Source organism: Erwinia sp. 009765445 (assembly GCF_058137865.1).
The window spans coordinates 229,946-280,128 of record NZ_JBYUWC010000005.1 but is presented as its reverse complement, the minus strand read 5'-3'; the positions used below and the strand labels follow the sequence as shown (position 1 = coordinate 280,128).

60 protein-coding genes and 4 tRNA genes (1 of these 64 cut by a window edge) are annotated in these 50,183 nt (G+C 52.6%); 25 read left to right on the top strand and 39 right to left on the bottom strand.

Annotated elements, in window-relative coordinates; all coding sequences use genetic code 11:
• Nucleotides 1-245 precede the first annotated feature (245 nt).
• Nucleotides 246-491, bottom strand: coding sequence for a hypothetical protein (locus tag AC3Y5R_RS07380; RefSeq protein ID WP_489920781.1), 246 nt, complete (start codon nt 489-491; stop codon nt 246-248).
• 113 nt (nt 492-604) lie between these two features.
• Nucleotides 605-898, bottom strand: a complete 294-nt coding sequence (locus tag AC3Y5R_RS07375) for a hypothetical protein (RefSeq protein WP_489920780.1) — start codon at nt 896-898, stop codon at nt 605-607.
• A gap of 778 nt (nt 899-1,676) precedes the next feature.
• On the opposite strand from AC3Y5R_RS07375, the gene AC3Y5R_RS07370 reads away from it, so the two are divergent.
• Both AC3Y5R_RS07370 and AC3Y5R_RS07365 read left to right on the top strand, forming a co-directional pair.
• Entirely contained in the window at nt 1,677-2,513 is an 837-nt protein-coding gene (locus AC3Y5R_RS07370) for an RNase A-like domain-containing protein (protein ID WP_489920779.1), read from the top strand.
• A 5-nt stretch (nt 2,514-2,518) separates the two neighbouring features.
• Nucleotides 2,519-2,806 (top strand): hypothetical protein, encoded by a 288-nt coding sequence (locus tag AC3Y5R_RS07365; RefSeq protein ID WP_489920778.1) that lies wholly within the window; start codon nt 2,519-2,521, stop codon nt 2,804-2,806.
• A gap of 33 nt (nt 2,807-2,839) precedes the next feature.
• On the opposite strand, the gene AC3Y5R_RS07360 is transcribed toward AC3Y5R_RS07365, so the two are convergent.
• The 12 genes from AC3Y5R_RS07360 to AC3Y5R_RS07305 all read right to left on the bottom strand — a co-directional run bounded on the left by AC3Y5R_RS07360 (nt 2,840) and on the right by AC3Y5R_RS07305 (nt 10,928).
• Nucleotides 2,840-3,619, bottom strand: a complete 780-nt coding sequence (locus AC3Y5R_RS07360) for an antitermination protein Q (RefSeq protein ID WP_489920777.1) — start codon at nt 3,617-3,619, stop codon at nt 2,840-2,842.
• Between the two features lie 86 nt (nt 3,620-3,705).
• Complete coding sequence (locus tag AC3Y5R_RS07355; RefSeq protein ID WP_489920776.1) at nt 3,706-4,629, bottom strand: hypothetical protein; 924 nt, start codon at nt 4,627-4,629, stop codon at nt 3,706-3,708.
• Between the two features lie 51 nt (nt 4,630-4,680).
• A complete protein-coding gene (locus AC3Y5R_RS07350) occupies nt 4,681-5,082 on the bottom strand; it encodes a single-stranded DNA-binding protein (protein WP_489920775.1) in 402 nt (133 codons plus the stop codon).
• A gap of 164 nt (nt 5,083-5,246) precedes the next feature.
• A complete protein-coding gene (locus AC3Y5R_RS07345; protein ID WP_489920774.1) occupies nt 5,247-7,898 on the bottom strand; it encodes a DUF927 domain-containing protein in 2,652 nt (883 codons plus the stop codon).
• A 10-nt stretch (nt 7,899-7,908) separates the two neighbouring features.
• Nucleotides 7,909-8,520 (bottom strand): hypothetical protein, encoded by a 612-nt coding sequence (locus tag AC3Y5R_RS07340; RefSeq protein WP_489920773.1) that lies wholly within the window; start codon nt 8,518-8,520, stop codon nt 7,909-7,911.
• Entirely contained in the window at nt 8,520-8,897 is a 378-nt protein-coding gene (locus AC3Y5R_RS07335) for a hypothetical protein (protein WP_489920772.1), read from the bottom strand. The genes AC3Y5R_RS07340 and AC3Y5R_RS07335 overlap by 1 nt, the downstream gene beginning before the upstream one ends.
• 103 nt (nt 8,898-9,000) lie before the next feature.
• The gene (locus tag AC3Y5R_RS07330; protein WP_489920771.1) at nt 9,001-9,306 is read right to left on the bottom strand and encodes a hypothetical protein; all 306 of its coding nucleotides are present in this window, start codon (nt 9,304-9,306) and stop codon (nt 9,001-9,003) included.
• Nucleotides 9,299-9,490, bottom strand: a complete 192-nt coding sequence (locus tag AC3Y5R_RS07325; RefSeq protein ID WP_489920770.1) for a hypothetical protein — start codon at nt 9,488-9,490, stop codon at nt 9,299-9,301. Before AC3Y5R_RS07325 ends, AC3Y5R_RS07330 begins: the two co-directional genes overlap by 8 nt.
• Entirely contained in the window at nt 9,483-10,217 is a 735-nt protein-coding gene (locus tag AC3Y5R_RS07320) for an ORF6N domain-containing protein (RefSeq protein WP_489920769.1), read from the bottom strand. The genes AC3Y5R_RS07325 and AC3Y5R_RS07320 overlap by 8 nt, the downstream gene beginning before the upstream one ends.
• Nucleotides 10,210-10,443, bottom strand: a complete 234-nt coding sequence (locus AC3Y5R_RS07315; protein WP_489920768.1) for a hypothetical protein — start codon at nt 10,441-10,443, stop codon at nt 10,210-10,212. Before AC3Y5R_RS07315 ends, AC3Y5R_RS07320 begins: the two co-directional genes overlap by 8 nt.
• On the bottom strand, nt 10,436-10,639 hold the full coding sequence (locus AC3Y5R_RS07310) for a hypothetical protein (protein ID WP_489920767.1): 204 nt from the start codon (nt 10,637-10,639) through the stop codon (nt 10,436-10,438). The genes AC3Y5R_RS07315 and AC3Y5R_RS07310 overlap by 8 nt, the downstream gene beginning before the upstream one ends.
• Nucleotides 10,632-10,928 (bottom strand): host cell division inhibitor Icd-like protein, encoded by a 297-nt coding sequence (locus AC3Y5R_RS07305; RefSeq protein WP_489920766.1) that lies wholly within the window; start codon nt 10,926-10,928, stop codon nt 10,632-10,634. Before AC3Y5R_RS07305 ends, AC3Y5R_RS07310 begins: the two co-directional genes overlap by 8 nt.
• A 190-nt stretch (nt 10,929-11,118) precedes the next feature.
• Here AC3Y5R_RS07305 and AC3Y5R_RS07300 point away from each other — a divergent pair, with 190 nt between their 5' ends.
• Nucleotides 11,119-11,310: a YlcI/YnfO family protein gene (locus tag AC3Y5R_RS07300; RefSeq protein WP_489920765.1), complete on the top strand. Its 192-nt coding sequence runs from the start codon at nt 11,119-11,121 to the stop codon at nt 11,308-11,310.
• A gap of 487 nt (nt 11,311-11,797) precedes the next feature.
• On the opposite strand, the gene AC3Y5R_RS07295 is transcribed toward AC3Y5R_RS07300, so the two are convergent.
• From AC3Y5R_RS07295 to uvrY, 11 genes are all read right to left on the bottom strand, one after another.
• Nucleotides 11,798-12,688, bottom strand: coding sequence for a hypothetical protein (locus tag AC3Y5R_RS07295; RefSeq protein ID WP_489920764.1), 891 nt, complete (start codon nt 12,686-12,688; stop codon nt 11,798-11,800).
• Nucleotides 12,681-13,382 (bottom strand): Rha family transcriptional regulator, encoded by a 702-nt coding sequence (locus AC3Y5R_RS07290; RefSeq protein ID WP_489920763.1) that lies wholly within the window; start codon nt 13,380-13,382, stop codon nt 12,681-12,683. The genes AC3Y5R_RS07295 and AC3Y5R_RS07290 overlap by 8 nt, the downstream gene beginning before the upstream one ends.
• A 99-nt stretch (nt 13,383-13,481) precedes the next feature.
• Nucleotides 13,482-13,679, bottom strand: coding sequence for a helix-turn-helix transcriptional regulator (locus AC3Y5R_RS07285; RefSeq protein WP_489920762.1), 198 nt, complete (start codon nt 13,677-13,679; stop codon nt 13,482-13,484).
• Nucleotides 13,680-13,804: 125 nt separating this feature from the next.
• On the bottom strand, nt 13,805-14,755 hold the full coding sequence (locus AC3Y5R_RS07280) for a hypothetical protein (RefSeq protein WP_489920761.1): 951 nt from the start codon (nt 14,753-14,755) through the stop codon (nt 13,805-13,807).
• Between the two features lie 381 nt (nt 14,756-15,136).
• Nucleotides 15,137-16,402, bottom strand: coding sequence for a tyrosine-type recombinase/integrase (locus tag AC3Y5R_RS07275; protein ID WP_489920760.1), 1,266 nt, complete (start codon nt 16,400-16,402; stop codon nt 15,137-15,139).
• Between the two features lie 164 nt (nt 16,403-16,566).
• Nucleotides 16,567-16,652: transfer RNA gene (locus tag AC3Y5R_RS07270), tRNA-Leu, on the bottom strand.
• A 12-nt stretch (nt 16,653-16,664) separates the two neighbouring features.
• A tRNA-Cys gene (locus tag AC3Y5R_RS07265) sits at nt 16,665-16,738 on the bottom strand.
• Between the two features lie 42 nt (nt 16,739-16,780).
• Nucleotides 16,781-16,856: transfer RNA gene (locus tag AC3Y5R_RS07260), tRNA-Gly, on the bottom strand.
• Between the two features lie 153 nt (nt 16,857-17,009).
• On the bottom strand, nt 17,010-17,558 hold the full coding sequence (gene pgsA, locus AC3Y5R_RS07255) for a CDP-diacylglycerol--glycerol-3-phosphate 3-phosphatidyltransferase (RefSeq protein ID WP_158784228.1): 549 nt from the start codon (nt 17,556-17,558) through the stop codon (nt 17,010-17,012).
• Between the two features lie 71 nt (nt 17,559-17,629).
• The gene (gene uvrC / locus AC3Y5R_RS07250) at nt 17,630-19,462 is read right to left on the bottom strand and encodes an excinuclease ABC subunit UvrC (RefSeq protein ID WP_489920759.1); all 1,833 of its coding nucleotides are present in this window, start codon (nt 19,460-19,462) and stop codon (nt 17,630-17,632) included.
• Nucleotides 19,455-20,114: a UvrY/SirA/GacA family response regulator transcription factor gene (gene uvrY / locus AC3Y5R_RS07245; RefSeq protein WP_158784230.1), complete on the bottom strand. Its 660-nt coding sequence runs from the start codon at nt 20,112-20,114 to the stop codon at nt 19,455-19,457. The genes uvrC and uvrY overlap by 8 nt, the downstream gene beginning before the upstream one ends.
• Nucleotides 20,115-20,357: 243 nt before the next feature.
• On the opposite strand from uvrY, the gene AC3Y5R_RS07240 reads away from it, so the two are divergent.
• Both AC3Y5R_RS07240 and AC3Y5R_RS07235 read left to right on the top strand, forming a co-directional pair.
• Nucleotides 20,358-20,582, top strand: a complete 225-nt coding sequence (locus AC3Y5R_RS07240; protein WP_158784231.1) for a DUF2594 family protein — start codon at nt 20,358-20,360, stop codon at nt 20,580-20,582.
• Nucleotides 20,583-20,653: 71 nt separating this feature from the next.
• A complete protein-coding gene (locus tag AC3Y5R_RS07235; protein ID WP_158784232.1) occupies nt 20,654-20,992 on the top strand; it encodes a GlpM family protein in 339 nt (112 codons plus the stop codon).
• Here the strand turns inward: AC3Y5R_RS07235 and AC3Y5R_RS07230 are convergent.
• Nucleotides 20,989-21,621, bottom strand: coding sequence for an autoinducer synthase (locus tag AC3Y5R_RS07230; protein ID WP_489920793.1), 633 nt, complete (start codon nt 21,619-21,621; stop codon nt 20,989-20,991). The two genes, AC3Y5R_RS07235 and AC3Y5R_RS07230, sit on opposite strands and share 4 nt — an antisense overlap.
• A 127-nt stretch (nt 21,622-21,748) precedes the next feature.
• The gene (locus AC3Y5R_RS07225) at nt 21,749-22,471 is read right to left on the bottom strand and encodes an autoinducer binding domain-containing protein (RefSeq protein WP_489920758.1); all 723 of its coding nucleotides are present in this window, start codon (nt 22,469-22,471) and stop codon (nt 21,749-21,751) included.
• A gap of 684 nt (nt 22,472-23,155) precedes the next feature.
• Here AC3Y5R_RS07225 and AC3Y5R_RS07220 point away from each other — a divergent pair.
• The gene (locus tag AC3Y5R_RS07220; protein WP_489920757.1) at nt 23,156-23,821 is read left to right on the top strand and encodes a DUF4396 domain-containing protein; all 666 of its coding nucleotides are present in this window, start codon (nt 23,156-23,158) and stop codon (nt 23,819-23,821) included.
• Here AC3Y5R_RS07220 and AC3Y5R_RS07215 read toward each other — a convergent pair.
• Nucleotides 23,818-24,516: an extensin-like domain-containing protein gene (locus tag AC3Y5R_RS07215; RefSeq protein WP_489920756.1), complete on the bottom strand. Its 699-nt coding sequence runs from the start codon at nt 24,514-24,516 to the stop codon at nt 23,818-23,820. The genes AC3Y5R_RS07220 and AC3Y5R_RS07215 overlap by 4 nt on opposite strands.
• A 237-nt stretch (nt 24,517-24,753) precedes the next feature.
• On the opposite strand from AC3Y5R_RS07215, the gene cycA reads away from it, so the two are divergent.
• Nucleotides 24,754-26,151: a D-serine/D-alanine/glycine transporter gene (gene cycA, locus AC3Y5R_RS07210; RefSeq protein WP_489920755.1), complete on the top strand. Its 1,398-nt coding sequence runs from the start codon at nt 24,754-24,756 to the stop codon at nt 26,149-26,151.
• Nucleotides 26,152-26,184: 33 nt separating this feature from the next.
• On the opposite strand, the gene rutR is transcribed toward cycA, so the two are convergent.
• Nucleotides 26,185-26,847 (bottom strand): HTH-type transcriptional regulator RutR, encoded by a 663-nt coding sequence (gene rutR, locus AC3Y5R_RS07205; RefSeq protein WP_489920792.1) that lies wholly within the window; start codon nt 26,845-26,847, stop codon nt 26,185-26,187.
• Nucleotides 26,848-27,127: 280 nt separating this feature from the next.
• Here rutR and rutA point away from each other — a divergent pair, with 280 nt between their 5' ends.
• The 5 genes from rutA to rutG all read left to right on the top strand — a co-directional run bounded on the left by rutA (nt 27,128) and on the right by rutG (nt 31,638).
• Nucleotides 27,128-28,219, top strand: coding sequence for a pyrimidine utilization protein A (rutA, locus tag AC3Y5R_RS07200; protein ID WP_489920754.1), 1,092 nt, complete (start codon nt 27,128-27,130; stop codon nt 28,217-28,219).
• The gene (gene rutB, locus AC3Y5R_RS07195) at nt 28,219-28,965 is read left to right on the top strand and encodes a pyrimidine utilization protein B (RefSeq protein WP_489920753.1); all 747 of its coding nucleotides are present in this window, start codon (nt 28,219-28,221) and stop codon (nt 28,963-28,965) included. The genes rutA and rutB overlap by 1 nt, the downstream gene beginning before the upstream one ends.
• A 29-nt stretch (nt 28,966-28,994) precedes the next feature.
• Complete coding sequence (gene rutC, locus AC3Y5R_RS07190) at nt 28,995-29,381, top strand: pyrimidine utilization protein C (protein ID WP_158784240.1); 387 nt, start codon at nt 28,995-28,997, stop codon at nt 29,379-29,381.
• 11 nt (nt 29,382-29,392) lie between these two features.
• Entirely contained in the window at nt 29,393-30,238 is an 846-nt protein-coding gene (rutD, locus tag AC3Y5R_RS07185) for a pyrimidine utilization protein D (RefSeq protein WP_489920752.1), read from the top strand.
• A 74-nt stretch (nt 30,239-30,312) separates the two neighbouring features.
• Complete coding sequence (rutG, locus tag AC3Y5R_RS07180; RefSeq protein ID WP_489920751.1) at nt 30,313-31,638, top strand: pyrimidine utilization transport protein G; 1,326 nt, start codon at nt 30,313-30,315, stop codon at nt 31,636-31,638.
• Here rutG and AC3Y5R_RS07175 read toward each other — a convergent pair.
• Nucleotides 31,583-32,560: a DMT family transporter gene (locus AC3Y5R_RS07175; RefSeq protein ID WP_489920750.1), complete on the bottom strand. Its 978-nt coding sequence runs from the start codon at nt 32,558-32,560 to the stop codon at nt 31,583-31,585. The genes rutG and AC3Y5R_RS07175 overlap by 56 nt on opposite strands.
• 108 nt (nt 32,561-32,668) lie before the next feature.
• Nucleotides 32,669-32,848: a con-10 family general stress protein gene (locus tag AC3Y5R_RS07170; protein ID WP_489920749.1), complete on the bottom strand. Its 180-nt coding sequence runs from the start codon at nt 32,846-32,848 to the stop codon at nt 32,669-32,671.
• 375 nt (nt 32,849-33,223) lie between these two features.
• Here AC3Y5R_RS07170 and wrbA point away from each other — a divergent pair, with 375 nt between their 5' ends.
• The 3 genes from wrbA to AC3Y5R_RS07155 all read left to right on the top strand — a co-directional run bounded on the left by wrbA (nt 33,224) and on the right by AC3Y5R_RS07155 (nt 35,621).
• Nucleotides 33,224-33,823 (top strand): NAD(P)H:quinone oxidoreductase, encoded by a 600-nt coding sequence (gene wrbA, locus AC3Y5R_RS07165; RefSeq protein ID WP_489920748.1) that lies wholly within the window; start codon nt 33,224-33,226, stop codon nt 33,821-33,823.
• A 22-nt stretch (nt 33,824-33,845) separates the two neighbouring features.
• The gene (locus AC3Y5R_RS07160; RefSeq protein ID WP_158784246.1) at nt 33,846-34,076 is read left to right on the top strand and encodes a YccJ family protein; all 231 of its coding nucleotides are present in this window, start codon (nt 33,846-33,848) and stop codon (nt 34,074-34,076) included.
• A 171-nt stretch (nt 34,077-34,247) separates the two neighbouring features.
• A complete protein-coding gene (locus AC3Y5R_RS07155) occupies nt 34,248-35,621 on the top strand; it encodes an NAD-dependent succinate-semialdehyde dehydrogenase (protein WP_489920747.1) in 1,374 nt (457 codons plus the stop codon).
• Nucleotides 35,622-35,878: 257 nt separating this feature from the next.
• Here AC3Y5R_RS07155 and AC3Y5R_RS07150 read toward each other — a convergent pair whose 3' ends face one another.
• The 4 genes from AC3Y5R_RS07150 to AC3Y5R_RS07135 form a co-directional block, all read right to left on the bottom strand.
• The gene (locus AC3Y5R_RS07150; RefSeq protein ID WP_489920746.1) at nt 35,879-36,037 is read right to left on the bottom strand and encodes a hypothetical protein; all 159 of its coding nucleotides are present in this window, start codon (nt 36,035-36,037) and stop codon (nt 35,879-35,881) included.
• 1 nt (nt 36,038) lies between these two features.
• Complete coding sequence (locus tag AC3Y5R_RS07145) at nt 36,039-36,467, bottom strand: ExbD/TolR family protein (protein WP_489920745.1); 429 nt, start codon at nt 36,465-36,467, stop codon at nt 36,039-36,041.
• 21 nt (nt 36,468-36,488) lie between these two features.
• Nucleotides 36,489-38,123: a bifunctional glucose-1-phosphatase/inositol phosphatase gene (agp, locus tag AC3Y5R_RS07140; protein ID WP_489920744.1), complete on the bottom strand. Its 1,635-nt coding sequence runs from the start codon at nt 38,121-38,123 to the stop codon at nt 36,489-36,491.
• A 308-nt stretch (nt 38,124-38,431) separates the two neighbouring features.
• Nucleotides 38,432-38,519: transfer RNA gene (locus tag AC3Y5R_RS07135), tRNA-Ser, on the bottom strand.
• Between the two features lie 218 nt (nt 38,520-38,737).
• Here AC3Y5R_RS07135 and yccA point away from each other — a divergent pair.
• Nucleotides 38,738-39,397, top strand: a complete 660-nt coding sequence (gene yccA, locus AC3Y5R_RS07130; RefSeq protein ID WP_489920743.1) for an FtsH protease modulator YccA — start codon at nt 38,738-38,740, stop codon at nt 39,395-39,397.
• Nucleotides 39,398-39,524: 127 nt separating this feature from the next.
• Nucleotides 39,525-39,851: a sulfurtransferase TusE gene (gene tusE, locus AC3Y5R_RS07125; protein ID WP_489920791.1), complete on the top strand. Its 327-nt coding sequence runs from the start codon at nt 39,525-39,527 to the stop codon at nt 39,849-39,851.
• A gap of 69 nt (nt 39,852-39,920) precedes the next feature.
• Here tusE and yccX read toward each other — a convergent pair whose 3' ends face one another.
• The gene (gene yccX / locus AC3Y5R_RS07120) at nt 39,921-40,199 is read right to left on the bottom strand and encodes an acylphosphatase (protein WP_489920742.1); all 279 of its coding nucleotides are present in this window, start codon (nt 40,197-40,199) and stop codon (nt 39,921-39,923) included.
• An 88-nt stretch (nt 40,200-40,287) separates the two neighbouring features.
• Between yccX and rlmI the strand changes: the two genes are divergently transcribed.
• Nucleotides 40,288-41,478, top strand: a complete 1,191-nt coding sequence (rlmI, locus tag AC3Y5R_RS07115; RefSeq protein ID WP_489920741.1) for a 23S rRNA (cytosine(1962)-C(5))-methyltransferase RlmI — start codon at nt 40,288-40,290, stop codon at nt 41,476-41,478.
• 61 nt (nt 41,479-41,539) lie between these two features.
• The gene (hspQ, locus tag AC3Y5R_RS07110) at nt 41,540-41,857 is read left to right on the top strand and encodes a heat shock protein HspQ (protein WP_158784254.1); all 318 of its coding nucleotides are present in this window, start codon (nt 41,540-41,542) and stop codon (nt 41,855-41,857) included.
• 28 nt (nt 41,858-41,885) lie between these two features.
• Here the strand turns inward: hspQ and AC3Y5R_RS07105 are convergent, their stop codons facing one another.
• Entirely contained in the window at nt 41,886-42,302 is a 417-nt protein-coding gene (locus AC3Y5R_RS07105) for a CoA-binding protein (RefSeq protein WP_489920740.1), read from the bottom strand.
• Between the two features lie 188 nt (nt 42,303-42,490).
• Here AC3Y5R_RS07105 and AC3Y5R_RS07100 point away from each other — a divergent pair, with 188 nt between their 5' ends.
• Complete coding sequence (locus AC3Y5R_RS07100) at nt 42,491-43,147, top strand: YccT family protein (protein WP_489920739.1); 657 nt, start codon at nt 42,491-42,493, stop codon at nt 43,145-43,147.
• Between the two features lie 82 nt (nt 43,148-43,229).
• On the top strand, nt 43,230-43,688 hold the full coding sequence (gene mgsA / locus AC3Y5R_RS07095; protein WP_489920738.1) for a methylglyoxal synthase: 459 nt from the start codon (nt 43,230-43,232) through the stop codon (nt 43,686-43,688).
• Between the two features lie 34 nt (nt 43,689-43,722).
• Here mgsA and helD read toward each other — a convergent pair whose 3' ends face one another.
• Nucleotides 43,723-45,777 carry a DNA helicase IV gene (gene helD / locus AC3Y5R_RS07090; protein ID WP_489920737.1) on the bottom strand — a complete coding sequence of 685 codons (2,055 nt, stop codon included), beginning with the start codon at nt 45,775-45,777 and terminating at the stop codon, nt 43,723-43,725.
• 129 nt (nt 45,778-45,906) lie between these two features.
• On the opposite strand from helD, the gene AC3Y5R_RS07085 reads away from it, so the two are divergent.
• Nucleotides 45,907-46,353, top strand: coding sequence for a YccF domain-containing protein (locus AC3Y5R_RS07085; protein WP_158784259.1), 447 nt, complete (start codon nt 45,907-45,909; stop codon nt 46,351-46,353).
• A 5-nt stretch (nt 46,354-46,358) separates the two neighbouring features.
• Nucleotides 46,359-48,491, top strand: coding sequence for a YccS family putative transporter (yccS, locus tag AC3Y5R_RS07080; protein WP_489920736.1), 2,133 nt, complete (start codon nt 46,359-46,361; stop codon nt 48,489-48,491).
• Here yccS and AC3Y5R_RS07075 read toward each other — a convergent pair.
• The gene (locus AC3Y5R_RS07075; RefSeq protein WP_489920735.1) at nt 48,481-49,116 is read right to left on the bottom strand and encodes a TfoX/Sxy family DNA transformation protein; all 636 of its coding nucleotides are present in this window, start codon (nt 49,114-49,116) and stop codon (nt 48,481-48,483) included. The genes yccS and AC3Y5R_RS07075 overlap by 11 nt on opposite strands.
• A 204-nt stretch (nt 49,117-49,320) precedes the next feature.
• On the opposite strand from AC3Y5R_RS07075, the gene sulA reads away from it, so the two are divergent.
• Together sulA and ompA are read left to right on the top strand one after the other, a co-directional pair.
• On the top strand, nt 49,321-49,830 hold the full coding sequence (gene sulA, locus AC3Y5R_RS07070) for an SOS-induced cell division inhibitor SulA (protein ID WP_158784262.1): 510 nt from the start codon (nt 49,321-49,323) through the stop codon (nt 49,828-49,830).
• A 347-nt stretch (nt 49,831-50,177) separates the two neighbouring features.
• Nucleotides 50,178-50,183, top strand: partial view of a porin OmpA gene (gene ompA, locus AC3Y5R_RS07065; RefSeq protein WP_158784263.1) — the beginning only. It continues 1,065 nt past the right edge of the window; 6 of the gene's 1,071 nt are visible here — the first part of the coding sequence; its start codon is at nt 50,178-50,180; the stop codon falls past the right edge of the window.

Sequence of the window (50,183 nt, the reverse complement as noted above, 5' to 3'; positions counted from 1 at the left end):
CGATTACTCCAGGGGCTTTTTGCGTATGCATTTCGTAATAGTGAAAACATGCCCGCTACTCCGGCATATCCCCATTCTGTTTTGTGGCTGTAGAGCCATAGCAATACGCTGGCCCAAAAGCCTGGGTCTTGTTCTGGAGACATACGTTATTCCCGCCACCGGGATGATGGCGGCTTGCTGTTGAGATAAAAAAAAGGCCCACCGAAGTGGGCCTCAAATTGGTGCCAGATAATGAAGCTACATATTTATTGAGTATATTTCAGGAGAGGACTGGGCACCCAGGGGTAACTCTGTTTTCCTGAACCAACTGTCTGCGAAAGGTCTTTGATAGCGGCATTAACTGAAGAAAGCCGTTCTTCAAGTTCGGCTTTTTCCATCATCAATCTGTTGTAACTTTTTACTGCGCACTGCTGTTGTCTCAGCCAGTCCTCAAGCTCACGGGGCGTCATACCTGGATTATAAAAATAAGCTTCAGTTTTTACAGGTTCCATTTCGTTCACCTTATAAAACGAGAAAAGGCCGCCTCAGCGACCTTCTGAATGATTACCCCGACGCATTATCGCGATAGTTAATTGGCTCGTCGGCCCGGGGCAGAATGAGAAATTTAATATTGTTTTTTAAGTATGGTAATCTGTGTTTTGCCTGCTTTTGGTGCCCATTCATTGAATTCCTGAACCAACGCCATCAATTCATTATCAGCTTTCTCCAGGCGGTCTACGGCTTTGCGCATTGCTCCGATATCAACATAATTTACATTTCGGTCCCACTCATAGTGAGTGGATACACTGTAAATTCTTTTTAGTTCGTTGAAAGCCATTTCCCTTGAGTGCCCTGAATTGCGCAGTTGTTCTTTAAGGTGCTCACAACGCCCTAGAGCTTCAAAATCAATATCTGACATGGAATACCCCTTTAAAATGTATTGAGTATTCATTCTACTACACCTCAGATCTAATATGAAAAAAAGCCCCAGTGGATGATGACTGGGGCTACCTTCCGCCATTCAACGGATTGGACTTCGGTTAACAACAGATAACGGAAGGTGACTATTTTCTACAATATGACTTTTCAGATGTCAACATACAGCACTGCGAACATAATTTGCATTTGAGACCCATCGAACGGGTATGCACTAATGCCCCCAGAGCAGAATAAAACGTTCCAATAAATCTTTTCTCAATGTGTGGGTGTAAGGTGCTGCAACCTTTTGTGTGTATTGAAAAATCACCACCCAACCCTGCAACCACATAGTAATATTTAGCCTGCATATCGCACTCTCTTTCGGAGTTATCTGAAAGAGAATAATGCACTAATCCATGAGAAAAGTAAGGTGTTACGGTGCCTGGTGCCTCCAGGTGAATCGTTGGCTGTCCCACCGTGATCCGCTACAGAACTTCAACGCTTCATTGCGCCTGACAGTTAGCCCCACCGCTCAGGGGGATTCACCGCAACAGCAAAATATTATCATCAGGCCAGAAAGCAAAAAACCCCGCCGAGGCGAGGTTCAGAATTGTGTAAGTGTTACGTGCGCAGATTTCCCACTTTGGAAAGATATTACGCCATTTCTATGCAAAAGCAAATTAAATTCGCAGAATGACAATCGTTAACAGAAAGCACTTTTCCGGGCGAGTCCAATTCCCTACTATTAGAGGTGGATAATTATCATACAAGGAAACGTTATGGAAAACGGTTTTAGTATTGCTATGACGCCGGTACAGCTCGCCGCCGTTATGGAAGATGAAACAGCTACAGGGGATTCAGTCAGCAACAGAATATGGGGCAGCGTAGGCTTCCTCGGCAGTGTTCTGGAACTGGCTGGTGCAACGGCCCTCTGTCTCGTTCCTGAGCCTACGGGATTGACCAAGGCGGGCTGCGTCATTGTTGGCGCACACAGTCTTGATGGCATCAGTTCATCAGCCTATCAGGTCTATACAGGTAAACAGACAGCTTCAATGACCGCTCGTGCCACAGCGGGGATCGCTAAAGAGATGGGCGCTTCAGGTGAAACTGCTGAGCAAATTGGGATCGCTGTCGATATGGTGATCCCGTTTGCTGTCGCCGGAGCTGCGAGAGTTGCTTCAGTAAGAATGGGGCAGGTTAAATTATTGCCTCACGAAGCCGTCAAGGGTGTTAGAGGTGGCGGTCATACCCTGAAGAAACATACCGGAAAGTCTTACGATGACCTGTCTTTAAAAATTGATAATGGATTAAAATCCGGAACTCTTGATGTGAAAGGTTTCGCAAGCTCTTTTCCCTCGATTGAGGTTGCAGAAAAAGCCGTCAGCCAGACCATTAAAGCGAACAGAAGCATGATTCGTCGCTGGGCAAAAAGTACCTCTGCAGGCGGCAAAGATAACTTATTGAGAATAGAGTACACTTCAAAAAGTAAAGTAGGTATTGTTGTCAGTGCTGCAAATAAAGAAATGTCAGACACTAATAAGTTGAGGGTTATTTTGCTGAAAGAAGTATATAACAATAAACCTTATTATGTTCTCACAGCCTATCCAATCAAATGAATATAATGGAAAAATATCAAACTTTAAAAGTATTCCTGACAACCTTTCTTGGTAACGATGCCGATGCTTACGGTGACAGCTACCCTGAGATTGTCGATACCGCAATTGAAATGGTTACAGGCTTAAAAGCCGATCTCCAGTCCGATTCGGCAGAATTTGTAAGTGATTTTTCAGATAACAATTCAGCTACGGATTATCTAAATAAATTAACAGAAGGTGACATAGGCGATGTGTCTTTCCTGCGTCCATCGCCCTTAGAGTTCGTGCGATGGCTTTCTGATTATCTTAAGTAAGCGTTAACGCCCGCCAGCAGGCGGGCATTATTACTACTTTGTTACCTTCCTGAACTCAGCGTCAGCGTGGTTCTCTTCAATTTCACACTTCGCCACCAGCCTTTCAAAGAATGGCTTCCAGTTCCGGGACCAGGATGATTGCGTCAGATCCGGCAGCAGCAGGGTTATTGCCTGAAATGCCCTGCTGGCTGGCATGCGCCTGTAACCCCGACCTGAGCAGCGCTCACACTCCCTTTCTACCGGCGCACCCTGCCGCGCTGATTCTGCCAGGTCACGGACTCGCCCTGTGCCGTTGCAGCGGCAACGTGCTGTTACTTTGCCCTTACCGTTGCAATGTATGCACCACACCTGCACCCACTCTTTTTCAATGCGCGGCGGAATGACCTCTTCACCGTGGCTGTTCACATAGCCTGCGTACTTCACGACATCCCGCTGTACCCGGTTAAAGCCGGTACCGCTGCAATGCTGGCAGTTGCTGGTTGTGGCCGCCGAACGGGAATACTCCTCAAACGCCAGCTTTGACAGTACCACCAGACATTTCCCCAGCTGACTGCCTGCCGCCTTAGCCACCAGCTTCGGCACGGTGCGGTGTGCATAGCTCAGCAGCTGTTCGATAGTTCGGTAGCGGTCATCGTTGCTGACGCCAGTTTTAGCCATGTACGCCGCCATCCCGAACGGTGACTTGGACTGACACATTCCGATCGCCCCCATCAGGTCGGTACCCGTCAGGTTGTCGGTCGCGGTCGCGCGGGAACTGTCCGTAAACGCCTGGCTTTTGAGGCTGAAGTATTTCACTGCTGATTCAAGTTTCATGCGGCTTTACCTTTGCTGTGACCGGACATCGCAATTATCCCATTTTATGCAACACACATCCATGTCATTGTAAAATAAGAAACGCATCAATTCCCCACATGGTCACCAATCAGATTCATAAAAACCTCATCCCTGCGCCCGTTCATACAGTCAAAGTTCTGGAAACTCAGATACCACTTCAGCACGTCCAGCGCCTCGCTCCGGCTGACGGGCCTGATGATTTCCAGTTGCCTCTCAAGCCAGCTTTCGCGCTCATAAAGATGCGTGCTTTCAAATGAGTATTCATCAGGATAAAGCTCCCTGTACGCTGCGTGCCTCATCTGCGACAGCCACTCCCAGTACTGGAACTCACGCACTACGTCGCTGAGCGTGTGGGGAGAAGGCAGCACGTCAGAATAGTTAAGTCCTCCGTCGCCCTCGCGCATGTAGTCGGAATAAATCTCCTGATAAGGCCCATGTACAGCCTCAATAATCTGCTCTGCCTCAACCGGCTCAAAGGCGGCCTGGTGACTGCCGAAAAATCCCTGCGTCCGGCAAGCCTGTTCGCGCTGCTCTTTTGCCTGGTCAATAAAATGCTGCGGGTTATCCAGCCACATTGTTGAGAATGCCGCGGTCCATCCTGCCCCTTGCACCTGTAGATGGCGGGTATATTTTTCCTGCGCCTCTTTCGGCGTGATGGTCAGTTTTTTCAGCGCATCCTCAGCGGCAGCAATATGGGCGGGTTCTCCAGTTTTGATAACCTCAAGCACCCACAGATAGGCGTCGGTCTGCTTGTGCCCCGTGATCGTCTGCTGTGGCGGCAACGGCTTCGGTACTGCCAGCGCAGTACTGTATTTCATATCGGGAATACTGAAGAGCACCCGGTGTTCAGGGTTATCCCGAAACAGCCCTGAACGGCGGCAGAGGCTTTTCACCGTGTTGATATTCACGCCAGTCTGACGGGAGATGGACTTGTAGCCCTTACCCTCCCGCTTCAGCCGGATAATATTGTCTTTCTGGTCTGGTTTCATTTGCACACCCTGTGTTTATTTAAATCAGGGGCGGAATCCCGCCCCGTCCGCTCAGAACGGCAACGCGTCATCCAGGTCATTCACTGGCGGTTGCTGGCTGCCTGGCGAAGGCTGAGTCTTTCTTCCGCCACCGCCACGGACCGTTCTGGCGCTGATGACAGAATCGGCCAGCACCTGGTACGCGCTGTGCGTCTGACCGTCATTCCCCGTCCACATGTTGATGTTGAGTGTGCCGGAAACGCTTATCAGGTCACCCTTGTCGTGGCGGGCAAGGAAATCGGCCTGTTTGCCAAATGCCGTCACTGCCAGCCAGAGCGTGGCCTGTCCGTCGTCATTTCCCCTGCACGGCAGGTTTACCGCCAGCCTCGCCATTGCCATCTGATTGCCATTGCCGGTTGTGCGGGTCTGAACCTCTGCCACCAGTCTGCCGTGTGCTGCAATCTGTGCTGTCATACGTTTTTTCCTTCTTTAATCGGTGCAAGGTCGGTTTTTTGGGGTCAAAGTCGGTTCAGGGTCGGTTCACTTTTTCAATATAACTATCTGTAACCAAAGGAATATAAATATATGAACCGACTGAACCGACCAAACCTACCCTCTTTTCTCACACATGAGAAAAATCATTCATCTTCATCAGCGTCCATAGTCAGGACGACAAACCGCTGCTGCTTACCGTTATGGCGAAGCGTTTTCCTGGTGATCCCTTTGTCTGGCTTGTCGAGCATTCCCGCATCAGCGAGCACCTGTGCAAAAGCAACATAGTTCGCACCTGCGGCAATCTCATCGCGGAACACTGAAGGCCAGGTGTGGAAAGTCACCACGTCATTAAGCTGGCTGGTCACCCGGTAACCGGCCAAATCCTTAATCGGCAGGTCGCGGGGATCTGAATCCGGGTATGGCAGATAACGACTGAGCCCGTAGCGCTGGAGGAATGCTTCAGCCTGCTCCACCCACGCCCGCGTTTCACGGTTACCCATACCGAACTCGTTTACCCAGGCATTAAAGCTGTGCGTCAGCGCATCGCGGCTCTGCTGTACATCCCAGCCAGTCAGGAACCCCGATAGCACCAGCGCCGCTTCCAGTACGGCAAACCGTGCGGCCACACGTCTGACCTGCTCACTGGCCTCATCCGGCAGCAGCCCCGCCCAGCGGCGTTCAGCCTCGCGCACTGCTTCAGTTGCCTCCCTGCGATGTCCACACAGCCATTCCACCCAGGCCAGACCGGCAGCACCATGGTGATTCTGGTAGGCATCTTTCATCGCGTCGGCATGGGCCTTGCCGTCCTTCAGTCCGTGAAAAATGGTCGCCCGTGAGATGGGAACATTCAGCAGGCGCACCAGCTGCCCGGCATTTACCTTTCCACCATCGGCACGGATGTAGCTTTCAAGGTCAATTTCACCGGTACTGAAGGCCATTGCCCGCCAGCGTTTCAGATCCCGGTTACCGCCCTCTTTTGCCCCCTGAATCTTACCGACGCCGTTAAACAGTGCATATGCGGCATCGGCTACAGCCCTGCGGTTGCTGCCCTGTCCGATTTCATCCAGCGGCATAAAACCATCGTTGTGCGCCGCCGCCTCGTTAATAAGCCCCAGTGCAGTGGAGTACCAGGTCAGCTTCAGCGCGTCCGGATCGCCCCATACGCTGCTGGCCGCGTTAGCCGTGGTAGTTTTGCCCGCCGAGGAACCGCCAAAAAGATGCACCCCGAACCCGTCCGCGCCCGCGATACCAATAAGCGGGGCCGCCAGCGAACAGGCGATTGCCAGCATCATTGAGGGATTACCGGCAGCAAGCCGCGCCACGCTGCTGCGCCAGCTGTCCACCGTGCCTTTCGTGGCATACCCCTTCGCCGCTGCCGAACGCCCGTTGAACATCACCGGCTTTTCTGGCTGACCAATCACGCTGCCATCCGGCATGATGTAAGCCCCATACTGCCAGCCGGTAGCGCCAGCAATCGCCCACAGGTCACGTTTCCCGCTACGTTGCAGGTGATCGGCCAGAACCGACTTCAGCCCGCTTTTGGTTGTAACCAGCAGACCGCCCTTTTTCACCCTTTCCCAACCTTCACGCTCACCGATATCACACAGGGGAACCGCCTCGGTGCGCTTCTCCTTCGTCCCCTCAGGCGTCCAGGAAAGGATGAGATATCGCTCGGCGTCATCCTCACCCACGCCAACCACCTCCACGAACGTTGACAGCCAGGTCTCTTTCTCCACCAATTCGCCGGTGTCCTTGTCCATCTTCGGTTCAACCCACCAGAGTCCGCCCCTGCGACCATCAACAAAAGGCCGCAGGTCACCTGCTGCCGGACGTGTAGCCTCCGTTACTGCTGGCGTGAACATCCCCTGTGCAAAAGCATCACGGGCCGCGTCAGTGCCATATTGCTGCCGGTAATCGTCCCAGTCCGCTTTCTGTTCACCGGGCGGCAGTGTGACCGCCCCATTCACCGCCCGGGCAGCTTTTTCAGCGGCGATAAGCCCCGTGTTAACCTTCGGTTTGCCGTGTTCATCCATCTCACCAGGTGCGTGCCAGTCATTGTCAGCAGCAATGACGATCCGCGCCTGAGGGAACCTGTCACGAAACGCTTTTGCAACCGGCAGCAGGTTACCGGCATCCACCGCCGCCACACACAACACGTCAGGCATCAGTAACGCTGCTGTAACGCTGGTCGCGTAACCTTCGGCGATAACCACCGTTTCCACCGTATCTGACAGTTTCCCCTGGATAATAAACGCCCCTTTTTTGCGCGTGCCGGCCAGAAGCTTTTTGGCACCATCCGGGCGGATAATCTGTGCGCCGGTAACAGTGCCGTCCATTGTCCGCAGCACCAGCAGCAAAGATCCGTCCTTCAGCAGGGCTTCGGAGGGGCTTACAAGCCCCTTGCCGCTGAGATAATCAGATTCGCCCGGGAAACTGCCATCGAGTAGTGCTGTTACCTTCGCGGTAACATCCTGTGTTACCGGAGCGGGAACATCAGAGGGTGGATTCACCGGCAACGAAAGGACATCGGCCACCAGCAGCGCAGCTTCTGAAGCCGTTGCGTTTTTCACTTTCATCACCAGTTCCAGACCGTCGCCAGCTTCACACTGATTGCAAAAATGCGTACCCCGGCCGTCAAGGTCATCAAACCGGAAGCGATCTTTACCGCCGCAGGCCGGGCATGGCCCGTGCGCACCCGCAGTGCGGGGCACGTCGATACCCAGTGAACTGAGAATTTCCGGCCAGTGATCTGTGGCTGCGCGGCTGACCTCGCGGATCATATCTATCTGTCTCATGTTCAATTCCTCAGTGCGTAACCGGTTCGTCAGGCATACCGTTCTCATTCATCTCGCAGATGAACGTATCGTGCAGGCGGCTCATCACCTCGCGCCCCATCAGGGTCAGTCCGCCTTTGGGATCCTTCATCCCCACGTAGAACTGAATGGCATTACGGGTGCCCTCTTCACGCCCGAACCGCTCAATCAGCGCTCCCTCGATATTGTTAGCCATCGCCATGCGCTCAGCCGCCGGATAAAGGTTCATTGCACCATGAGGGCCCCTGTAGAGCGTGCACTCAACGAATTCCCCCGGACGCCACTCACAGTTGACCGTACCGTTAGCCGCCCGCTGCTCTTCGTCAAAGGTAAGGGCAACCAGCCAGCGCCAGAACAGAAGCATATTGTCGTAATCCCCGTTTGTGTTTCGGTTCACCCAGTACGTCATGAGCTCAAATTCAAGGAGGATGCACGGATCGCGCATATCGCTGACCCACTGCGGTATCTCATTCACCAGCAGCGTGACGACAAACGTCCTGCCATACGCGGCATGCACGGTAATATCGGGTTGACCATCATCTGAAAGTCCCGGACAGAAAATAAACTCTCCAGCGGTAAAATCTTCAGGGATATTATTTTTCATCAGTACATCTCCAGTCCGAGGGAATTATTTTTGGGATTATTCAGTGCCATTTCGACAGCGTTACTCATTACGCCGTCCATAAACTCGATGCCTTCCGGCGTTAATTTACTGCCGTCGTTATTCAGCATGCCGGAATAGGTAGCCGTCAGTAGTTCCTGACTGTTGGCAGGGCCGTACTTCTGAACACAGGCCGTTTCAAAACAGTCGGTCAGACAGCGGTACACCGCCTTCGCGGTGAGTTCGCCAAGGATTACCTGCTTCCGGCCAACCTTAACCACGCACACGGGGTGTCCACCGCTCCGGCGCTTACAGTAATCAACAAACGCATCCGAAATATGCTTGCGGCTTAATTCAAATGAGGTGACAGACTTTGTCATATTTAACTCCTTCCCCTTATTCAGGCCGAGTGATGCCACCGGCCTGAGGGCCGTTAATTTTTTGTTTTTCAGTGAAACTGATATTTGCGCTTATTGCGCCCCGTTATTTTTTTGGGAAACCTTTTCGCTGCCAGAGCTCGAATTGTGCCCTCTGCGCCGTGTCATTCAGCGCTTCCGCGATACGGGGAAGACACATCAGAGATTCACCCAGGGTGTGCAGGTCCTCAGCGGCAGTTTCATCGTCGTAATCTGCGCTGGTTCTGGCCCAGAACGCCATGCTACCCATCACCCTGATCCCGGCAAGAATAGCGCGATGCGCGTCTTCAAACTGACAATGCAGATCACCCAGCGTGTCGTTATCCATCCCCCTGAAGTCCATCAGCGCAAGATGCCCGTAAATATCACTCATCGCCTTCTCCTGAATACGCGTGCAGCGCACGGTTAACTTCTGCATTAATGTCATAGGCCAGACTGATAAGGTCGATCAACTCCCGGTCTCCCAGCTTGCAGGCTTTTTCCATCATCACTTCAAACAGCGTGTTGGCAAGGCCGCTGCGGTACTCAGCCACATCGAGAGGTATCACTTCACGCATGGTCGCCTCCGTACAGCGCTTTCAGTGACAGACCATGCACCGCCAGCCAGGCTTCAGCAGGCCACGACTTCAGAAAGCCATACTGCGGATCGGCGATCTTCTCCGGCACCATGCCGTTCGCCTGACACCACTTCTTCAGCAGCCGCCACGGATATTCGATATCGGTAAGGTTTTTCACCGCTTTCACTGTGGCATGCTTCTCACACTCACCCAGGCGTTCGGCCAGCTTATTGCTGCGGCGGACCGCTGCTGACGCTGTCGCCATTGCAGTTGCCTGCCGGCGGTCACCAATAAGGGCTTTGGTACGCTCAGCTTCATCAGCTCGGGCCTTCTCCTTCAGCCGCCCTTTCTCAGACTCCATCGCAATCTGAAGTATTTCCAGCGTGGATAATGCCGGAACAGCGACTTTCCGGGCTTTCAGCTTTTCGAGAGCAGAACGGCGCACGGCTTTAGATTCCCGCATCGAGACAAGCATTGCCTGATCGCTGGTCAGCCCGAAAGCTATCGTTGGACGCCCGCCCCGCTCTGTGGAGGGTTTTGGTATTTCTGGATAAAACTCCCCGGTAAGCTCCCTCTCGACCTTTTTAACGAATTTGTTGTGGCTAATTTCCGGCTCACCATATTCCCGGCGGGCGGCATTGATAATGCCAAGCAGTTCAACCGTGTCGATCAGAGACTCATCATTCACTGTCGGCATTGCCTCATGTACTAAAATTTCATCACTCATTGCACACCCCATGTTCATTATTCACCTGAGAAACTTCACCGAGATCCAGCGCGTTGGTCAGCGTCTGCGCGTAGTCAGAAGCAATATCTACCAGCACAGAAACCCAGCGTTTATCGTGTTCAGTACCGCTGATGCAGATGTGGTTAGCACAGTGCAGCAGGTCGGCCAGCCGCTGAGCACGGAGAAGCAAATCATCCTGCGTGTGATAGATGTGGAGCTCAGACATGCTCAACCTCCGTGGCTTTCTTCAGGTAAGTCATTGCCTCATGTACAAGGGTGTGAACTGCTGCAACCTTATTCGCTTCGTATTCGTCGGTAGGGGTAAGCGTATCCATCCAAATATCAAGAACGGCCAGCGCCTGATTACTGTAGGCCAGAGCGTTTTCGGCATGGGTTACGATTTCGAAAGTGGATTTAGACACGACGCACCTCCTGAACGGGGGTTGAGTCCGGTGAAAAATCTGATACGTCGATCGCCATCATTGCCCAGATAATCTTTGCGTCCGGATCAGTCCAGGGGGTAACTCTTTGGTGATCTGTCCGTATTTTAGCGGCGAAGGTCAGATTCCAGCCGGGGAAGGTGTCACGCGCTTCAGTTTCAGTTGTGGCCTGAGTGCGCAATATAGTGGGTAAGCAGGTGTCATTCTCACGGCTGCCGAGAAACAGCCATGTAAATTTAGGGCGAGTTTGGGTACTATGTGATGATGCCATAGTGTAAACCTCCGTTACATTGTGGTTAGAGGCCCGGGAAGTGCTGAGAACACTGCCGGGCTTCGCTATTTTAAAAAAACACAAAAACAAAGTGCACATACACCATACATTTTAGTGCACATACACGTCAACTATTTTATTCTTCCTTTTTTCCTGTATAGTGTTTCTACACCAACACAAGGAAACCAGTATGGCGACAGGCTTTAAAAATAATCGTTCTACAACAAAGGGGATCCGCTTCCCGCACGAACTCATTGAAGAGATCGACGCTAGCGTTGAGAAAGAGAAAGCAGACAATCCGGGCGCTAATTTTTCCTCATGGGTACTGGATGCCTGCGGGCGCAAGCTGAAGGCGGAGCAACGCAAGAAGGCGAAAGACTGACCTACGAAATTTTCGTAGGTTACTGACCCGATATCCTCGGGGCTGTGAGGCTCCCCGATAATTTCAGTGTGGTTTTCCCAATGGGCAGCATTCGCGGTGCTGCCCTTTTCTTTGGCCGAACCGGAGTAAAGGTAATGTTCGTGTTTCCTCTGCCCTGAAGTGCAGGTTTGTGGAAGAATCAAAGACTTAGCCGATTCCGTTGATTCGACGGAATTAAGCAAAATCAGCCGGTTACATACCCGGTTGCTTAAACTCGGCATATCACCGAGTTTGATTTGTGCGCGCGGATTTCGTCGGTTCAAATTTTGCGCGGGCATTAAACGGACGCGCAAATTTTGAGCGTCAGTATTGCTGCCTCGCAACATTGTGAGAATATTCCCCGGCAGCGGGGTAAATTGACCGATATTTGACCGCCCCCAAACGGGGGAGCTCAAAATATCTTTCCTCACTGCCTCCGTTTCAAACACGGGCAGTGCACATGGATTGCTCATGCCATCACCTCCAGCTTCAGCCCGCCAGCGGTGTAACCCTGCACACGGACACCATCGACCCGGTGACGTTTTTTTGCCAAGTGTGGAATGTGATCGACGTAGACATGCAGCCATTTTCCATCAAGAGCAATGCGTTTGAAGTTACTCCGCTCGGTTTCTGCCGCCTGGACAACTAAGCTGGAAGCCTTGTAGGGTGCGGCTTGTTCTGCTCGCAAGGGGGATTTTTCTAAAAACTCACGGCCTGAAGAACGATAGAGCCAGAATGTTTCCCACTGCCCGGTAATTTTCCTGGTCCGCACCTGCACATAGCCCAGACGGACCATCAGGCGGCCAAACTCTGCATTGTCCCGGATGACATCACCAACGTAACCCAGAGGCTCGCGTTTCCAGCCCTGACGCTCATATTCTTTAATCAGACCGGCATGGCGCTTCAGGTGGAGCAATTCGTACTTGTCCCGCTGGTTCGGGCTACGGTAAATGGCCCACTCAGCAGGCGCAGCTTTCCGCTGCTGTGGTTCAATCTGAACAGCAAAGGTTGCCAGCGCCTTACCGTCTTTCCGGCGGCAAAACTCCCGGTAACCAGCACAACTGAAGATGATGTTTTGGCAATAGCTGTCAATATTCTGGCACTGCACAGGTGCCGATTCTCCATTGTTTTTCAATGAGTTAACTGACCACAAGGGGGGATGATAATCGAAAGAGACCTTATCAGCCCCACTGAACCCCGTATCGACATCAGCCTCATGCACCGACACACCAGAACGCAGCCAGACCAGGCCACTGCCGTTATGGCGCAGTCCCAGATCCGTCAGCGTGCAGGTGCGATTGTTGATGGCTGTCCAGTCGCCGGAAATAACGTGCTGGCGGATCTCTTGAATGTTAAGCATGGTGATCCCCCTGAAGCGCTGGCGTGGAGGTAAGCAGACTGGCGAACGCATCCATACGGCGAGCTACCTCACGCACGGCATCCCCCGGACTCAGACTATTACGCACTGCCTCGTCAAAAGCCGCCTGCTCAATTTTCTGGATGGTAATCAGAAGTCCAAGCTGTTCCTCATCGGCCACAGCTCGTTCACCGTCGCTCAGGCCCGTTATACTGTTCTCAGCACGGGCCAGATTGATGTAATGGTGACGCTGAGCACCCAGCGCCTTCAGTCCGTCACGGCTTTCATGATAGCCAGGCAGATATTCACGCCGAACGGGTTCAGTGGCGCGGCGTTTGAAAAATGCTTTGGTCACGTCAAGTTTGAAAAGCCTCATTGCTTCGGCATCGCGTCCACGCACAAAGCGACACATATAATCGAGCTGGGGCTCATTCAGCAGAGCAAATTTATGATCACGCCCTCCCAACTGTTCGGTTTCTAATCGCTCCGTTTGTAACGGAAGGATGCCCAATTCACGCAGCTCTTTTTTATGCTTAATAACCAGGGCATAGAGGTTTTTATGTTTAACCCCTATTCGCATTGCAAACAGGCGGGAATCAATACGCGCCTCCTGTTTATGCTGAATCAGAATATCCACCTGGCTGGCTTTGGGCTGAGTCTGGCCCTCCCCATGACGGGGCTTATTTTTGAGTTTCACTGGTTACTCTCCGTTTAAGCTGAATTTAGCTGTCGCGACGGCATTCGGATGATGAATGAACTCACGCGCAAACTCTCGCAAGAAATGCACACAGGGGGTTTATGCGACCTCCTTGCGAGATTCAACAATGCGCTCATTGATCCATTCGTCAATTTCACTTTCAACGAAGGCAATGGCACGACTGCCGATTTTAACGGAGGAGGGAAAGCGCTTTTGGCTCATAAGGCGATAGATCCATGCCTTGCTATAGCCAGTGCGGCGTTGGACTTCAGTGAGACGGATAAATGCTACTGACATGGCTGACTCCTGTATACTTTGTGATAACAGGAGCTATTTCAATCAATAAAGGTTCCGGAATCCATAACTGTACATTGCATCACATACGTTCTACTGCGTAGAGCATACATCTTACGCATTAGGCATTACCACTTTATGCCCTGCTTTTTGGCATGCATGAGAATCCAGTTCCTTACAGTGATAATGCTGTAGTGAAAGCCCTTAGTTTCTAACCAAGATTTATAGTGTTCAGCCGCAGCCACTGCACTTTTAAAATTATTCCTATTTTCAACCCAGTTCGCACTAACAAGATCTTTTGCTTGTCGATTTTTTTTATGACGGGTATCGGTCGCTTTTTTTATAGTGGCCTTTTTTCTGATTTCTTCACCAGAGATATTACTGGTAAATACTTCCACCTGTTTTGTTAGTTCCTCTATTTTACTATTTAGGATATTTAATTTATGTTCAAAACTATCATTATTTCTTCGCTCATTTCCGTAACTAAATGCCTTCATTGCCTTCATTGATGCTCTAGTAATTGGATGAAGTCCTCCAAGCGTAATTTTCACCGTTCCAATTTTGCTTTGGTCTTTTTCTAGCGAACGAATAAAATGAACCGCATCAGCTATCAGTGACAAACAGAGGGCGTAAAAATACTCAAAAGGTTCCGCATCTACGAATCCGTCTTCCGTTTCATTATCCTTCAGCCAATCTATAATGTCATATAACGCATCTATCTCATCAGTGTTCTCATTATTGGGCGAGTTCAATTCCTTTTCCTCTCCAACGAATTCCAGAAACTCTCCATATTGATTGTGTTGAAAAGCAAAAGGGTAGGTATCGATATCATCACTACCACGGCTAAACATTAAATTAGCCTGGACATCATCCTTAAGTCTCTGAATCTCTTTGTCTCTTTCTTCATTGAAGTAAATTTCAATCAATTCAAATATTAAATTTTGAACGTACAATATTTGTTTATTAGTTCTTTTTTTGTGTTTTAAAGTCCATCTAACAGAACTAGCAATTTCACCTAATGCCTCTACAGGATACAGAGGTATAACACTATTTAGTGGTAAAAAAGTATCTTCAGACATGATTGTCCACCTCTCGCCCTCTTAAACTGAGGGCCATGCCAGCCAGCAGAGGTGTGCTGGTTTTCGGTGATCAGCCTAGACATAGCCTTTTCGTCATCGTCTACTGAAGTCTACTAGCTGGATATTCATACAGCAATACTTTGGTACAGGATCCCGATCAAAAAAACGTCACTTAATCGCGAATGTCGATAACTATGGGTCTGAATGGTGTGCAAGGTCGGTTTTTTGGGGCCAAAGTCGGGTACAGGTCGGGTACAAATAACTCATTAACTAAATGATTTATATATAAATACCTTTCCATACCCGACTTACCCGACCAAACCGACCTGTTTTTCTCGCACGTGAGAAAATATTTGTTTGGCTTGCAGCTATCCACCAGCGTTACTTCCGACGGCGCTTTTTAGCAAAGTCATACGGTGTAACGTGTTTGGTCTGGTTGGCGTCCAAATAGTCGGCCCACCACTGCATCATCAGGCGTCGTTCGTCCAGGTGCTCTGAAGTGTGAATGTAGGCTGCTCTTACGTTGTTACGCTCAACGTGGCTTAACTGGCGCTCTATAGCATCATCGCTCCACAGACCTGACTCACCGAGTGCTGCCCGGGCCATAGTGCGGAAGCCATGACCACAGACTTCTGTTTTTGTGTCATAGCCCATAACGCTGAGAGCATTGTTAACCGTTCTCTCGCTCATCACTTTTTTGGGGTCGTGATCTCCTGGGAAAACTAACTCTCCTGAACCGCTTAAAGTCTTCAGCTGTTCGATGACTTTAAGCGCCTGGTTGCTAAGTGGAACAAGATGCTCTGATTTCATCTTCATTCCGCGACCGGAAAACTTTACCCCTTCCAGAGGTTCACGTTTGCCAGGAATCTTCCATAGTGCGTTAACCAATTCCATTTCATGCCATCTTGCAAACCTGAGTTCACTGGACCGCACAAAAGTAAGCAGGGTAAGTTCGACGGCCAGCCGGGTTATTAATCGCCCTCTGTAAGTGCTTATACGAGAGAGAAGCTCAGGAATGCGTTTATCAGGCAAAGCAGGATGATGTCGGGGTTTGGTCGTCGTGAGAGCGCCGGCCATATCACCGGCTGGATTTGAGGTAATTATATCGTTCTGGACGGCATAGCGAAGGATAGAGGTTACACGCTGCTGCAGGCGCTGGGCGATGTCATGCTTCCCGTCCTCATCAACTACCCGTATTGGGGCCAGCAACTGGCTGGTCCGAAGTGTTCGCACATCGGCATTGCCGATAGCGGGAAAAATATATAGCTCCAGGCTACGCATTATTCTTGCCCGGTGATCTTCGCTCCAGCGCTTGTTGCTGGCATGCCACTTTCGCGCTATAGCCTCAAAAGTAAGTGCCCCCTCAGCCTCAATTTGTGCCCCCTTCTTTTCAGCTTTGGGGTCTGTACCCTGTGCGAGCATACGTTTAGCTTCGTCACGTTTTGCTCTGGCGTCAGCGAGTCCGATGGTGGGATAAACGCCAAAAGCCAGCCGATCTTCTTTCCTGTCTGTTGGTCGGCGGTACTTCATGCGCCAGTACTTGGAGCCTTTGGGGGTAACTTCGAGATACAGACCACCACCATCAGACAATTTATAGGCTTTATCCTTTGGCTTGGCAGCCTCGATTTGACGGACTGTGAGCTTCATTTAGGGGGCACTTTAGAAATAGAAGTGAGGATGCCCCCTATTATGCCCCCTGCGTACTGTTGATTGCAATGGATGTAAGTAGACGTTGAAATAACGAGAAGTGTTGATAAACGGGGCTTTAGAGAGGATTTGTAGACTTAATGAGACGTTAGTAAACCAAGATATGGTGCCCGGGGCGGGACTTGAACCCGCACAGCCATAAGCCGAGGGATTTTAAATCCCTTGTGTCTACCGATTTCACCACCCGGGCATGGGTGTAAAGTGGAGGCGCGTCCCGGAGTCGAACCGAGGTTCACGGATTTGCAATCCGCTGCATGGCCACTCTGCCAACGCGCCTTAATCCTGCTGCGCCACCAGACTGAATCTGATGACAAAATCTGGAGCGGGAAACGAGACTCGAACTCGCGACCCCGACCTTGGCAAGGTCGTGCTCTACCAACTGAGCTATTCCCGCTTTTATCAGGGCAACTTCACAGAAGTTGCTGATTTACCTATCTTCTGACAGCTCAGCTGCCTTTCGATGCGTTGCATTCTACTGACCTGGAGAAATGAGTCAACACAATTATCCTCACTTTTCGTCTGTTTGCTGCTTTTTGAATCGCATCGATCACTGTTCAAACAAATCGCCGCGCGAGGCATTCAGATACTGGAACATTGACCAGAAAGTCAGCACTGCCGCGATATACAACGCCACCACGCCGATAGCCACTACGGTAGTATCCGGACGCCATAACAGAGCAAACAATGACAGCATCTGCGCGGTGGTTTTGACTTTACCAATCCAGCTGACGGCCACGCTGCTGCGTTTGCCAATTTCAGCCATCCATTCACGTAGCGCCGAGATGATAATTTCACGGGCGATCATGGTGGCAGCCGGTAAGGTAATCCACCAGGAGTGGAAATACTCTGCCACCAGCACCAGCGCCATCGCTACCATCACTTTATCGGCTACCGGATCGAGAAACGCCCCAAAACGGGTGGTCTGCTTCCAGCGCCGGGCCAGATAACCGTCGAACCAGTCCGTAATGGCCGCAAAGATAAAAATCAGCGCACAAACAAGGGGAGCCCATTCAAATGGCAGGTAAAAAGCCAGTACAAAGAACGGGATCAGAACGACACGAAACAGGGTAAGTAACGTCGGAATGTTAAAATGCATAGGTACGCTAACTGTCTGGGCAGAGTAGAATTTGTCCCTATGTTCCTACAATGCCGTGAGCGTTGCAATGCTTAGTGTTTCAGCGAATAAAAGATTTTCTCCGCAAGGAGGAGGGAGATCCCAGGGACTTTCGCTATTTCCTCTACAGAAGCACTCATCAGCGGTTGCAGGCCTCCCATGTATTTAAGAAGCATCTGACGCCTTTTTGGCCCTATTCCTTCAATGGTTTCCAGGGCGCTGGTGTTCTTCACTTTTGCCCGCTTATTACGGTGCCCCGTTATCGCATGATTGTGAGAGTCATCACGAATATGCTGGATAACATGCAGCGCCGGGGAGTCTGGAGGCAGCGAGAACCCCTCCCCTTCCGGCTCGAAAAACAGCGTTTCCAGTCCGGCTTTACGGTCGGTGCCTTTGGCCACGCCGAGCAGTATTGGTCGATCTTTGTCCCAACTGACATCCAGATCGGCAAAGACGTTTTTCGCCTGTGCCAACTGACCTTTACCGCCGTCAATCAGGATGACATCAGGAACCTTACTCTCAATCAGATCCTTGCCGTAGCGACGGCGCAGCACCTGATTCATTGCCGCGTAGTCGTCCCCTCCGGTGATGCCGGTGATATTGTAACGACGGTATTCCGCACGCAATGGTCCGTTACTGTCAAATACCACGCAGGAAGCCACAGTTTGCTCACCCATTGTGTGGCTGATATCAAAACATTCCATGCGGTTAATGGCTGGCAGATCCAGCAGTTCTGCCAGGGCCTGCAGGCGCTGATGAATAGTCGATTGTTGCGACAACCGGCTAACCAGTGCAGTGCTGGCATTCGTCCGGGCCAGCTTCAGATAACGCGCACGGTCGCCCCGAGGTTTGCTTTGAAGAGTCACGCGCCGCCCGGCCATTTCGGTCAGTGATTCTGCCAGCAGGTCTTTTTCCGGCAGCGTAAAGTCGAGAAGAATATCGCTGGGCAACGTTCGCGCCTGACTACCCTGCAGGTAAAACTGTCCGACGAAGGTCTGTACCACTTCAGCCAGCTCAGTGCCTCCCGGCACTTTCGGGAAATAGCTGCGGCTGCCCAGTACTTTTCCCTGACGGATAAACAGCACATGCAGGCAGGCCATACCGGATTCAAACGCCACACCTATCACATCCAGATCGTCGCCGTTATTCGAGACAAACTGACGTTCCGTTACCCGTCTGACCGCCTGAATCTGGTCACGCAGCCGGGCCGCCTCTTCAAATTTCAGCGCCTGGCTGGCGACTTCCATCCGGGCGACCAGCTGATTCAGCACCTGGTCATCCTTACCAGAGAGAAACAGGCGCACGTAGTCAATCTGCTGAGCATACTCTTCTTCTGTCACCAACCCGGCGACACAAGGGCCAAGGCAGCGGCCAATCTGATATTGCAGGCAGGGACGCGAGCGGTTGCGATAAACACTGTTTTCGCACTGGCGCACGGGGAAAATTTTCTGCAGCAGCGACAGCGTCTCACGGACGGCATAGCTATTCGGGAAAGGCCCGAAATATTCGCCTTTCGCGTGCTTGGCACCGCGATGACTTGCCAGCCGGGGATGAGCATCGGCACTGAGAAAAATATAGGGATAGGATTTATCATCACGCAGCAGCACGTTGTAACGCGGCTGATACAGCTTGATATAGTTGTGCTCAAGCAGCAGCGCTTCCGTCTCGGTATGCGTGACCGTCACGTCAATCTGGCGGATGCTGTCCACCAACGCTTCAGTTTTACGGCTGCCGGGATTGCCACGGAAGTAGCTGGAGAGGCGCTTTTTCAGATCTTTGGCTTTGCCGACGTAGATGACCGTCCCGCCAGCATCATACATGCGATAGACACCTGGCTGGCTGGTCACCGATTTCAGGAAAGATTTTGCATCAAAAACGTCATTCACTACTGGTTAACGACTCCGCATTGAACAGGCCATGCCGGATGGCCAGGTGCGTTAACTCAACGTCGCCGCTGATATTAAGTTTGCTGAACATACGGTAACGGTAGCTGTTAACCGTTTTCGGGCTCAGGTTAAGCTGTTCGGAAATTTCCGCCACTTTCTGCCCCTTGGTGATCATCAGCATAATCTGTAGTTCACGTTCCGACAAACTGTCAAAAGGCGAGTCTGTTTTCTGCGGCTCGATCTGGCTCAGTGCCATCTGCTGGGCAATATCCGAGGCGATATATCGCTGGCCGGAATGCACCTGTCGGATGGCATTGACCACCTCTTGCGGAGCCGCGCCTTTGCTCAGGTAGCCGGAAGCGCCCGCCTGCATAACCCGCGCAGGCAGGGGATTTTCGGTATGGATCGTCAGCATAATGATGCGGATATGCGGGCTGTAACGGATAATCTTGCGCGTAGCCTCAAGACCGCCGATTCCCGGCATGTTCATATCCATCAGCACCACGTCTGTACTGTTGGTCCGGCACCATTTCACCGCGTCTTCGCCACAGTTAGCTTCACCAACAACCTGAAAACCTTTGATGTCTTCCAGTATGCGGCGAATGCCTGCGCGCACCAGTTCGTGGTCATCAACAAGAAGAACGCTTATCAAACAGGTCTCTCCAAATGGGTAATACCAGGGACGTTCAGAATGGTATTCAGACTGCCGATCTTACCTCTTTTTCACCGGTGTTAGAACAGAAAAAAAACGTCATTGTCTTACAGAAAAGCCTTACCCCACCGCATACCAGAACTGGCATGTGGGTAAAGGTTGTGTGATATACTTGTTATTAAAGAATAGCCTTCAGGGCGCTGCGGCGCTGACTGAAATGATGAGTAAAAATAAGGAGAAAACATGAGCGATACTGACTTTTCAACCAGCAAAGAGACGCAAACCCTGGCCGAAGAGATGGCCTGCATGAAGGCCCTGGTAACATTTATGCTTAAGGGTATGGGACAGGCTGATGCCGGTAAAGTCATCATCAATATGGAAAAATACATTGCCCAACTGACCGATCGTCAGCAGGCGGACGTGTTTAGCAGCACCATTGGTCAGATCAAACAGGCCTATCGTCAGTAATTCCCCCCTGCCCATTGCATTTCCTTCAGGGTTGTAACAAGCTCAGGTTTTGGCTGACACTGAACGGAACAATGGGCTTACTTTTCAAAGCAGTACTGGGTGCGCTGGTTGTGGTACTGATCGGCATCCTGTCAAAAACCCGCAACTATTACATTGCCGGCCTGCTGCCGCTTTTCCCGACCTTTGCGTTAATTGCCCATTATATTGTCGCGAGTGACCGGGGAATTGAAGCATTACGCACCACCATCCTGTTCGGCATGTGGGCAATTATCCCCTACTTTATCTATCTTCTTTCACTCTGGTACTTCGTTGGAATGATGAAGCTACCTCTGGCGCTGGGCAGCGCCGTGGCGTGTTGGTGCATTGCAGCATGGCTGCTCATCACACTGTGGGCAAAATTACACAGTTAGCGTCCCCGGGCGCTCCAGCTGACGGACACTCCAAGCGTTGGCAACACTTCTTCCGGACTGAAACGACGAGCACCACGGAATTTGGCCGCCAGGTTAGGCTGCTTTACCGGAATGCGCACCGCAAAGAGATTATCTTCGGACTGGATAACCCCGGCCGTTAGCGGCTCATAAGCCACCAGGTGCTGCCCGAACATCTGTTCAAGCATCGGCGTGGCCGCGCTATAGAGAAAGTCAATTCCTGACTGCTCCGCCAGCTGTACACTGTGCCAGAGAATGCTCAGCGGCAGTTCCGGATCAACATCGAGCCGGGCAGAAAAACGCGACATTTCCCAGACGGGAAGCGAGTTATCTGACAACTGGCGGCCGACCGCGCTTTCAATGCCTGCATCTGTCTCCGGATTTTCCCATTGCATCAGGCGTGCACAGCCACAAATCCCCTGCTGTGCACTCCAGGCAATCAGCCAGATAACATCAGAGCGGTCAAAGCGATCGTATTCCTGGCCCGGCGTACTTAAACGAGGCGGAATGGACCAGCCTTCACCACGGGCAAAGACGCTGTAGCGATAACTTCCCAATTCTGCCAGCAAAGAGGATGGCATATCCTTAAGCTTGGTCTGGATAATCTTCATCATTGATCCCCTGTCGCATTCCCTCGTGATGCCGCTCCTCACGGCTCGATCAGGGTTGTTACCCTGGGCGCAGGGTAGACAACCAGTTAGTAATCGGAAACTACCAAATTTGGTAGTTGTAACTTACTCAGAGTAAGCCGATTGCTGCGGCGTAAGAGGCCACCTGGGTTTTGTTTGGTGCATTTAACCTCTTTTGCATATTTTTTTGGTGAAAATTAACGGTATTTTCCGAGATAGAGAGGATTAGGGATATTTCAGCCGACGTTTTTCCTTCGGCAGTCCATTTGAGAATTTCAAGTTCTCGCTGGGTTAAATCCATGTTCATCACCAACATCGAAATATCTTTTACACGTTGTAATGCCTCTAAGGTTAGATCCGTTAAATACTGTATCCTGAGGTGACACTCCTGAGTTAACGCTATCTTTTCAAATGACTTCCCTGAAGCCATTGATAATATCCCAATGGCCCGGTTTTTCACCATCATCGAGTACGAAAAACCTGCGCGAATGCCATGCTCCTTTGCCGCCTCGAACACCCGGCGTCCCTCGGTGACAATCGGGTCGTTCCATAGCAGCAGCGTCCCCGGAATCTGGCAATATTTGATGATTGGGTCTATATCACCAAAATTCTCTTTCTGCCAGGTTCGCACCCACTTTTTCGGGTAATTACTGTAGATAAATATCCCCGGTCGGGCGAACGGCACTGGATGACGAATATACAATGCATAAAATTCTAATCCCAGTTTAATCGTTTGCCGCTCAATAAGACGGGTTATATCTGCAGTTTCAGTTACCTGATGGAAAGCAGAATGCATTTCGTTGCGCCAACTGAAATAGTTCTCAGCAGTCATTAACGCCTCACGGGGATGGGGAGCGAAGCCACATCCTGATAATAATATTGATTGTTTATGAGGAAAAAAATGAATGATAACGAGCAAAAAAATTAATGACGACTGTTATGTTTCCGTATCAGGATAATAACAAGAAAAACACCTTTTTTTTACTCGTCCCTCATGAAAATCTTCTGCTGAATAATTTCTCAGTCTGAATGATTTGTAAAAGAGCATCGATCGCAGTACTGCTTTTCCCGGTTTGGCTGCGTTATGCCACAGACAGAACAGCGGGAACGTCGATCTTTAGAATAGGATTTTTCCTAAGCACATTCAATAATTTTGACAGCAACCCGGAGCGGTTAGGCGGCTATTTTTTTCACTAAAACCGTCATTATTTTATGTCAATCAGTGGAAATGCTGCGGTACCCACGCACAACCAGTTGATTTTAATTAATTTTATCAGTAAAAATAATAGATTTGGTTTTTTTATAATTGTGCAGCAATCCTGTACTAAACACTCTTTATCTTTATCCATAATTAATACGCGGCTTTCTCTCATCACAAGCTGCGTGTACAAGGACAAAAATGTGTTGCCAGATAACTGGTAATTTATTATCTCTGAACCATAATCTAACTTACTGAATTAGTACTATAAATCAAACGACTTCTCCATCTGGTCATTATCCCGATAAGGAAATAGTGATGTTAGACAGACTGGCAATGTTGTTCATTCTTCTGGGTGTCTGCACCTCGCTGATGATCCTGAAAGATCTTATCCGTTATCCCCAGCCCGTCAGGATCATGAACCTGGTCTGGCCGGTGACCGGCCTGTATATGCCCTTTTTCGGCTGGCTGGCCTGGTGGTTTTTCGCCCGTAAAAACCGTTCGGCTTCCCCTCTGTTGAGCAGAAGAGGTTCCCAACCGCCCGCCCTCCGGCAACTGTTTTCCTCTACCAGCCTCTGTGCGGCGGGCTGTGTGCTGGGTGACATCATTTCCATTCCGACCGTTTCACTGATGAATACCCTTCCCTTTCATTCCGTAATCCTGACTCATGCCGTTATTTCTCTGGCACTGTCATTACTTTTCGGGGTAATGCTGCAGTTTTTTGCGCTACGGCAAATAGAAGGGATTTCGATATTTCTTGCTTTCTGGCGGGCAATCAAAAGTGATATTTTTTCACTGATTGTTTATCAGGCCGGGATGTATCTCTATATGTCGCTGGCGTTTCGCTTTATTTTGCACAACCAAATCGAACCGCTGATGCTGCATTTCTGGTTTATGATGCAGTTGGCGCTAATCACTGGCTTCGTTTTTGCCTGGCCAGCCAATAAATTCCTGCTGCAACGGGGCATTAAGCCGGCTTTCTAGCGGCAGACGCTAAAGCCACGCATACCCAGGTGGAAGTGGTTAGCGTGTGCGCTGTTGTACTCAGGCCCCAGGGAATTGCCATAATACTGGCAGCTCTGCCGGAAAACCTGCTGCAGCCAGTGTCCCTGAGGTTGCTGCCGTGACCACTCTTTCAGTACGTTAATCTGTTCGCCATTTTTCAGCCTGAATCCGGCAATATCCAGCGCATCCGCGGTAGCATGCTCACTAAGACGCCCTTCTGCACGGTGGTAAATATTTCTGCAGGCATAGCTGCCCAGATGATCGATCCGCGCCAGCGGTGAAGCCAGCTCTGCTGCAGCCAGCGGTTTAGCAGACTGCACCACAAACATTGTGGTGCTGAGTGCCAGCGGACAGCTGGCAAGAAAGCTGGAACTCAAACGAACATCGCCAAAGTTTTCCACCCGCACAGGCGCTGGCAGCGGACAGGTCCCGCTAACCGGGGTTGGCTGAGTGAAGCGCATATAACCCTGCTGTTGCGCGATTTTCAACACGGTCAGACAGGCGGCAGGATCCCGGTCCAGCTTCTTCAGCTTGTAACGGGTGACCAAAGTGGGAGCATCAGTGACCTGCAGAGGCGTAAAGGGATTCCATTGTGGGGGAAGGTTCTTTTCCAGCCAGGGTATGACCGCCAGTATCAACAAGATTACCGCAGCAAGCACAATCACTCCTTTCATTCATCCCCCTTTACCCAACACGGGTTGCCCACCAGCGAAACCTTCCGCCCGGTATGTGAAATAAAGTGTAGAGGCGTTTTTGCGCGATCGGTCCGGATATCCCTCACGCTTGTGAAAAAGAGTTAGCTGTCAGCCGTACATTTACACTATCTTATGGCTGCAAACATGGTTTTTTACCAGATTAAATAACAGCCTGCAGAGCTGACACAACATCAAGTTAAGGACAGGCATACCGTTATGGTTGACCAATCAAAAGCAACGCCCCTGAGCGAAGAGGCACCGGGCGAGCTCCAGCGTAATCTCCACAACCGACATATCCAACTGATCGCCATTGGTGGTGCCATCGGCACCGGGCTGTTTATGGGCTCCGGCAAAACCATCAGCCTGGCTGGCCCCTCGATCATCTTTGTTTATATGATCATCGGTTTTATGCTGTTTTTCGTTATGCGCGCCATGGGCGAGCTGCTGCTGTCGAACCTCGAGTATAAATCATTCAGCGATTTCGCTGCCGATCTGCTCGGCCCGTGGGCGGGCTACTTTACCGGCTGGACCTACTGGTTCTGCTGGGTGGTCACGGGCATTGCCGACGTGGTGGCGATAAGCTCCTACTTTCAGCTGTGGTTCCCGGACTTCTCGATCTGGATGAGCGCCCTGTTGTGCATCGTGGTTTTCCTGTCGCTGAATATCGCCACGGTGAAGCTGTTCGGTGAAATGGAGTTCTGGTTTGCGATCATCAAAATCGTCGCCATTGTGGCGCTGATTGCCACCGGTATTGTGCTGGTTGCCATGCACTACCCTTCTCCGGGCGGCGGTACGGCTGCCATCAACAATATCTGGGATCACGGCGGCATGTTCCCGAAAGGGCTGAGCGGCTTCTTTGCTGGTTTCCAGATTGCGGTGTTTGCGTTTGTGGGCATTGAGCTGGTAGGTACCGCAGCGGCGGAGACGCATGACCCGAAAAAGGTACTTCCACGTGCCATCAATGCCATCCCACTGCGCATCATTATGTTTTACGTCTTCGCCCTGCTGGTGATCATGGCCGTGACGCCGTGGGATCAGGTCGTGGCTGACCGCAGCCCATTCGTTGAGATGTTTGTGTTGATTGGCCTGCCAGCCGCCGCCAGCATCGTCAACTTTGTGGTACTGACTTCGGCAGCGTCCTCGGCTAACAGCGGTATTTTCTCCACCAGCCGGATGCTGTACGGTCTGGCGCAGCAGGGTGTGGCTCATCGCCGCTTCGGTATGCTTTCCCGCCGTGCCGTCCCCACCACAGGGCTGTTCTTCTCCTGCCTGTGCCTACTGGCAGGCGTGGCGCTGATTTATCTGATCCCGAACGTGATGAAAGTGTTCACCCTGGTGACCACCGTCTCAGCCATTCTGTTTATGTTTGTCTGGACGATCATCCTCTGCTCCTACCTGGCCTACCGCAAGCAGCGCCCTCAGCTGCACGCAGAGTCGGTTTACAAGATGCCGCTGGGCAAATTCATGTGCTGGGTTTGTATTGCCTTCTTTGCCTTTGTGCTGGTACTGCTCTCGCTGGAAGAGGACACCCGTCAGGCACTGATGGTGACGCCGCTGTGGTTTATCATGCTGGGCATCGGCTGGTGGCTGCGGCAGAGAAAGGCAGCCAGATAGTCGCAACAGGGTGCGCTGAGCGGCTCAGGCTGTTCAGCGCACCCGAATCCCTTCAATGACCATACGCTGGACATTTTCCACCGTCTGCTGAAAGAATCCTTCATCACTGAGTGTCTGACCGGTTACCGCCTCAACCTGACTGGCAAAATCAGCGTAGTGCTGGGTGGTGGCCCACAACATAAAGATCAGATGGTGCGGTTCCACCGCCGCCAGTTTCCCGGCCTTAATCCAGCCCTCAATCACCGCCGACTTTTCATCAACCAGCTCCCTGAGATCGCCTTCCAGCTCCCCTTTCAGCAACGGCGCACCCTGCAGCATCTCCATGCAGAACAACCTTGAGGCCTGGGGATGATCGCGTGAAACCTCCAGCTTTAGACGGATATAGTCCCGTATCGCCTCCAGCGGCTGCTGGTCGTTTCGCAGCGCCCGAAGTGGGGCCAGCCAGACATCAAGAATATTTTTGAGCACCGCAATATACAACGCTTCTTTCGAGGGAAAGTAATAGAGCAAATTGGTTTTTGATACATCTGCGCCCTCAGCCACTTTATCCAGACTGGTGCCGTGGACGCCATACTGTGAGAAAAGCTCAAGTGCGGCGTTCAGGATCGCGGTTCGCTTGGCGGCCACCGCCCGTGAACGCCGGGTTGGCGCCTTCACTGTCTTATCTGATGAATTCACCGTGACTCCATGATCCATGTGGGTGGCAGGGAGTATATCAAACCTTCCCGTACCGGCCTGTGCACTTTTATTGAACATGTCTGCCTGCTTTTTGTGCACATTTTTTTACCAAATGGTCTGTTTCAGACCATGTACTCCATATTATTTTAACACAAATTATTCAACTATCTGAATATCAACCTTTTTTCGTGTCCTGGCACAGCCCTTGCAATTATCCCTTTGAGCGCCGCCCTCAAGGGACTCGCAGGATGCACCGCAGCGCGGGAAAGATAACCCTGTCAGACATTAAGGTATCCCTATGAAAATTGGTGTATTTATCCCGATCGGCAACAACGGCTGGCTGATTTCCACCCACGCCCCTCAGTACATGCCAACCTTTGAGCTGAACAAAGCCATCGTACTGAAGGCCGAGCATTATCACTTCGATTTTGCCCTGTCGATGATTAAGCTGCGCGGCTTTGGCGGTAAAACTGAATTCTGGGACCATAACCTGGAATCTTTCACTCTGATGGCCGGTCTGGCTGCCGTCACCTCACGCATTGAAATTTATGCCACCGCCGCCACCCTCACGCTTCCTCCGGCGATTGTTGCCCGCATGGCCTCGACGGTGGACTCCATCTCTGGCGGCCGCTTCGGTGTAAACCTCGTTACCGGCTGGCAGAAGCCTGAATATGACCAGATGGGAATGTGGCCTGGCGATGACTACTTCTCCCGCCGCTACGACTACCTGACTGAATATGTCACCGTGCTGCGCGATCTGTGGGGCACGGGCAAGTCCGATCTGAAAGGTGAGTTCTTTACCATGAACGATTGCCGGCTCAGCCCGCAGCCACAGCAGCCAATGAAAGTCATTTGCGCCGGGCAAAGTGATGCCGGGATGGCCTTCTCAGCAAAACACGCGGATTACAACTTCTGCTTTGGTAAGGGCGTTAACACACCAACCGCTTTCGCACCAACTGCCACAAGGATGAAAAAAGCCGCCGAAGAGGCCGGGCGTGATGTTGGTTCATACGTGCTATTTATGATCATTGCCGATGAAACCGACGAGGCAGCCCGCGCTAAATGGGAGCATTACAAAGAGGGGGCGGACGACGAAGCATTAGCCTGGCTGACCACGCAAAGCCAGCAGGATAAACGTTCCGGCAGCGATACCAATGTGCGTCAGATGGCCGATCCCACCTCGGCAGTGAATATCAATATGGGCACGCTGGTTGGTTCTTACGCTAACGTTGCCCGGATGCTGGATGAAGTCGCCACGGTCGAAGGGACTCATGGCGTACTGCTGACTTTTGATGATTTCCTGCAGGGAATTGAAAACTTCGGCGAGCGCATCCAGCCGCTGATGAAGTGCCGTATTGATACCATTGAAGCCGCGAAGGAGGTTGCCTGATGAACAGCAGAGAAACCGTAGTGTGCACCACCGCATCCAGCAAAAACAACGTAACCCTGAGCGCCCGCCCGGAAGCCATAGCCTTCCCGCCAGAGCAGACTGCCCTGATCGTGGTGGATATGCAGAATGCCTATGCCACCACCGGAGGTTACCTGGACCTGGCCGGATTTGACGTTTCAGCCACCCGTCCGGTGATCGATAAAATCAATATCGCGGTGAAGGCTGCACGCGAAGCGGGGATCCAGATCATCTGGTTTCAGAACGGCTGGGACGACCAGTACGTTGAGGCAGGCGGCCCTGGCTCACCAAACTGGCACAAATCAAACGCGCTGAAAACCATGCGCGCCCGGCCTGAACTGGAAGGCAAGCTGCTCTCCAAAGGCAGCTGGGATTATGACCTCGTTGACCAGCTTCAGCCGCAACCCAGGGATATTGTGTTGCCGAAACCCCGCTACAGCGGTTTTTTTAATACCCCACTCGACAGCATGTTACGCAGCCGTGGCATCCGCCACCTGATTTTTACCGGTATCGCCACCAATGTCTGTGTGGAGTCCACCCTGCGCGACGGGTTCTTCCTGGAATATTTTGGCATCGTGCTGGAAGACGCCACCTATCAGGCTGGCCCAGCCTTTGCCCAACAGGCGGCGATTTTCAATATTGAAACCTTCTTCGGCTGGGTATCAGACGTGACAACGTTCTGCACTGCCCTGCAAACGGAAAGCGCCACGCTGCAACAAACGGCATAAAAACTGCATATCTGACTGGAGAGAATCCGATGCCAAAAACGATCATTACCCCGCCGGGCACCAGCATTCCCATTGCGCCTTTTGTTCCGGGCACGCTGGCTGATGGGGTGGTTTATGTCTCGGGCACACTGCCATTTGATAAAGACAATAACGTGGTGCACGTCGGTGACGCCGCCGCCCAGACCCGCCACGTGCTGGAAACGATCAAAAGCGTGATTGAGACAGCCGGTGGCACGATGGATGACGTCACGTTTAACTCGGTCTTTCTGACTGACTGGAGCAATTACGCCGCCGTGAACTCGGTCTATGCCGACTATTTTCCCGGTGATAAACCAGCCCGGTTCTGCATTCAGTGCGGCCTGGTGAAGCCAGACGCGCTGATTGAGATTGCCACCGTCGCGCATATCGGTAAGTAGCGGAGAACAGTATGCACATTGAACTGTCAGGCTTGCAGCATCCGGAGGCCATAACGCTGGTTCTCTCCGCCGGATTAGGTGGTTCGGCCTCTTTCTGGTTGCCGCAGCTCAACGAGCTGCGCAATCAGTATCGCGTGGTGGTTTATGACCAGCGCGGAACCGGGCGAAGCCCTGATGCCCTGCCTGAGGGTTACAGCATGCGTGATATGGCTGCTGAACTGGCGGCTGCGCTGGCAGAACTTGGTATCGAACAGTATACGGTCGTGGGCCATGCGTTGGGCGGAATGGTGGCGATGCAGATGGCGCTGGATTTTCCCGACAGGGTGACCGGACTGGTGATTGTTAACGGCTGGCTGCGCCTGAACGCCCATACCCGCCGTTGCTTCACCGTGCGTCAGGAACTGCTCCTCAACGTGGGGATCGAAGCCTATATACGGGCACAGCCGCTGTTTCTCTATCCGGCCGACTGGCTTGCCGAAAACCAGGCGCGTATTGAAGCGGAAGACGCCCTGCATACCGCTCACTTCCAGGGAATGGAGAATTTGCTGCGTCGCCTGCATGCGCTGATGCAGTGTGATTTTACGCCGCAGGCAGGCGATATCACCCAGCCGGTGCTGCTGGTCTGCTCGCAGGATGATTTGCTGGTTCCCTGGACCTGTTCGGAAACGCTTTATGACGCGCTGCCCAATGCAAGCCTGAAAAAAATGGCCTGGGGCGGGCACGCGATGAGCGTGACGGACAGCAGCACTTTTAACCGGATTTTACTGGCCTGGCTGGCTGAGACTCAGCCAGCCAGCCCAAACCGGAGTCGTTATGACAGCAGTGCTGAACATCCTGGTGTCAGAAACCCTGTATAACGACCCACGCACCCCTGACGGCTGGCGGGATCTTTCCGTTACCGATGCCTGTTCCCTGGAGTAAGGAGAAGACGATGGCCAGTTCCTGGTTTCCCCAATGGCGTAAAAAGACCGCGTCAGCGCAGGGCATAGTAGCGCCTGACGAAACGTTACCGCTGGGTCAGACGATGGTTATGGGGCTGCAGCACGCAGTGGCAATGTTTGGTGCCACAGTGCTGATGCCGTTATTGATGGGTCTCGATCCTAATCTGTCGATCCTGATGTCCGGGATCGGTACGCTGCTGTTTTTTGTCATTACTGGCGGGCGCGTCCCCAGTTATCTCGGTTCCAGCGCGGCTTTTGTTGGCGTGGTGATAGCAGTGACCGGGTTCAACGGTCAGGGGCTGAACCCACATCTCGACGTGGCGCTGGGCGGGATTATTGCCTGTGGCCTGGTGTACACCATGATTGGCTTTGTGGTGATGAAGGCAGGCACCCGCTGGATTGAAAAGCTGATGCCGCCAGCGGTGACCGGCGCAGTAGTAATGGCGATTGGCCTGAATCTCGCCCCGATTGCAGTGCATGGCGTATCCGGCTCGATGTTTGACAGCTGGATAGCGGTGATGACTGTGGTCTGTATTGGGATTGTTGCCGTGTTCACCCGCGGGATGGTGCAACGTCTGCTGATCCTCATCGGCCTGATCGCCGCCTGCGCAATCTATGCCCTGCTGACCAATGGCCTCGGTCTGGACAAACCCGTTGATTTGAACCTGATCTCTCAGGCTGCGTGGTTCGGCCTGCCGACCGCCACCAGCCCGATTTTCGACAGTCATGCAATGTTTATGATGGCTCCGGTGGCGGTCATTCTGGTAGCCGAAAACCTCGGCCATATTAAAGCCGTGGCGGGAATGACCGGCAGGACTCTAGACCCTTATATGGGACGCGCCTTTGTCGGCGACGGCTTGGCCACCATGTTGTCGGGAGGATTCGGTGGCAGCGGCGTGACCACCTATGCCGAGAATATCGGCGTGATGGCGGTCACCAAAGTTTACTCCACGCTGGTATTTGTGGCGGCGGCAGCCATCGCCATTCTGCTGGGCTTTTCGCCTAAATTTGGTGCGCTAATCCACACCATTCCCGGCCCGGTGATCGGCGGTGCCTCCATCGTGGTCTTCGGACTGATTGCAGTGGCGGGCGCTCGTATCTGGGTACAGAACAACGTGGACCTGGGGCAAAACAGTAATCTGATTATGGTGGCAGTTACTCTGGTACTGGGTGCCGGGGACTTTGCACTGAAGATCGGCAGTTTCACCATGGGCGGGATCGGTACGGCGACGTTTGGCGCGATTATTCTCAATGCCATTCTCACCCATCGCCGGGCAACCGCTCTGGCGGGCAGCGAGATCCGTCAGGACAGTTAACCCGCTCCGGCTTCATCAGGCGAAGGGATCTCCTTCGCTTTTTTTTCCTTTTAAGTTTAAGCTCGCTGACCAGTACCCCTGCCACAATCAGCGCCCCGCCAATTAACGCCAGCCCCGGTAAGCGCTCCCCGGCCAGACGGCCAACGATACCTGCCCAGACCGGCTCCCCGGCATAGATGACCGTGGCGCGGGTGGGCGAAACGCTGCGCTGCGCCCAGTTCATCGTCACCTGAATCACCGCGCTGGCAATGCCCAGGCCCATCGCGCTGAACAGCAGATAAGGTGAAAATGGCGGCACGGACTCCCCATTGGGAACCATCAGCAGAAACGCCACAAGAGATGCCACCGCGAGCTGCACAATGGTCACCCGTTTCACATCCACTTTCCCGGCGCTGGCACCAATCAGGATGATTTCTGCGGCAATCGCCAGCGTGCTGACCAGCGTGGCTATCTCTCCGGCGTTAAAAGCCAGAGTATCGCCATCAGGCCCGGCGATCAGCATCAGACCGGCAAAAGCCAGTCCCACGCCAATCCACGACATCAGCCCTGGCAGACGGCCGAGAAAAAGCCATTGCAGCAGCGGCACCAGCGGGACGTACATGGCGGTGATAAAAGCGGATTTGCTGCTGGAAATGGTCTGCATCCCGTAAGTTTGCAAACCATAACCCCAGGCGATGGCAATGCCGATCAGGGTTCCGGCTTTGATTTCAGCCCAGTTCAGTCCACTCAGTGAGCGCCATGAAATCACGCCCAGCATCAGCGCCGCCATGGCAAAACGACTCCCCACGAAGAAGAAAGGCCCACTAACCGTCATTGCATGGTGAACAGCCAGGAAAGTGCCACCCCAGACCATGGTGATCAACACCAGAACCAGTTCCTGGGCATTAAAGGCGAATTTATAGCGTGAGAAGAAGGAGGACATAGCAGGCCCGAATCAAAATTGGGTGCCAGTTTGCAGGGAGAGGCTGCCAGGGTCAACTCAGAGATGACCGCCGGGACAATCCCGGCGGTTCAGGGACGAACTCACCAGTCAGTCAGTTTTAGTCCGACTGCCACGGCTGTTGCGTCCTCCCTTTTCACCAGCCTGCGAGGCACGCTGAGGGTCATTTTTAAAATTCCCTCCGCTGGCTTTACCGCCTTTGCGACCTGCTTCTGATGCTCTTTTACGGTCTTCAGCGAAATTTCCAGATCCTCCACGATGTTCTGCCATTTCTTACCTCCGAATAGTTAAGCCATCATATTGCATTAACGCGGTAGCCAGAGGCTTACCACCGCGACTTTATCGGGATACTCAGCCCCCTGTCGCGTTATTAAGCATAGATTATCAGCTGGTGAGCGGGAGTGATTTCTGAAAAACGTGAACGGCCCCGGTCTTTTTGGGGCTGAAATGCCTGAGAAGCTTCATTGTCAATATTAATATATCAACCAGTAAAAAAGCCGTTACCGGCGCTTTTTTAGCTACAATAGTGCCTCTGCCAGGCAGCCTTAACCAGCCTCAACTATACTCAGAAGTCTGGCTCCGAACGCCAGTCTGCAGCCGGTTTTTTCAGACGAAAACCCAGTAAACCCAATCAGGGAGTGACAGATGGCTAAGATTTTAGTGCTTTACTATTCCATGTACGGACACATAGAAACCATGGCGAATGCGGTTGCCGAAGGGGCAAAGCGCGTTAGTGGTGCCGAGGTTACCATCAAGCGCGTGCCGGAAACGATGGACGCAGAACGCTTCGCTCAGGTCGGCGGTAAAACCGCTCAGGCAGCAGCGGTTGCCACGCCGGATGAGTTAGCCCACTACGATGCTATTCTGCTGGGTACCCCTACCCGCTTCGGCAACATGGCCGGGCAGATGCGTAATTTCCTGGATCGTACTGGCGGTCTGTGGGCTTCGGGTGCGCTGTACGGCAAGCTGGCGAGCGTATTCTCCTCGACCGGTACCGGCGGCGGACAGGAGCAGACCATCACCTCAACCTGGACCACTCTTGCCCACCACGGCATGGTCATCGTGCCAATTGGTTATGGCACCAAAGAATTATTTGATATCTCGCAGGTGCGCGGCGGAACGCCTTACGGTGCCACCACCATTGCGGGCGGCGACGGATCGCGTCAACCCAGTGAAGAAGAGCTGAATATCGCCCGTTATCAGGGTGAGTATGTCGCCGGACTGGCGGTCAGACTGAACGGATAATCTCAACTCACAGGAGACCATTATGGCAACTCAACAATCTAAAGCACATCACGTGGGAGAATGGGCCAGCCTACGAGCCACCTCCCCCGAAATCGCTGAAGCCATTTTTGAAGTAGCGAATTACGACGAGAGACTGGCTGAAGGTATCTGGGAGCAACAGGGCAGCGATGAAGTTTTACTGCGGGCCTTCGACAAAACCGATAAAGACGTGCTGACCTGGGACAACAAAGTTGTCGAGAGAAAAAACGTCTAGCAGGCGCATTCGGTAAACAGGGCGGAAATTTCCGCCCTTTTTGTCGTTTAAAACCCTTAAACTGCATTATTCACCAAACTGATAACGTTGTGAAACCAGCAGTTTGTCTACTACGCTTTACCCACGTTCATCGCCTGACTGCCAGGCAGATTACCCGAAGAGGAGAGCCGTATGTCTTATCAGACGATCAATCCCGCCACGAATAAGCTGATTAAATCCTGGACCGATCATAACGATCAGCAGGTTGAGCAGGCACTGACTCTCGCTGACAATCTCTACCATTCCAACTGGTCGAAAGGTCCGATTCAGCCACGTGTGCAGGTGCTTAAAAAGCTGGCGGATCTGATTGACGGTCGTGTGGAAGAGCTGGCGAAAGCCGCCAGTGTGGAAATGGGTAAACTGATCAACCAGAGCCGGGGCGAAGTGAAAATCTGTTCACAGATTGCCCGCTACTATGCTGAAAATGCCGAACGTTTTCTGGCCCCTACCCTTTACCCCAGCGAGCTGGGTGAAGCCTGGGTCGAGAATCACCCTATTGGTGTGCTGGTTGCCGTCGAGCCGTGGAACTTTCCATTCTATCAGCTGATGCGCGTTCTGGCCCCTAACCTTGCAGCCGGTAACCCCGTGCTGGCAAAACATGCGGCTAACGTGCCTCACTGCGCCACGCTCTTCGAAGAACTGGTGACCGAGGCCGGGGCACCTAAAGGAGCCTGGACCAATCTGTTTATCAGCAACGAACAGGTAGCTTCGCTGATTGCCGACGACCGGGTTCAGGGGGCTGCGCTGACTGGTTCTGAACGAGCCGGTAGCGCAGTCGCCCAACAGGCCGGTAAATACCTGAAGAAAACCACCCTCGAACTCGGCGGCAACGACGTATTTGTGGTGTTGGATGACAGCGATCTGGATAAAGCCGTTAAGGCTGGCGTTGGCGCGCGCCTGAGTAACTGCGGCCAGGTCTGCACCGCTGCCAAACGCTTTATCGTGCACGAAAAAGTGGCCGACGCCTTCCTGGAGAAATTCACCCAGGCGTTTCGTGAAGTGAAGATTGGCGATCCGCTAATCGAGAGCACCACGCTTGGCCCGCTCTCCTCCTCCACAGCCCGCGATACGCTGGTTAAACAGGTTGAGAATGCCGTGGCTAAAGGCGCGAAACTGCATATTGGTGGCAAAGTGGTAGAAGGCGAAGGCTGCTTTTACCAGCCAACCATCCTGTCGGGCATTACCCGTGACAATCCGGCTTACTTCGAAGAGTTCTTCGGCCCGGTAGCACAGGTTTACGTGGTCAAAAATGATGATGAAGTGGTGAAACTGGCCAATGACTCACATTATGGCCTCGGCGGCGCTGTCTTTACCCGCGATATTGAGCGCGGCAAGAAACTCGCTTCGCGCATTGAAACCGGCATGGTTTATATCAACTCAGCCAGCGACACCTCAGCGGAGCTGCCCTTTGGTGGCGTGAAACGTTCCGGCTATGGCCGCGAGCTTTCCGATCTGGGGATCAAAGAGTTTGTGAACCAGAAACTGGTGGTGGTCAGCACCAGCTAAGCCTCCAGTAAAAAAGAAGCGGAGCATTCAGCTCCGCTTTTTTTATGTCAGGGCGTGGGCGCCTGGTTGGCAGGTTCCGTCTCCTGCCCCAGCACATGCGCATAGTCGCTTTGCCAGAGTGGGTGAAACAGCCGATCCAGCTGTGGCTACCATCCAGCGTCATCACTTTACTGTGCAACATCCGGGCGTAAGGAATCGGCCCGCTGCTGGCCTCAGGAAAATGCACATACCTGACGCTGTGGATCAACAATCCCGTTTCATGAATGTGTTCCAGCGAGCACCAGTTCCAGTGTGCTTTGATCATAGTAAGGCTGAAATTTCAGCGGTGCCTGCTTACTGAGCTGCCAGATCCCCAGCAACACGACCAGTGCCGGTAACCAGCTCAGCAGATGATGGATGCGATAGAGCAGGAACATATCAGCGCTTCCGGATGGCAATGGATATGGAGACGAAACTTCCCTGGCGCAATCTGTCCATCACTTCCACCAGGCGCCCCACTGGCACACCTTTGTCACTGTTAACAATGATGGTGGTCTTTTCATCGCCTTTTTGTTGCTGGCGTAAACGCTCAACCAGCGAAGTCAGCAGCAGATCTTTCCCGTCGAGTTGCAGAACGTTCTCTACGCCAGGCGTCAGGATGACCTTCTGCTGAGGCTTCAGTTCCTGGGTCGTTCTGGCAGCGATCGCTGGAAATACAGCAACCTGCAGAACTCTGCGAGGATTTTTGATTACTATTACGATTAATCCTGGGTAGCCAGGAGGGAATATTCTGCTGAAAGCGGCGGTTTTCCAGGAGGCAAAGTAAAAAACCGCTCCCGGGCAGGAGCGGTTAGTTTTGTTCAGCAATTGCTGTCAGGGTGATTTTATTTAGCCGTTAGAGGCCGGAGTTTTATCCGCATCGCCGGTAGCATTTTCGCCCTGTGGTTTCTCTGCCTGCGGTGCATTGTTTTTGCTCTCTGCTTTCGCTTTCTCAGCTTTATCTTTAGCAGCCTTCTCTTTGGCTGCCTGGTCAGCAGCGGCTTTGTCGGCGGCGGCCTTCTCTTTTGCGGCTTTATCCGCTGCTGCTTTATCTTCAGCGGCCTTATCGGCCGAAGCCTTCGCCTGCGCGGCTTTGTCGGCAGCTGCCTGATCGGCAGCGGCCTTATCAGCAGCCACTTTGTCTGCCGGTTTGTCGCCAGCAGCAGCCGGTGCTGGAGCCGTGGCCTCAGGTGCTGGCGCTGGTGCGGCAGCTTCAGGCTGGGCAACAGCCATCAGCGTTCCCTGGATCGCCTTGTTCAGTACCTGAGTAAACTGATCCCAAGGGCAGAAGCCGTTAGCATCAGTCTTACAGCCGTTCATTTCCAGCATCACTCGCTTCGGTGGCGTAGCCAGTGACAGCGGCGTTGCGTTACGCAGCTGATCGGCACTCTGGTAAACGTATTCCACCTTCACCAGTTCCTGATTGTTTTTCTTGTCGTGCCAGCGCTGGAACTGAATCATCCCGCCAATTGGCGTGCGCTCGTTCTGCTCTGGCAGCGTGTAAGGTTTGAAATCCAGCGCGGTCAGCAGCGAGGCAATATTTGAGTCATGTCCCACCATCAGCGTCACTTTCGGCGCATTGGCTTTATCTTCATCGACCAGCATGCTGCGGATATAGTCCACCAGCGGAGCGGCCACGTCACGTGCCACGTCCGGAGAAGTAAACAGCGTGTCCTGATAGGCATTTTTGATTGCAGACAGCTCTTTCCACTGCTCAGGCGTTTTAATTTGCCCCCAGGCGACCTGATCCAGCGGCATCCCTTCGTAATATTGCAGGGTGAAAGCATCCACCAGCGAGTTACCCACCTTCAGCGGGCCGGACACGCCTGGCTCTTTGCCATTCTCTGCAGAGAATTTGTTCTGATTGTCGCTGGAGAGATCGCACTCTTTCTTGCCATTACAGGCCGGAGAATTCTTGTAATCGATGATTTTCTCCAGACGCTGGAAAGCCGGCTTCAGCGCCAGCTTCTCGCCCGCGCTATTCATTGCGGTCAGCGCCTGCTTGTTAAATGCTTCGCTGCCGTCGGTGATCACCGGATTGAACACCGGGTCCATGGCACCCATTTCATCCTGATGGGAAACTGGAATATCACAGCCCGGGAACGCGCCGGTAATAAAGTACTGCGCGGTGGCAACGGTACGCTGCAGGCTGTTTGCATAGGCATAGATGTCATCGCTGGCCGGACATTCGCCCTCTTTCACCAGTCCCTGCTGTGCCAGCCATTCACGGGTATAGTGACCCATGTAGACTTCCAGTATTCCTCCCTTGGTCGTCAGCTGTCCTCCCGGCACATCCCATTGCGGCCAGGCTTTTTTAGTGGACTGAGCCAGCGCGCTACCATTGTCGGCCAGCGGCGCACGAAGGTTATGACGACTCATCATTAACACTTGTTCAAGCTGATAATTGTCATCGGCCGCATAAGCTGAAATCCCACTCACTGCTGAGCAGACCGCTAACGCGCAGAGACTAAACTTTTTAATCATGTGTTTTTTCCATTGATTCAAGGGTAAATCACCCGGCCGGGAAAAGGCGATGCAGCTGGCAAAATTTCAAAACAGCACAGATGATACTCGCCACAACGCTCCAGGGGAAAAGGGCCGGACAGGGCCTTATCATTCGTGTTGACAATATAGCAGACTATCGCTTTTGCGGTTGAGACGCATCAGGAGATTGAAAAGAAACAAGATGTTTTTTGGAATACTCTGATCGATTGTCAGAAGAAGACGCCTGATCTTGAGGAGGAAAGTCAGAAAGCAAAACGGGCCAGCCTGAGCTGACCCGTTGAATTTGATGGTGGAGGAGGAGAGATTCGAACTCTCGAACGGTTTCCCGTCGCCGGTTTTCAAGACCGGTGCCTTCAGCCACTCGGCCACCCCTCCGCAATGAGGCGCACTATAAACATCCTCCCTGGCGATGTAAAGTGGGTTTTGATTCAACTGCCGTAAAAACAGCCGATCGCCGCTTATTTGTCGTTATATTCACCATCCCGTTCACAGAAACAGCAGGTTATCGCGTAAAGAAGGGTAAAACGCCTTCCCCCGCTTCGGTGGGATCCCTATTCTCACTGTTAATTTGGTGACCCTGAGAGGCCTTTTTTATGGATCGCATCGTAACAAGCGCACGGCAAAGTTCGTTAATTTCCACCCACAAGGTTCTGCGTAATACCTATTTCCTGCTGGGGTTAACGCTGGCCTTCTCCGCTGTAACCGCGACTCTGAGTACCGTCTTCGCCCTGCCCGCTCCGGGATTTATCCTGATGCTGGTCGGTTTTTATGGTCTGATGTTCCTGACCTATCGCCTGGCTGACAGCCCGACCGGTCTTCTGGCCGCGTTCGCCTTTACCGGCTTCCTGGGTTATTGCCTGGGTCCTGTTCTCAACAGCCTGCTTTCTGCAGGGATGGGAGATGTGATCGGCCTGGCGCTGGGCGGTACCGCATTGGTGTTCTTCTGCTGTTCGGCCTATGTACTGACTACCCGTAAGGATATGTCTTTCCTGGGCGGGATGATGATGGCAGGTTTTGTGGTGCTGCTGGTCGCCGTGGTGGCCAATATGTTCCTGCAGATCCCGGCCCTGCATCTGGCAATCAGCGTGATGTTCGTCCTGTTCTCCTCGGGAGCAATCCTGTGGGAAACCAGCAACATCATCCACGGCGGCGAGACTAACTACATCCGCGCCACCGTCAGCCTGTATGTCTCTATCTATAATATCTTCGTCAGCCTGCTGAGCATCCTGGGGATGTCATCACGCAGCAACTGATTGCAGGATCAATTAATGAAAGCCCCGCATTGCGGGGCTTTTTTTGCCTGACGGCAAATTGCCGATGTGCCAGCCAGAGGTAAATTTTGCTAAACTGCAGCCCATTATTGAAGAGAGAGGCAATACGGTGTTGTTCGAAGGTAAAGAGATTGAGCGCGATGCGCAGGGCTATCTGAAGTCAACCGCTGACTGGAGTGAGAGCATCGCCCCGCTGCTGGCCGAAGAGGAAGACATCACGCTGAGTGAAGCACACTGGGAAGTGGTGCATTTTGTGCGTGAATTTTACCTTGAATTTAATACCTCTCCAGCCGTGCGCATGCTGGTGAAAGCCATGGCAAAGAAATTTGGCGAAGAGAAAGGCAACAGCCGCTATCTGTTCCGCCTGTTTCCCAAAGGGCCAGCCAAACAGGCCACCAAAATAGCTGGCCTGCCCAAACCGGCAAAATGCCTGTAACCATCACTCCCCGTAGTTATCTGCCCCGTGCCGCTCAGCCTTACAACGGGCTGAAACGTGGCGCGGGCGCTACCCCGTAGTAAAGCCCTTCGGCTCTTCCCGCGGCTGAAAAGGTTCGGCCAGTACTTTGTCCACTCTGGCACTGCGCGGCCCTCCCGCCTTCAGCCACTGCATCAGCGCTTCCACATCACTTTCCTCACCGTATGCCAGCACCTCCACGCTGCCGTCATCCAGATTACGGGCGTACCCTTTCAGCCCTCGCGCCTTAGCTTCGTGTTGGGTGCTGTAACGAAAGCCCACGCCCTGAACCAGACCGTGAACCCAGGCTCGGGTACAGATAGTTGCCATTTTTCCCCTCCTGCAGAGACGCAGATTGCAATTTTGCGGCGGTCACCGGACAATGACGCCTGATTTTCTGACTGTAAGCATAGCAAATATGACTGTTCGTTTGATTCTTGCCAAAGGGCGTGAGAAGTCTCTGCTCCGCCGCCATCCCTGGGTCTTTTCCGGTGCCGTTGCCCGGATGGAAGGAAAAGCCCGGTCGGGTGAAACCATTGACGTCTGCGACAGCTTTGGTAACTGGCTGGCGCGTGCCGCCTGGTCCCCGGAGTCGCAAATCCGCGCCCGCGTCTGGAGCTGGCAGCAGGATGAGTCCATTGATATCGACTTTTTCGTCAGACGCCTGCAGGCGGCACAGCAGCTGCGCGACTGGCTGGTCCAGCGTGACGATTTAGACAGCTACCGCCTGATTGCCGGTGAATCTGACGGCCTGCCGGGGATCACCATTGACCGCTTCGGCAACTTCCTGGTGCTGCAACTGCTCTCTGCAGGCGCGGAATATCAGCGTGCCGCCCTGATTACCGCTCTGCAGCAATGCTATCCGGAATGCGCCATTTACGATCGATCCGACGTAGCCGTGCGTAAAAAAGAAGGCCTTGAGTTAACACAAGGCGTGGTGCTGGGTGAAACACCGCCGGAACTGCTGCCGATCACCGAACACGGAATGAAATTGCTGGTAGATATTCAGACCGGCCATAAAACCGGTTACTACCTTGATCAGCGTGACAGCCGTCTTGCCACTCGCCGCTACGCAACAGGCGGCCGCGTGCTGAACTGCTTCTCCTATACCGGTGGCTTTGCGGTTTCGGCCCTGATGGGTAACTGTAAGCAGGTGATCAGCGTGGATACTTCGCAGGCGGCACTGGATATCGCCCGGCAGAACGTCGAGCTGAACGGGCTGGATGTGTCAAAAGCTGAATTCCTGCGGGACGATGTCTTTAAACTGCTGCGCCGCTACCGTGATAACGGAGAGAAGTTCGACCTCATCGTAATGGATCCGCCGAAATTCATTGAAAACAAAAATCAACTGACCGGTGCTTGCAGAGGCTATAAAGACATTAATATGCTGGCGATGCAGCTGCTCAATCCCGGTGGGATACTGCTGACGTTCTCCTGTTCCGGCCTGATGCCAACGGATTTATTCCAGAAAATCATCGCGGATGCCGCACTCGATGCACAGCGTGATGTACAATTTTTAGAGCAGTTCCGGCAGGCTGCCGATCACCCGGTGATCGCCAGCTACCCGGAAGGTATGTACCTGAAAGGTTTTGCCTGCCGCGTTCTGTGACTTGAAAACCCTTTCCCTGCCCCCATTTTGGTAGCAGGGCAAAGTTTCTCAGGAGGTCACGATGATTGCCAGCAAGTTTGGACTCGGCCAACAGGTGCGGCATAAGCTGCTCGGTTTTCTTGGCGTGGTGGTAGATGTTGATCCGGAATACTCATTAGACGATCCGGATGTTGAAGAAGCAGCCGGTAGCGAATCGTTTCGGTCTGCTCCCTGGTATCATGTCGTGATGGAAGATGAAGACGGCGATACGGTGCATACCTATCTGGCAGAAGCCCAACTTTCGTGGGAATTACCGGGCGACCACCCGGAACAGCCTTCGATGGACGAGCTGGCCGCCTCGATTCGCGAACAGCTTCAGGCACCGCGCCTGAGAAATTAGTAAAAAACCCCGCCAATGCGGGGTTTTTTTAGTTCTTTTGCAGCCCAAGCCGCGGAATTTCAATCTTAGGACAGCGATCCATCACCACGGTCAACCCGGCTTCTCCAGCCAGAACGGCCGCCTGTTCGTTAATCACCCCAAGTTGCAGCCATAAAGATTTCGCGCCGATGGCAATAGCCTCCTGTGCCACACCATATGCAGCCTCAGCATTGCGGAACACATCCACCATATCCACTGGCTCCGGAATCGCCTCCAGAGTCGCATACACCTGCTGCCCCAGCAGCGTCTGCCCGGCCAGCTTTGGGCTGACTGGCGTCACTTTATAGCCCTGCTCAAGCAGGTACGCCATCACGCCATAGCTGGCCCGGGCGGGTTTTTCACTGGCTCCCACCAGAGCAATATGGCGGGTTGATGTCAACACATCGGCAATTTTATGATCTTGCACAGGCCTCTCCTTATCAGTCAGATACACTATTTTAAACGCTGGCAGAACAACTGGAAATTAACCCGGCGACAATCAGGGAGAATACGGAGATATAGCACGAATAAATATGTTAAAATGTTAATATGCTGCCATACTGAAAGACTTTGATACATTCGGTATTTTTGCGTTCCCGTGCATCTGGAGAAAAAATGAAGCTGCGTCTGGTCATAACAGGACTGTTCACCCTGCTGGTTGCGGCCTCTGCTCAGGCAACCACCCTGAAACTGTCGCCTGATATTGACCTGTTAGTGCTGGATGGACGTAAAATTTCCGGCTCTTTACTGAAAGGTGCCGACGGGCTTGAACTCGATCGCGGTCAGCATCAGGTGCTATTTCGCGTGGAAAAAAACCTGAAAACCAGCCCGCAGATGGCCTCATCATGGGTTTCCACCCCGTTGATCGTCACCTTCACAGCTCAGGCACAATCCATCACTATTACCCTTCCGGAACTGACCACTGCTCAGCAGGGTAAAATGTTTAACAAGCGTCCGGAATTTCAGCTCTACGATGAACATCATCAGCTGGTTGAAAACCAGCAGGATCGCCTGTTAACCGTATCGGGTGAGAACTATGAACAGGCGATGGTGGCCTACAACATGAAAAGTAACGTCGCCTCAGTACCCCGCTTTGCCCAGCCTCATACTACCAGTAACTTTCCGGCGGACATTAACGCGCTGGATTATGCCAGTGACGCAGCAAATGGAAGCCACTCCGGCAGTCGGGTACTGCAGCTGTGGTATCAGCAGGTTGACTCCGCCACACGTCAGCGACTGGTGGTGTTGCTACGGGCACTGCGTACCAGTTGATGTCTTTATGCCGTCAGCCTACACTCGGTACGTTTTACCTCACTGACCTAACCCTTATCTGACGCAGAACCAGGAAGCCGGAATGGATCAAACCACCCGTAAGATTCAGGAAAAAAAACATATCGCGCTGGTTGCGCATGACCACTGCAAAACATCGCTGATGCAGTGGGTGGAAACCCATAAAGATGTATTAAAAGCTCATACGCTGTATGCAACAGGTACCACAGGTAACCTGATCCAGCGAGCCACCGGCCTGCCGGTAACCGCAATGTTGAGTGGTCCGATGGGCGGCGACCAGCAGGTGGGCGCACTGATTTCGGAAGGAAAAATTGATGTGCTGTTTTTCTTCTGGGATCCGCTGAATGCCGTCCCGCACGATCCGGATGTCAAAGCGTTACTGCGTCTGGCGACCGTCTGGAATATTCCGGTTGCCACCAACCGCTCAACCGCTGATTTTATTATCCATTCGCCGATGTTTTCGCAGCCGGTGGACATTATCATCCCTGACTACCAGCGCTATTTGCAGGAGCGCCTGCAGTAATCTGACTGAGCGTGTTCCCTCACGCTCACGTTTTTTACGGCTTCCGCAGTACCGGCACGCCCATCCGCTTAAACTCCTCCACAAATACCGAAGGATTTTCAGGATCGAAAAGCATCCATACCTGCTGTTTCGCGCGGGTGATGGCCACATAGGCCAGCCGCCGCTCTTCCGCATCGGTAAAATCCTCCGGCTGCGGTAACAAAGCCTGTTCCATCACCGACTCTCTCGCCGCCGCCGGGAAACCATCTTTGCCGTCCTGCAACCCCATCAGCACCACGTAATCTGCCTGTTGCCCTTTACTGGCATGAATGGTCGCGAAATCGATTTTCAGTTTTGGCCAGCGCGTTTTGGCTTTATCCAGCAGCACCGGACGCAAATGATGGTACCGGGAAAGCAGCAGGATCCGTTCGTCAGCCGTTGCATAGCCGCTGATTTTGTTCAGCAGGGCTTCAAGCTGTGCTTCAGGCATCAGCGAAACGGATTTTTTATTTCCCTTACTCAGGCTGTTAAGCGGTTTTTTTAACTGGTGCGGATTACTCTGCACAAACTTATTGGCAATTTCACCAATACGGTCGTTGAAACGATAGGTAGTATCCAGCACGCAACGGTCGCCTTCACCAAAATGGTGATGGAACGCCGTGGTCAGGCTCATTTCCGCGCCGCTGAAGCGGTAAATGGCCTGCCAGTCATCCCCTACCGCAAACAGCGAGGTTAGCTTATTTTGCCTTCTCAGCGCGGCCAGTAATGCCGCTCGCTGTGGAGAGATGTCCTGAAACTCATCCACCAGAATATGCTTCCAGGGCGTGATAAACCGGCCTTTATCCAGAATATTCACTGCCTGATGGATCAGCCCGGAGAAATCGACTGCCCCCTCTTCTTTCAACGAACTCTTCCACGCTTTCATCAACGGTGCCATCAACTTAACCCGTTTTGAAAACAGGTCGCGAACGTCTTCCGGAGCGGATTCAATCATTGCCGCCTGAGCCCCGCCGTGCATACGCATCAGCCCCAGCCAGCGTTCAAGGCGCCTTGCCAGACGGCCAGCCAGCCGGTCATCTTTCCAGTAATCACCTTCGTCCAGCGCCCACTCCAGCTCGTCGTTGAGCCATTGACGCCAGCCGTTGGCGTGGGCTTTTTTCTCGCTGCATTGCTGTCGCCAGACGTCAATCAACAACTTATGGCGCAGGGTGGTATCCGTTTCCAGTTTACTGATAGCAGGAGATTTGTTGCTGCCCTGCTGGATGATGTTAAGAGCCAGAGAGTGGAACGTACGGGCCTGAATACCTTCCGTATTCAGCCGTTCTTTGATGCGATCGTTCATCTCCTCTGCCGCCTGGCGACCAAATGCCAGCAGCAGGATCTGTTCCGGTGCCGCCTGTTTACGCATCAGCAACCAGCCGGCTCGTGCAACCAGCACCGATGTTTTACCGCTTCCTGCACCGGCCAGCACCAGCAATGCCTCTTCCCCGTTGACCACGGCTTTCGCCTGAGAAGGATTAAGAGGGGACGTTTCAACGGTATTGAAGAAGTCGGCATACTGTTCCAGCATCTTCTCCGACCACTGTGCATTGCGTTTCTGCCGCTGAGCGTCACTGTTATCCAGCCACTGCAGGCAAAAGTGATAAGCTTCCTGACAGTTATCAAATTCTTCCAGCCGCGGCACCGGCAAAGGCTGAGCTGCGAACGCTTCATGGATGGCTTTGCGCCAGCCTGCCATATCGCTGCGCTTCAGCCATTTATCCTGCTGTTCGAACTCGCGGATTTTCGCCACCTGCTCATCCAGCACCGTGGCTGAAACCACGCTCATCTCTTCACTCCAGCTTTGCCAGGCCTGCTGCAGATAATGGAAGAAACGCTGGGTCTCCTGCCATTCCGTGCCGTGCAGGCGGACGACTTTCTCATCGGGCAGGGTAAATTCCAGCTCGCCCCAGACCAGTCCGCGCTTACATTTGATGGCTAAAAGTTGATTAAATGGAATAAGGTATTCATGCTTTTCCCCACTGACCTCGACGCCAGCGGACAGCAACCTCACCCGGTTATAGGGATGTTGCGCCAGATGCCTGCCCAGCGACGTTGCTTTCAGTTCCATTACCTTCCCCAGGTGCGATGATCATCAGGCAGTAGTTTAACTGGCGAGACTGTACCGCTCCAGCCTTAAAACGCGGTACAATCAACGAATTGACCTGTTCGTACAGCTGACCGCGAGGGAAACTATCCGATGCGTACTGTTTTAAACGTTCTGAATTTCGTTTTGGGTGGTTTTCTCACCACTTTTTCCTGGCTGGTGGCAACACTGGTCAGCATCATTTTTATCTTCACTTTGCCATTAACCCGCTCCTGCTGGGAGATCACTAAGCTTTCGCTGCTGCCTTACGGCAATGAAGCCATCCACGTCGATGAGCTTTATCCGGGCAAAAAAAATGCGCTGATGAATTCAGGCGGCACGCTGCTGAATATTTTATGGCTGATCTTTTTCGGCTGGTGGTTGTGCATCATGCACATCATGACCGGGATTGCCCAGTGCATCACCATCATTGGTATCCCCACCGGGATTGCGAATTTCAAAATTGCGGCGATTGCTCTGTGGCCGGTAGGTCGTCGCGTGGTCAGCGTTGAGGTGGCAAAAGCCGCTCGCGAAGCCAATGCCCGCGGCCGGTTTAGCTGAACCTGATGCGCCTGACGCTGACGCCCGGCCTGCGCCGCTACGCTTATAACAGCGCCCTGCTGTATAACCTGCGCATTTTAATTGCGCTGGCGGGCACTGCCGGTGTGCCCTGGTGGCTGGGGCAGATTACCTGGACCATCCCGTTAACGCTGGGCTTGGTGGCAGCCGCGCTGGCGGATCTGGATGACCGTTTAAGCGGCAGACTGCGCAACTTGCTGATCACTCTGGTCTGCTTCTGCGTGGCCTCGGTTTCAATCGAGCTTATTTATCCTTACCCGTGGCTGTTCACCGTCGGGCTGGCTGTGTCAACCTGGGGTTTTATTCTGCTTGGCGCGCTGGGGCAACGTTATGCCACCATTGCCTTCGGTGCACTACTGATTGCCATTTATACCCTGCTGGGCATCGGCCTGTTCCCACAATGGTATCTGCAGCCTTCACTGCTGCTGGTGGGTGCAGTCTGGTATAACCTTCTGACGCTGACCGGGCACGTTATTTTTCCGATCCGCCCGCTGCAGGAAAACATCGCCCGTTGTTTTGAGAAACTGGCCGTTTATCTGGAATCCAAGGCAGGTCTGTTCGATCCTGATACAGAAGAGCAGGATAATGCTGCGCTGATTGAGGTAGCGATGGCTAACAGCCAGCTGGTCGCCACGCTAAATCAGGCAAAAAATTCTATTCAGTCCCGTCTGCGCGGCGACCGTGGGCAGCGCGGCACTCGCCGGACCCTTCATTATTACTTTGTGGCGCAGGATATTCACGAGCGGGCCAGTTCCTCTCATGCCCAGTATCATGCCCTGCGCCGGGAATACCGCTACAGCGATATTCTGTTTCGCTTTCAGCGTTTACTCTCGCTACAGGCCAAAGCCTGTCAGCAACTGGCAAACTGCATTCTGCTGCGGGAGCCCTGGCAGCATGATGCCCGCTTCGAACGGGCCTTCGTGCATCTTCATGCCGCGCTGGATCGTCTGAATGCCGCCCAGCCGGGCAGCAGTGACTTAAAGGCAATGAATTATTTGCTGAATAACCTGAAGGCTATTGATGCCCAGCTCGCCACCATCGAATCGGAACAAAGCCTGGAAGAGAGCAGCAACGATCAAACATTATCCAGTGAAGGGTTGACCGGCTGGGCCGATATTCGGCTGCGGATCAGCCGTCACCTCTCCCCTGAGTCCGCCCTGTTTCGTCACGCAGTACGTATGTCTCTGCTGCTGTGTGCCGGATATACCTTTATACAGCTGACCGGGCTGGAGCATGGCTACTGGATTTTGCTGACCAGCCTGTTCGTCTGTCAGCCTAACTATAATGCCACCAAAAGACGGCTGGCGCTGCGTATAGCCGGTACGCTGGCCGGCATCGTGATTGGCCTGCCGCTGCTGTGGCTGGTCCCCTCCGTTGAGGGCCAGCTGGTGATGATTGTGCTCAGCGGCGTTCTGTTTTTCGCTTTTCGTCAGTCCCGCTATGCCAATGCCACGCTGTTTATCACGCTGCTGGTCCTGTGCTGCTTTAACCTGCTGGGTGAAGGCTTTGAAGTGGCGCTCCCGAGGATTATCGATACGCTGATAGGTTGTGGCATTGCCTGGCTGGCCGTCGCCTTTATCTGGCCAGACTGGCGCTTCCGCCGCCTGTCACTCGTGGCGGAGCGCACGCTGAATGCCAACTGCCGCTATCTGGATGCCATTCTTGTCCAGTATCACCAGGGGAAAGATAACCGGCTGGACTATCGCGTTGCCCGGCGTGACGCGCATAACGGTGATGCAGAACTGGCTTCGGTGGTTTCAAACCTCTCTGCCGAAAAACATGTCAGCGCCGCGCTTAGGGAAGATGCCTTTCGCCTGCTCTCCCTGAACCACTCTTTTCTGAGCTACATTTCAGCGCTGGGTGCTCACCGCGAGAGGATTACCAGCCCGGCGATGCTGCAACTGATGGACGATGCCGTTTGCTACGTTGATGACATCCTGCATATTGAACTGGTTGATGAGGCGAAGGCACAACGACTGCTCAACAACCTCTCTGAGCGTATTGAAGCGATTGAAGCCGACCCGGACACAAAAGAACCGCTTGTGCTGCAGCAGGTCGGCTTGCTGGTCGCGCTGCTGCCAGAAATAGCGCAGCTGAAACATCAGGTCTCTACAGAGTAGCCCTCAGCTTTTCAACGTAATTCTTTAACTGCAGAGTTTCGCTGTACCAGTGGCGAAGCTCCGCTTTTAAAGCCTGCGGCAGCGCTTCATGGTGCTGCCCAAGTATCGCCCCCTCCAGCGCAAACAAAACGTTGATGCCGAGGTTTTTATTCCTGGCATGCAACTTCAGCCAGCTACGTTTGGCTCCCTGTTCTTTCAGCATCCTCACCGAACTGATCCCCACATGCCGCAACAGGACTTCAAGCCGCATCGTCAGATTAGGCAAATCTTTCAACCGGCGGTTCTCATAGCGGTTTACCCGCTGCTGCCGCGCGCCCGACAGACAAAGTTGCGAAAGCGCCACCAGTTGTTGGGTTTCCTGCCACAAAGATTCATCAACGCGAAAATAATTGAGTTCAACCGGGATCCCTCCTCTGTTAAAAGTAAAAGCTTTCATTTTCCTTTCGGTCAGATAGGGTCTGACTTCCTCACAGGCCCGTAAATATAATTCCCCTTCTGCAACCAATGCGAAGACCACGCGATCCACCGAAAGGCTGTACCCACCAAACTGGCTACGGCAATCGATTTCACCCAGTTGTGCCAGCTTGTCTCTGGTGCTGGCGATCCTGTTCTTTGAGTCATCCATAAAAATTTCCTTAACCTGATAATGTCCCTGAAGCACCCTGTCAGCACAGGGAAAATAGGCAATCGCCGTAACAGGTTCAATGAATAAATGGTGTTGCGGCCCCTTACATTGTGAATTTGCGAGACGTTACCAAAAAATAAGGTTGATCTTTACTCACCAGGCTTATACTGTATATCCATACAGTGACCTGCGAGCGACGCCATTATGCAAACTCATTTTCTTAAATCTCAATCTGTTAACGCCAGTTTTCGTCCGGCCTCATCCTGTGCTGCCCCACAGAAAACCCACGCGGCTGGACTTATTAGTGAGCTGATCTACAGTGAGAATCAACCCGGCATGACCCAGATGCTGCTGCTGCCTCTTTTACAGCAGTTGGGCACTCAGTCGCGCTGGCAGCTGTGGCTGACTCCGCAGCAGAAATTGAGCCGCAGCTGGCTGCTGCAATCTGGTTTACCGCTGGATAAAGTTATGCAGGTGCAATCTTCCGGGGCGATAACCACCGTTGAAGCCATGATCAAAGCTTTGCAGACAGGAAATTACAGTGTGGTGTTAGGTTGGTTACCAGGAGAAGTCACCGAAAAAGATCGCCGCCGGCTCCAGGAAGCAGCTTCCTGTGGACAGGCGTTAGGACTGATAATGCGTCCCGATCCGGTCAATATCACTTCAGCCAGACCCTTCAGCGGCCTAAAAATTCAGTCTAGTTTGTATCATTAAGTAAAAATAGGAATAATCTCACAAGGATTTTCCTGGCAAGCCGCGATAACCATCTGATTATGCTATGACGCGGTGGGACAATGGTTTAGAAGCGTTTTCACCACACTGTTTCTACACATAACCTGTCCGCAAATGTGTAAAATTGTGTACGAATGCCTGTTTTTTTGCTGACGTGCGTCACATCATACTTGTAAGTTTGCTAGTACGTTGTAGACTTTACGTCGCCAGGGTGCTCAATAACCTCCCTTTTTTGGATGAGCCATAATCGAGCGTCATAACCCGGCGAAGGATTAATCAAAGAGCTAATGAAAGCTCATTGCCTATTTGGATGATAACGAGGCGCAAAAATGAAA

What these genes read in the sequence shown, in the direction of transcription:
- AC3Y5R_RS07215 (WP_489920756.1), bottom strand. Translation starts at nt 24,516, where the DNA reads ATGAAAGGAGTGATTGTGCTTGCTGCGGTAATCTTGTTGATACTGGCG.
- hspQ (WP_158784254.1), top strand. Translation starts at nt 41,540, where the DNA reads ATGATTGCCAGCAAGTTTGGACTCGGCCAACAGGTGCGGCATAAGCTG.
- AC3Y5R_RS07160 (WP_158784246.1), top strand. Translation starts at nt 33,846, where the DNA reads ATGGCAACTCAACAATCTAAAGCACATCACGTGGGAGAATGGGCCAGC.
- agp (WP_489920744.1), bottom strand. Translation starts at nt 38,123, where the DNA reads ATGATTAAAAAGTTTAGTCTCTGCGCGTTAGCGGTCTGCTCAGCAGTG.
- rutD (WP_489920752.1), top strand. Translation starts at nt 29,393, where the DNA reads ATGCACATTGAACTGTCAGGCTTGCAGCATCCGGAGGCCATAACGCTG.
- AC3Y5R_RS07235 (WP_158784232.1), top strand. Translation starts at nt 20,654, where the DNA reads ATGGGCTTACTTTTCAAAGCAGTACTGGGTGCGCTGGTTGTGGTACTG.
- AC3Y5R_RS07330 (WP_489920771.1), bottom strand. Translation starts at nt 9,306, where the DNA reads ATGAGTGATATTTACGGGCATCTTGCGCTGATGGACTTCAGGGGGATG.
- AC3Y5R_RS07085 (WP_158784259.1), top strand. Translation starts at nt 45,907, where the DNA reads ATGCGTACTGTTTTAAACGTTCTGAATTTCGTTTTGGGTGGTTTTCTC.
- AC3Y5R_RS07335 (WP_489920772.1), bottom strand. Translation starts at nt 8,897, where the DNA reads ATGACAAAGTCTGTCACCTCATTTGAATTAAGCCGCAAGCATATTTCG.
- AC3Y5R_RS07360 (WP_489920777.1), bottom strand. Translation starts at nt 3,619, where the DNA reads ATGAAACTTGAATCAGCAGTGAAATACTTCAGCCTCAAAAGCCAGGCG.
- cycA (WP_489920755.1), top strand. Translation starts at nt 24,754, where the DNA reads ATGGTTGACCAATCAAAAGCAACGCCCCTGAGCGAAGAGGCACCGGGC.
- AC3Y5R_RS07325 (WP_489920770.1), bottom strand. Translation starts at nt 9,490, where the DNA reads ATGCGTGAAGTGATACCTCTCGATGTGGCTGAGTACCGCAGCGGCCTT.
- AC3Y5R_RS07375 (WP_489920780.1), bottom strand. Translation starts at nt 898, where the DNA reads ATGTCAGATATTGATTTTGAAGCTCTAGGGCGTTGTGAGCACCTTAAA.
- AC3Y5R_RS07075 (WP_489920735.1), bottom strand. Translation starts at nt 49,116, where the DNA reads ATGGATGACTCAAAGAACAGGATCGCCAGCACCAGAGACAAGCTGGCA.
- AC3Y5R_RS07320 (WP_489920769.1), bottom strand. Translation starts at nt 10,217, where the DNA reads ATGAGTGATGAAATTTTAGTACATGAGGCAATGCCGACAGTGAATGAT.
- AC3Y5R_RS07220 (WP_489920757.1), top strand. Translation starts at nt 23,156, where the DNA reads ATGTTAGACAGACTGGCAATGTTGTTCATTCTTCTGGGTGTCTGCACC.
- rutC (WP_158784240.1), top strand. Translation starts at nt 28,995, where the DNA reads ATGCCAAAAACGATCATTACCCCGCCGGGCACCAGCATTCCCATTGCG.
- rutB (WP_489920753.1), top strand. Translation starts at nt 28,219, where the DNA reads ATGAACAGCAGAGAAACCGTAGTGTGCACCACCGCATCCAGCAAAAAC.
- AC3Y5R_RS07170 (WP_489920749.1), bottom strand. Translation starts at nt 32,848, where the DNA reads ATGGCAGAACATCGTGGAGGATCTGGAAATTTCGCTGAAGACCGTAAA.
- AC3Y5R_RS07240 (WP_158784231.1), top strand. Translation starts at nt 20,358, where the DNA reads ATGAGCGATACTGACTTTTCAACCAGCAAAGAGACGCAAACCCTGGCC.
- AC3Y5R_RS07340 (WP_489920773.1), bottom strand. Translation starts at nt 8,520, where the DNA reads ATGAAAAATAATATCCCTGAAGATTTTACCGCTGGAGAGTTTATTTTC.
- helD (WP_489920737.1), bottom strand. Translation starts at nt 45,777, where the DNA reads ATGGAACTGAAAGCAACGTCGCTGGGCAGGCATCTGGCGCAACATCCC.
- mgsA (WP_489920738.1), top strand. Translation starts at nt 43,230, where the DNA reads ATGGATCAAACCACCCGTAAGATTCAGGAAAAAAAACATATCGCGCTG.
- wrbA (WP_489920748.1), top strand. Translation starts at nt 33,224, where the DNA reads ATGGCTAAGATTTTAGTGCTTTACTATTCCATGTACGGACACATAGAA.
- AC3Y5R_RS07345 (WP_489920774.1), bottom strand. Translation starts at nt 7,898, where the DNA reads ATGAGACAGATAGATATGATCCGCGAGGTCAGCCGCGCAGCCACAGAT.
- yccX (WP_489920742.1), bottom strand. Translation starts at nt 40,199, where the DNA reads ATGGCAACTATCTGTACCCGAGCCTGGGTTCACGGTCTGGTTCAGGGC.
- AC3Y5R_RS07365 (WP_489920778.1), top strand. Translation starts at nt 2,519, where the DNA reads ATGGAAAAATATCAAACTTTAAAAGTATTCCTGACAACCTTTCTTGGT.
- AC3Y5R_RS07370 (WP_489920779.1), top strand. Translation starts at nt 1,677, where the DNA reads ATGGAAAACGGTTTTAGTATTGCTATGACGCCGGTACAGCTCGCCGCC.
- rlmI (WP_489920741.1), top strand. Translation starts at nt 40,288, where the DNA reads ATGACTGTTCGTTTGATTCTTGCCAAAGGGCGTGAGAAGTCTCTGCTC.
- rutA (WP_489920754.1), top strand. Translation starts at nt 27,128, where the DNA reads ATGAAAATTGGTGTATTTATCCCGATCGGCAACAACGGCTGGCTGATT.
- yccS (WP_489920736.1), top strand. Translation starts at nt 46,359, where the DNA reads ATGCGCCTGACGCTGACGCCCGGCCTGCGCCGCTACGCTTATAACAGC.
- AC3Y5R_RS07305 (WP_489920766.1), bottom strand. Translation starts at nt 10,928, where the DNA reads ATGGCATCATCACATAGTACCCAAACTCGCCCTAAATTTACATGGCTG.
- AC3Y5R_RS07355 (WP_489920776.1), bottom strand. Translation starts at nt 4,629, where the DNA reads ATGAAACCAGACCAGAAAGACAATATTATCCGGCTGAAGCGGGAGGGT.
- sulA (WP_158784262.1), top strand. Translation starts at nt 49,321, where the DNA reads ATGCAAACTCATTTTCTTAAATCTCAATCTGTTAACGCCAGTTTTCGT.
- AC3Y5R_RS07285 (WP_489920762.1), bottom strand. Translation starts at nt 13,679, where the DNA reads ATGTCAGTAGCATTTATCCGTCTCACTGAAGTCCAACGCCGCACTGGC.
- yccA (WP_489920743.1), top strand. Translation starts at nt 38,738, where the DNA reads ATGGATCGCATCGTAACAAGCGCACGGCAAAGTTCGTTAATTTCCACC.
- AC3Y5R_RS07380 (WP_489920781.1), bottom strand. Translation starts at nt 491, where the DNA reads ATGGAACCTGTAAAAACTGAAGCTTATTTTTATAATCCAGGTATGACG.
- rutG (WP_489920751.1), top strand. Translation starts at nt 30,313, where the DNA reads ATGGCCAGTTCCTGGTTTCCCCAATGGCGTAAAAAGACCGCGTCAGCG.
- AC3Y5R_RS07150 (WP_489920746.1), bottom strand. Translation starts at nt 36,037, where the DNA reads ATGTTCCTGCTCTATCGCATCCATCATCTGCTGAGCTGGTTACCGGCA.
- AC3Y5R_RS07100 (WP_489920739.1), top strand. Translation starts at nt 42,491, where the DNA reads ATGAAGCTGCGTCTGGTCATAACAGGACTGTTCACCCTGCTGGTTGCG.
- AC3Y5R_RS07295 (WP_489920764.1), bottom strand. Translation starts at nt 12,688, where the DNA reads ATGCTTAACATTCAAGAGATCCGCCAGCACGTTATTTCCGGCGACTGG.
- AC3Y5R_RS07175 (WP_489920750.1), bottom strand. Translation starts at nt 32,560, where the DNA reads ATGTCCTCCTTCTTCTCACGCTATAAATTCGCCTTTAATGCCCAGGAA.
- AC3Y5R_RS07350 (WP_489920775.1), bottom strand. Translation starts at nt 5,082, where the DNA reads ATGACAGCACAGATTGCAGCACACGGCAGACTGGTGGCAGAGGTTCAG.
- AC3Y5R_RS07315 (WP_489920768.1), bottom strand. Translation starts at nt 10,443, where the DNA reads ATGTCTGAGCTCCACATCTATCACACGCAGGATGATTTGCTTCTCCGT.
- AC3Y5R_RS07300 (WP_489920765.1), top strand. Translation starts at nt 11,119, where the DNA reads ATGGCGACAGGCTTTAAAAATAATCGTTCTACAACAAAGGGGATCCGC.
- AC3Y5R_RS07155 (WP_489920747.1), top strand. Translation starts at nt 34,248, where the DNA reads ATGTCTTATCAGACGATCAATCCCGCCACGAATAAGCTGATTAAATCC.
- AC3Y5R_RS07280 (WP_489920761.1), bottom strand. Translation starts at nt 14,755, where the DNA reads ATGTCTGAAGATACTTTTTTACCACTAAATAGTGTTATACCTCTGTAT.
- AC3Y5R_RS07225 (WP_489920758.1), bottom strand. Translation starts at nt 22,471, where the DNA reads ATGACTGCTGAGAACTATTTCAGTTGGCGCAACGAAATGCATTCTGCT.
- pgsA (WP_158784228.1), bottom strand. Translation starts at nt 17,558, where the DNA reads ATGCATTTTAACATTCCGACGTTACTTACCCTGTTTCGTGTCGTTCTG.
- AC3Y5R_RS07230 (WP_489920793.1), bottom strand. Translation starts at nt 21,621, where the DNA reads ATGAAGATTATCCAGACCAAGCTTAAGGATATGCCATCCTCTTTGCTG.
- rutR (WP_489920792.1), bottom strand. Translation starts at nt 26,847, where the DNA reads ATGGATCATGGAGTCACGGTGAATTCATCAGATAAGACAGTGAAGGCG.
- AC3Y5R_RS07275 (WP_489920760.1), bottom strand. Translation starts at nt 16,402, where the DNA reads ATGAAGCTCACAGTCCGTCAAATCGAGGCTGCCAAGCCAAAGGATAAA.